57 protein-coding genes and 1 tRNA gene (2 of these 58 cut by a window edge) are annotated in these 57671 nt (G+C 41.3%); 26 read left to right on the top strand and 32 right to left on the bottom strand.

Annotation, left to right across the window (positions count from 1 at the left end):
* Window positions 1-21, bottom strand: partial view of a DUF2834 domain-containing protein gene (locus ACM0OW_RS06875; protein ID WP_414549288.1) — the 5' end (the start) only. The gene continues 360 nt to the left of window position 1, outside the view; only the first 21 of its 381 coding nucleotides appear in the window; it begins with the start codon at window positions 19-21; its stop codon lies beyond the left edge, outside the window.
* Between the two features lie 110 nt (window positions 22-131).
* Between ACM0OW_RS06875 and ACM0OW_RS06870 the strand changes: the two genes are divergently transcribed.
* On the top strand, window positions 132-977 hold the full coding sequence (locus ACM0OW_RS06870; RefSeq protein WP_414549287.1) for a helix-turn-helix domain-containing protein: 846 nt from the start codon (window positions 132-134) through the stop codon (window positions 975-977).
* Here the strand turns inward: ACM0OW_RS06870 and ACM0OW_RS06865 are convergent.
* Window positions 972-1571, bottom strand: coding sequence for an MBL fold metallo-hydrolase (locus ACM0OW_RS06865; protein ID WP_414549286.1), 600 nt, complete (start codon window positions 1569-1571; stop codon window positions 972-974). The genes ACM0OW_RS06870 and ACM0OW_RS06865 overlap by 6 nt on opposite strands.
* 311 nt (window positions 1572-1882) lie before the next feature.
* Between ACM0OW_RS06865 and ACM0OW_RS06860 the strand changes: the two genes are divergently transcribed.
* From ACM0OW_RS06860 to ACM0OW_RS06850, 3 genes are all read left to right on the top strand, one after another.
* The gene (locus tag ACM0OW_RS06860; RefSeq protein WP_414549482.1) at window positions 1883-2008 is read left to right on the top strand and encodes a hypothetical protein; all 126 of its coding nucleotides are present in this window, start codon (window positions 1883-1885) and stop codon (window positions 2006-2008) included.
* Between the two features lie 369 nt (window positions 2009-2377).
* On the top strand, window positions 2378-2740 hold the full coding sequence (locus tag ACM0OW_RS06855; protein ID WP_414549285.1) for a four-helix bundle copper-binding protein: 363 nt from the start codon (window positions 2378-2380) through the stop codon (window positions 2738-2740).
* Window positions 2741-2872: 132 nt separating this feature from the next.
* A complete protein-coding gene (locus tag ACM0OW_RS06850) occupies window positions 2873-3670 on the top strand; it encodes a hypothetical protein (protein ID WP_414549284.1) in 798 nt (265 codons plus the stop codon).
* Between the two features lie 121 nt (window positions 3671-3791).
* On the opposite strand, the gene ACM0OW_RS06845 is transcribed toward ACM0OW_RS06850, so the two are convergent.
* Window positions 3792-4331, bottom strand: coding sequence for a peroxiredoxin family protein (locus tag ACM0OW_RS06845; RefSeq protein ID WP_414549283.1), 540 nt, complete (start codon window positions 4329-4331; stop codon window positions 3792-3794).
* Window positions 4332-4422: 91 nt separating this feature from the next.
* Complete coding sequence (locus tag ACM0OW_RS06840; RefSeq protein WP_414549282.1) at window positions 4423-5034, bottom strand: peroxiredoxin; 612 nt, start codon at window positions 5032-5034, stop codon at window positions 4423-4425.
* Window positions 5035-5173: 139 nt separating this feature from the next.
* Between ACM0OW_RS06840 and ACM0OW_RS06835 the strand changes: the two genes are divergently transcribed.
* The 3 genes from ACM0OW_RS06835 to ACM0OW_RS06825 all read left to right on the top strand — a co-directional run bounded on the left by ACM0OW_RS06835 (window position 5174) and on the right by ACM0OW_RS06825 (window position 10536).
* On the top strand, window positions 5174-7168 hold the full coding sequence (locus ACM0OW_RS06835) for an amylo-alpha-1,6-glucosidase (protein WP_414549281.1): 1995 nt from the start codon (window positions 5174-5176) through the stop codon (window positions 7166-7168).
* 60 nt (window positions 7169-7228) lie between these two features.
* Complete coding sequence (locus ACM0OW_RS06830) at window positions 7229-9622, top strand: exonuclease domain-containing protein (protein ID WP_414549280.1); 2394 nt, start codon at window positions 7229-7231, stop codon at window positions 9620-9622.
* A gap of 95 nt (window positions 9623-9717) precedes the next feature.
* A complete protein-coding gene (locus ACM0OW_RS06825) occupies window positions 9718-10536 on the top strand; it encodes a DNA adenine methylase (RefSeq protein WP_414549279.1) in 819 nt (272 codons plus the stop codon).
* Window positions 10537-10594: 58 nt separating this feature from the next.
* Here ACM0OW_RS06825 and ACM0OW_RS06820 read toward each other — a convergent pair whose 3' ends face one another.
* From ACM0OW_RS06820 to ACM0OW_RS06805, 4 genes are all read right to left on the bottom strand, one after another.
* Entirely contained in the window at window positions 10595-11386 is a 792-nt protein-coding gene (locus tag ACM0OW_RS06820) for an SDR family NAD(P)-dependent oxidoreductase (protein WP_414549278.1), read from the bottom strand.
* A 26-nt stretch (window positions 11387-11412) separates the two neighbouring features.
* Window positions 11413-11625 carry an Arm DNA-binding domain-containing protein gene (locus ACM0OW_RS06815; protein WP_414549277.1) on the bottom strand — a complete coding sequence of 71 codons (213 nt, stop codon included), beginning with the start codon at window positions 11623-11625 and terminating at the stop codon, window positions 11413-11415.
* 153 nt (window positions 11626-11778) lie between these two features.
* Window positions 11779-11852, bottom strand: a tRNA-Met gene (locus tag ACM0OW_RS06810).
* A gap of 86 nt (window positions 11853-11938) precedes the next feature.
* Window positions 11939-12355 (bottom strand): hypothetical protein, encoded by a 417-nt coding sequence (locus ACM0OW_RS06805; RefSeq protein WP_414549276.1) that lies wholly within the window; start codon window positions 12353-12355, stop codon window positions 11939-11941.
* A gap of 94 nt (window positions 12356-12449) precedes the next feature.
* Here ACM0OW_RS06805 and ACM0OW_RS06800 point away from each other — a divergent pair, with 94 nt between their 5' ends.
* Window positions 12450-12902 (top strand): GFA family protein, encoded by a 453-nt coding sequence (locus ACM0OW_RS06800; protein ID WP_414549275.1) that lies wholly within the window; start codon window positions 12450-12452, stop codon window positions 12900-12902.
* A gap of 163 nt (window positions 12903-13065) precedes the next feature.
* On the opposite strand, the gene uvrA is transcribed toward ACM0OW_RS06800, so the two are convergent.
* Window positions 13066-15954, bottom strand: a complete 2889-nt coding sequence (uvrA, locus tag ACM0OW_RS06795; protein WP_414549481.1) for an excinuclease ABC subunit UvrA — start codon at window positions 15952-15954, stop codon at window positions 13066-13068.
* 598 nt (window positions 15955-16552) lie between these two features.
* On the opposite strand from uvrA, the gene ACM0OW_RS06790 reads away from it, so the two are divergent.
* Both ACM0OW_RS06790 and ACM0OW_RS06785 read left to right on the top strand, forming a co-directional pair.
* Window positions 16553-18934: a phosphoketolase gene (locus tag ACM0OW_RS06790; RefSeq protein WP_414549274.1), complete on the top strand. Its 2382-nt coding sequence runs from the start codon at window positions 16553-16555 to the stop codon at window positions 18932-18934.
* Between the two features lie 221 nt (window positions 18935-19155).
* Window positions 19156-20343: a type I restriction endonuclease gene (locus tag ACM0OW_RS06785; protein WP_414549273.1), complete on the top strand. Its 1188-nt coding sequence runs from the start codon at window positions 19156-19158 to the stop codon at window positions 20341-20343.
* Here the strand turns inward: ACM0OW_RS06785 and ACM0OW_RS06780 are convergent.
* Together ACM0OW_RS06780 and ACM0OW_RS06775 are read right to left on the bottom strand one after the other, a co-directional pair.
* The gene (locus ACM0OW_RS06780; protein ID WP_414549272.1) at window positions 20340-21542 is read right to left on the bottom strand and encodes a glutathione S-transferase family protein; all 1203 of its coding nucleotides are present in this window, start codon (window positions 21540-21542) and stop codon (window positions 20340-20342) included. The genes ACM0OW_RS06785 and ACM0OW_RS06780 overlap by 4 nt on opposite strands.
* Before the next feature lie 56 nt (window positions 21543-21598).
* A complete protein-coding gene (locus ACM0OW_RS06775) occupies window positions 21599-22123 on the bottom strand; it encodes a DUF937 domain-containing protein (RefSeq protein ID WP_414549271.1) in 525 nt (174 codons plus the stop codon).
* Between the two features lie 247 nt (window positions 22124-22370).
* Here ACM0OW_RS06775 and ACM0OW_RS06770 point away from each other — a divergent pair, with 247 nt between their 5' ends.
* The 3 genes from ACM0OW_RS06770 to ACM0OW_RS06760 are packed head-to-tail and all read left to right on the top strand — an operon-like array spanning window position 22371 to window position 24828.
* Window positions 22371-22850 carry a hypothetical protein gene (locus tag ACM0OW_RS06770; protein WP_414549270.1) on the top strand — a complete coding sequence of 160 codons (480 nt, stop codon included), beginning with the start codon at window positions 22371-22373 and terminating at the stop codon, window positions 22848-22850.
* Between the two features lie 47 nt (window positions 22851-22897).
* Window positions 22898-23335: a hypothetical protein gene (locus ACM0OW_RS06765; protein WP_414549269.1), complete on the top strand. Its 438-nt coding sequence runs from the start codon at window positions 22898-22900 to the stop codon at window positions 23333-23335.
* Window positions 23336-23355: 20 nt separating this feature from the next.
* The gene (locus ACM0OW_RS06760; RefSeq protein ID WP_414549268.1) at window positions 23356-24828 is read left to right on the top strand and encodes an ABC transporter ATP-binding protein/permease; all 1473 of its coding nucleotides are present in this window, start codon (window positions 23356-23358) and stop codon (window positions 24826-24828) included.
* Between the two features lie 34 nt (window positions 24829-24862).
* On the opposite strand, the gene ACM0OW_RS06755 is transcribed toward ACM0OW_RS06760, so the two are convergent.
* The 4 genes from ACM0OW_RS06755 to ACM0OW_RS06740 all read right to left on the bottom strand — a co-directional run bounded on the left by ACM0OW_RS06755 (window position 24863) and on the right by ACM0OW_RS06740 (window position 29305).
* Window positions 24863-25204, bottom strand: coding sequence for a hypothetical protein (locus ACM0OW_RS06755; RefSeq protein WP_414549267.1), 342 nt, complete (start codon window positions 25202-25204; stop codon window positions 24863-24865).
* Between the two features lie 246 nt (window positions 25205-25450).
* Window positions 25451-27055: a murein biosynthesis integral membrane protein MurJ gene (gene murJ / locus ACM0OW_RS06750; RefSeq protein WP_414549266.1), complete on the bottom strand. Its 1605-nt coding sequence runs from the start codon at window positions 27053-27055 to the stop codon at window positions 25451-25453.
* A 68-nt stretch (window positions 27056-27123) separates the two neighbouring features.
* A complete protein-coding gene (locus ACM0OW_RS06745; protein ID WP_414549265.1) occupies window positions 27124-27630 on the bottom strand; it encodes a pentapeptide repeat-containing protein in 507 nt (168 codons plus the stop codon).
* Window positions 27631-27796: 166 nt separating this feature from the next.
* Window positions 27797-29305, bottom strand: coding sequence for an LCP family protein (locus ACM0OW_RS06740; RefSeq protein WP_414549264.1), 1509 nt, complete (start codon window positions 29303-29305; stop codon window positions 27797-27799).
* A gap of 116 nt (window positions 29306-29421) precedes the next feature.
* Between ACM0OW_RS06740 and ACM0OW_RS06735 the strand changes: the two genes are divergently transcribed.
* The 5 genes from ACM0OW_RS06735 (at window position 29422) to ACM0OW_RS06715 (ending at window position 34892) form a co-directional block, all read left to right on the top strand.
* Complete coding sequence (locus ACM0OW_RS06735) at window positions 29422-30486, top strand: mannose-1-phosphate guanylyltransferase (protein ID WP_414549263.1); 1065 nt, start codon at window positions 29422-29424, stop codon at window positions 30484-30486.
* Between the two features lie 181 nt (window positions 30487-30667).
* Window positions 30668-32314, top strand: coding sequence for an ABC1 kinase family protein (locus ACM0OW_RS06730; RefSeq protein WP_414549262.1), 1647 nt, complete (start codon window positions 30668-30670; stop codon window positions 32312-32314).
* Between the two features lie 87 nt (window positions 32315-32401).
* Complete coding sequence (locus ACM0OW_RS06725) at window positions 32402-33382, top strand: ABC transporter ATP-binding protein (RefSeq protein ID WP_414549261.1); 981 nt, start codon at window positions 32402-32404, stop codon at window positions 33380-33382.
* A gap of 119 nt (window positions 33383-33501) precedes the next feature.
* Window positions 33502-34290: an ABC transporter permease gene (locus ACM0OW_RS06720; RefSeq protein WP_414549260.1), complete on the top strand. Its 789-nt coding sequence runs from the start codon at window positions 33502-33504 to the stop codon at window positions 34288-34290.
* A 140-nt stretch (window positions 34291-34430) separates the two neighbouring features.
* Window positions 34431-34892: a DUF29 domain-containing protein gene (locus ACM0OW_RS06715; RefSeq protein WP_414549259.1), complete on the top strand. Its 462-nt coding sequence runs from the start codon at window positions 34431-34433 to the stop codon at window positions 34890-34892.
* 210 nt (window positions 34893-35102) lie between these two features.
* On the opposite strand, the gene ACM0OW_RS06710 is transcribed toward ACM0OW_RS06715, so the two are convergent.
* The 7 genes from ACM0OW_RS06710 to ACM0OW_RS06680 all read right to left on the bottom strand — a co-directional run bounded on the left by ACM0OW_RS06710 (window position 35103) and on the right by ACM0OW_RS06680 (window position 40612).
* Complete coding sequence (locus ACM0OW_RS06710; RefSeq protein WP_414549258.1) at window positions 35103-35438, bottom strand: type II toxin-antitoxin system HicB family antitoxin; 336 nt, start codon at window positions 35436-35438, stop codon at window positions 35103-35105.
* Entirely contained in the window at window positions 35431-35685 is a 255-nt protein-coding gene (locus ACM0OW_RS06705) for a toxin HicA (protein WP_414549257.1), read from the bottom strand. Before ACM0OW_RS06705 ends, ACM0OW_RS06710 begins: the two co-directional genes overlap by 8 nt.
* A gap of 386 nt (window positions 35686-36071) precedes the next feature.
* The gene (guaA, locus tag ACM0OW_RS06700) at window positions 36072-37691 is read right to left on the bottom strand and encodes a glutamine-hydrolyzing GMP synthase (RefSeq protein ID WP_414549256.1); all 1620 of its coding nucleotides are present in this window, start codon (window positions 37689-37691) and stop codon (window positions 36072-36074) included.
* Window positions 37692-37923: 232 nt separating this feature from the next.
* A complete protein-coding gene (gene cbiD / locus ACM0OW_RS06695; RefSeq protein ID WP_414549255.1) occupies window positions 37924-39039 on the bottom strand; it encodes a cobalt-precorrin-5B (C(1))-methyltransferase CbiD in 1116 nt (371 codons plus the stop codon).
* 23 nt (window positions 39040-39062) lie between these two features.
* Window positions 39063-39365, bottom strand: a complete 303-nt coding sequence (locus ACM0OW_RS06690) for a hypothetical protein (protein WP_414549254.1) — start codon at window positions 39363-39365, stop codon at window positions 39063-39065.
* 39 nt (window positions 39366-39404) lie between these two features.
* Window positions 39405-39998, bottom strand: a complete 594-nt coding sequence (locus tag ACM0OW_RS06685) for a DUF3177 family protein (RefSeq protein WP_414549253.1) — start codon at window positions 39996-39998, stop codon at window positions 39405-39407.
* 380 nt (window positions 39999-40378) lie between these two features.
* Entirely contained in the window at window positions 40379-40612 is a 234-nt protein-coding gene (locus tag ACM0OW_RS06680) for a Calvin cycle protein CP12 (protein ID WP_414549252.1), read from the bottom strand.
* 273 nt (window positions 40613-40885) lie between these two features.
* Between ACM0OW_RS06680 and ACM0OW_RS06675 the strand changes: the two genes are divergently transcribed.
* Entirely contained in the window at window positions 40886-42127 is a 1242-nt protein-coding gene (locus ACM0OW_RS06675; RefSeq protein ID WP_414549251.1) for an FIST N-terminal domain-containing protein, read from the top strand.
* Between the two features lie 157 nt (window positions 42128-42284).
* Here ACM0OW_RS06675 and ACM0OW_RS06670 read toward each other — a convergent pair whose 3' ends face one another.
* Together ACM0OW_RS06670 and ACM0OW_RS06665 are read right to left on the bottom strand one after the other, a co-directional pair.
* Entirely contained in the window at window positions 42285-43391 is a 1107-nt protein-coding gene (locus ACM0OW_RS06670) for a metallophosphoesterase family protein (protein WP_414549250.1), read from the bottom strand.
* Between the two features lie 163 nt (window positions 43392-43554).
* The gene (locus tag ACM0OW_RS06665) at window positions 43555-44589 is read right to left on the bottom strand and encodes a DUF1963 domain-containing protein (RefSeq protein WP_414549249.1); all 1035 of its coding nucleotides are present in this window, start codon (window positions 44587-44589) and stop codon (window positions 43555-43557) included.
* 158 nt (window positions 44590-44747) lie between these two features.
* Here ACM0OW_RS06665 and ACM0OW_RS06660 point away from each other — a divergent pair, with 158 nt between their 5' ends.
* The 3 genes from ACM0OW_RS06660 (at window position 44748) to ACM0OW_RS06650 (ending at window position 46907) form a co-directional block, all read left to right on the top strand.
* Window positions 44748-45062, top strand: coding sequence for a hypothetical protein (locus tag ACM0OW_RS06660; RefSeq protein ID WP_414549248.1), 315 nt, complete (start codon window positions 44748-44750; stop codon window positions 45060-45062).
* 137 nt (window positions 45063-45199) lie between these two features.
* Window positions 45200-45847 (top strand): tRNA (guanosine(46)-N7)-methyltransferase TrmB, encoded by a 648-nt coding sequence (gene trmB, locus ACM0OW_RS06655; protein ID WP_414549480.1) that lies wholly within the window; start codon window positions 45200-45202, stop codon window positions 45845-45847.
* A 76-nt stretch (window positions 45848-45923) separates the two neighbouring features.
* Window positions 45924-46907 (top strand): YgfZ/GcvT domain-containing protein, encoded by a 984-nt coding sequence (locus ACM0OW_RS06650; protein WP_414549247.1) that lies wholly within the window; start codon window positions 45924-45926, stop codon window positions 46905-46907.
* Window positions 46908-46988: 81 nt separating this feature from the next.
* Here ACM0OW_RS06650 and ACM0OW_RS06645 read toward each other — a convergent pair whose 3' ends face one another.
* Window positions 46989-47156, bottom strand: coding sequence for a hypothetical protein (locus ACM0OW_RS06645; RefSeq protein ID WP_414549246.1), 168 nt, complete (start codon window positions 47154-47156; stop codon window positions 46989-46991).
* Window positions 47157-47228: 72 nt separating this feature from the next.
* Here ACM0OW_RS06645 and ACM0OW_RS06640 point away from each other — a divergent pair, with 72 nt between their 5' ends.
* A complete protein-coding gene (locus tag ACM0OW_RS06640; protein ID WP_414549245.1) occupies window positions 47229-50438 on the top strand; it encodes a glycoside hydrolase family 15 protein in 3210 nt (1069 codons plus the stop codon).
* 76 nt (window positions 50439-50514) lie between these two features.
* Here ACM0OW_RS06640 and ACM0OW_RS06635 read toward each other — a convergent pair whose 3' ends face one another.
* Together ACM0OW_RS06635 and ACM0OW_RS06630 are read right to left on the bottom strand one after the other, a co-directional pair.
* Window positions 50515-50796, bottom strand: a complete 282-nt coding sequence (locus ACM0OW_RS06635; RefSeq protein WP_414549244.1) for a YkvA family protein — start codon at window positions 50794-50796, stop codon at window positions 50515-50517.
* Between the two features lie 120 nt (window positions 50797-50916).
* Window positions 50917-51954, bottom strand: coding sequence for a PIN domain-containing protein (locus ACM0OW_RS06630; protein WP_414549243.1), 1038 nt, complete (start codon window positions 51952-51954; stop codon window positions 50917-50919).
* A gap of 190 nt (window positions 51955-52144) precedes the next feature.
* Here ACM0OW_RS06630 and ACM0OW_RS06625 point away from each other — a divergent pair, with 190 nt between their 5' ends.
* The 3 genes from ACM0OW_RS06625 (at window position 52145) to ACM0OW_RS06615 (ending at window position 53982) form a co-directional block, all read left to right on the top strand.
* Window positions 52145-52297, top strand: a complete 153-nt coding sequence (locus ACM0OW_RS06625; RefSeq protein WP_414549242.1) for a hypothetical protein — start codon at window positions 52145-52147, stop codon at window positions 52295-52297.
* 278 nt (window positions 52298-52575) lie between these two features.
* Window positions 52576-53343, top strand: a complete 768-nt coding sequence (locus tag ACM0OW_RS06620) for a MotA/TolQ/ExbB proton channel family protein (protein WP_414549241.1) — start codon at window positions 52576-52578, stop codon at window positions 53341-53343.
* 39 nt (window positions 53344-53382) lie between these two features.
* Window positions 53383-53982: a biopolymer transporter ExbD gene (locus tag ACM0OW_RS06615; protein WP_414549240.1), complete on the top strand. Its 600-nt coding sequence runs from the start codon at window positions 53383-53385 to the stop codon at window positions 53980-53982.
* Between the two features lie 117 nt (window positions 53983-54099).
* Here ACM0OW_RS06615 and ACM0OW_RS06610 read toward each other — a convergent pair whose 3' ends face one another.
* The 5 genes from ACM0OW_RS06610 to ACM0OW_RS06590 all read right to left on the bottom strand — a co-directional run.
* Window positions 54100-54768 carry a heterocyst differentiation related protein gene (locus ACM0OW_RS06610; protein WP_414549239.1) on the bottom strand — a complete coding sequence of 223 codons (669 nt, stop codon included), beginning with the start codon at window positions 54766-54768 and terminating at the stop codon, window positions 54100-54102.
* Between the two features lie 289 nt (window positions 54769-55057).
* Window positions 55058-55903, bottom strand: a complete 846-nt coding sequence (gene trpA, locus ACM0OW_RS06605; protein WP_414549238.1) for a tryptophan synthase subunit alpha — start codon at window positions 55901-55903, stop codon at window positions 55058-55060.
* Window positions 55904-55972: 69 nt separating this feature from the next.
* On the bottom strand, window positions 55973-56284 hold the full coding sequence (locus ACM0OW_RS06600; RefSeq protein WP_414549237.1) for a DUF3007 family protein: 312 nt from the start codon (window positions 56282-56284) through the stop codon (window positions 55973-55975).
* Window positions 56285-56308: 24 nt separating this feature from the next.
* Window positions 56309-56521 (bottom strand): NAD(P)H-quinone oxidoreductase subunit L, encoded by a 213-nt coding sequence (gene ndhL, locus ACM0OW_RS06595; RefSeq protein ID WP_414549236.1) that lies wholly within the window; start codon window positions 56519-56521, stop codon window positions 56309-56311.
* 855 nt (window positions 56522-57376) lie between these two features.
* Window positions 57377-57671: the final stretch of a hypothetical protein gene (locus ACM0OW_RS06590; protein WP_414549235.1), read on the bottom strand. The gene runs 1196 nt beyond the window's last position; only the last 295 of its 1491 coding nucleotides appear in the window; its start codon lies beyond the right edge, outside the window; the stop codon is at window positions 57377-57379.

Below are 57671 nucleotides of genomic sequence, written 5' to 3'. Positions count from 1 at the left end.
AATGTAGGTTATATTTTGCATAGTTTTCTGACTCAGATATTACTGGATGTAGCCTTCACAGATTGGTCATCAATCCTGTTGTTCTGATTATGACTACAGCAGATAATAGAAACAATTACTTCTGAGGTAATATGGCTGTGATTTCGACCTCAACAAGAGACTTATCCTTTGGGAAATTACTGAAATACTGGCGAAATCAACGCGGTTTCAGTCAACTCAATCTAGCTTTAGCCAGCGATGTTTCTCAGCGTCACATCAGCTTTTTAGAATCAAGTCGGGCAAATCCTAGCCGGGAGATGGTGCTACAACTTGCGGCGGTGCTGAATGTTTCCTTGCGTGACCAAAATGTCATGCTGACTGCTGCGGGCTTTGATCCGATTTATTCGGAAAGTGATTTATTATCTCCAGAACTGGAACCTATTCGCCAAGCTATAGGGTTTATTTTAAAGCAGCAAGAACCTTTTCCAGCCTTAGTGATGGATCGTTACTGGAATTTGATTGAAAATAACACCAGTTCACAGCGTCTAATTACCTGGTTAATTAATCCAGAGGAATTGGAACAGAACTTTTATATTGACGGCAAAATTAACTTAATGCGATTGACATTGCACCCACAAGGGTTAAAGCCATTTATTGCTAATTGGGAAGAAATCGCTGGTCATTTAATGCAACGGATATATCGAGAAGCCGTTACCGCAGGTGAAAGCAGCCAATACATGACCCTTTTCAATGAAATTCAAACCTATCCCGATGTCATCCAGATATGGCAAAAACCCCATCCTTATCCTTGGCAAATACCACTACTGACAATGCAGTTTATCAAAGATGAGTTAAGTTTTAGCTTTTTTACCACAATTACAACCCTAGGTACTCCTCATGACATCCTGTTGCAGGAACTCCGGATTGAAAGCCTGTTTCCCGCAGACAAGATGACAGAAGTTAATTTGAGAAAACTAGAAATAGCATCTAATTTATAAAGTCTCTAAAAGTTCCTTCAAGCGATCGCCTCCATTCCGAAACACAGGCCAACCATCACCCACTAGCACCGCTTCAATATTAGGTAGTGCTGCCAGGCGTTGCACAGAAGCCACAGCCGCCTTGCGATTCAGCAACTTCTCATCAGGCAAAATCGTTAAACTACCAGCCTTGCGGGCGCGTACCAAGTCCCCTGTGATTAAAGTTGTTTCCTCCAGTAACAAAGCCAACTCACCCGGAGTCTTAGAACCGTGGAGTTCCAACACCTGTAAACCTGGAACCACTTGATCACCATCAGCCAACCAGCGATCGCAATGTATGGGAAAACTATCCTTCTCCCCCACAGGGCCAGCAATCTTCGCATAAGTTTGGTCAGCAATTTCCTTAGCAGACCTGACGTGTTCAGAATTCGTCAACACAATCCAAACCACACCACCGAGGGATTTCAGGTGATTCCAATCATGATTAGATAAAGCTACAGGGTCAACCAAGACATTACCACCTGGACGAACCCAAGCAATCCCATTGAAATCAATATTTCTTGCAGGATTGAAAGTAGACCAGCCATATAGATCCGGACGGTGTAGAGATTTCATAACGATTCTGGTTCAGTACCTTCAATAACACTGGATTTATAACTCAGCATCAATAATGTATCAACAATCGAGTCTATAATTCAACGCTTATATATAGTTTTTTGCAATTAAGTCCCATCGTGATCACAGACATCGAGCGATCGCCAAAGTCAAAACCCAGCGTAAAAACCTTTCTTCTCTTCTCTTCTCTTACCTTATCTTCTCCGCCCTTCTCTTCGAGACGCTGCGCGCAAGCTACGCGAATGTTCCTCTTCCAGAAATCTAATTCCCCAGAAACCACCATGGCCACCTACGATAACATTCTATAAACAATAGGCAGCACCCCATTAGTCAGACTCAACAACATACCCCAAAACATAAACTCCACCATCTACACCAAAGTAGAATATCTCAACCCAGGAGGTAGCAACAAATATAGAGCAGATAATATTAATTGATTTGTCAACAGGAAGACACAAAAAATGAATGACGAAGGTTATATGTCTACAGGGGGAAATTCCCAAAAATTTGACATTATGCTAGTGGAGAAATTTTAGCTTGTATAGTGATCCCCAGTTAAGCACTTAATAGCAAAAAGAAATCTCTACTTGAATATGGGAGATTCAAACTGTTGCTAAATAAGAGTTCCGGCTAAACTACACAATAATTATGTTGTATTAGTTTAAAATTACGGTAATTACATCGGGTTTGTAGGTTGAAAAAAACTGCTAAAAAAATGGTATTGACTCTATAAAAAATATGATTACTGTTAAAAGTAGTCCTGCTTAAAACACGATTAAGCATTAATAATTCAGGAGATATTTTCTATGATGATGATGATGACCGAAACCATGACCACCGAAATGCAAAACTGCATTAACGCTTGCATGGAATGTCACAAAATGTGCATGGAAACCATGACTCACTGCATGAGCCAAGGCGGTAAGCAAATGAATATGAGCATGATGGGGATGATGCGCGACTGCGCGGAAATGTGCATGATGTGTATGAACATGATGATGGGTGGTTCTGAGTTCATGGGACGCACTTGTATGCTTTGTGCTGAAATGTGCGATCGCTGTGCCGCAGCTTGCGAACAAATGAGCCAAGACCAAAAAATGATGCAATGTGCTGCTTCTTGCCGTAAGTGTGCAGAAGCTTGCCGATCCATGCAAATGATGCCTGCTTAATTCGATTACCTAGCAGAACTTTCTCTGCAACCTATTATTCAAGCGCTCATGCTTTCGGGTTTGGGCGTTTGAAGTTCTGTAGTCAGCCAATTTCCGCTAAACTGGCATCTACGCAGTACAAAGCTGATGCTGATGAAACATCTCAAATCCACTTCCCAAGACTTGCGGAACTTGTTTGAAAGCAGTATCACTATTGAATATGTAGCCGAATCCCTCAAAGCTATATCAGCCGAAGAACCGGTAAGAGAGGTACTGCATTGGATGAAGGCGCAGGACTTTGATGTTGTCGGTGTTGAAATGGGAAACAGGATTACTGGCTATGTGGAACGTTCTAGTTTAATATCGGCTAAATCTGGTAAGTGTAGCGACTATCAACGGTTATTTCATCCCCAAGAACTGATTGCTATTTCTACTCCTCTGCTGAAGTTGCTACCCATCCTGCAACAAACACCGCGATTGTTTGTCCTCGACTGTAATCAAGTAAGCGGGATTATTACCTGTGGCGACTTGCAGAAAGCACCAGCACGAATGCTGCTGTTTGGCTTGGTGACACTGTTAGAAATGAATTTACTCCGGTTAGTGCGGCTTTACTATCCCCAGAATTCCTGGCAAAAAGTCCTCAAACCTGAACGCTTAGAGGTTGTACAACGGCTATGGCGAGAGAGTCAGGAAAGAAATGAAGCTACGGATTTGTTGGACTATCTTCAGTTCTGTGATAAACGCGAGTTGGTTTTAAATCAACCCGAACTGCTTCAGCAATTGGGATTAAAGTCGAAACGGTTTGGCGAACGCTTTCTGAAATCTGCGGAACAGTTGCGAAACAGATTGGCGCACGCCCAAAATTTAGTGAGTGCTTCTTCTTGGATAGAGTTGATTTCGCTAGCTGAGGCGATGGAAAGGCTGTTAATTCGCTGCGAAGAAGTTGAATAAAAGTTTGTAGTAAGGGCTTTAGCCCTGATTTGTAAAGCCCTGCGGGCATGGCTGCACTTACCGCGTAGCATCTCGCTCGCGCAGCGTCTCCGACAGTAGATAGAGAGGACTAAAGTCCTCACTACGAACTATATTCTTTTAATAATGTTTCCACACTAGCATTGTGATCTAAAAAGGAAAACAAATGTCTGTAAAGCAATTTACCATCTTGATCTAAAACAAACTGGGCTGGTAACGGCGCACCTAACGCTTGTCCTACTTTGTATGTCTGAAATACCCGACAACTAGGGTCACTCAGCAATGGCATTTTTAAACCCAAGTCTTTGACAACTATTTGACTTTGCTTTTCATCTGTACTAGTAATCATTAAAACTTCGATACCACGATTTTTAAATTGTTCGTAGTTTTCATTTAAAGCTTTAATATGAGGAAAACAAAAGGGACAATATTGTTTTTCGGTAAATATGCGCGTAAAAGCCAGTAATACTGGTTGCTGACCTTTATAATTTGAGAGTTTCACCACAGTGCCATTAGTGATATCTGGCAGTTGAAAATCTGGTGTCCCGACTCCCAGTCTTAGCTGATTTATCGCCGGGATTGGTAAAAAATTACGAAAGAAGCGCTCATTGAATAAGCCACTAAAATCATTAGAAGTCAGCATATTTTTAGAAAAATTTATTGAAAAAACCACAGATATACATAAAAGCATAATAAATATCTGTGGTTTTTGCCGTCTGATATTTTAGAGAAATTTAGACAGCCGAGAAGTAGACTTTGGACTTCACAGGGTCAGGATTCATGGTTTTGTCCCCAGGTTGCCAACCGGCTGGGCAAACTTCATCAGGGTGGGACTGAACATACTGAATTGCTTGTAATGTCCGCAGGGTTTCATCCACGCTGCGACCAAAAGCCAAGTTGTTCACGGTACAGTGCTGGATAACACCATCTTTATCAATAATGAACAAACCGCGCAAAGCAATGCCGGCGGCTGGATCAAGGACGTTATAGGTGGCGCTAATCTCTTTTTTAATGTCGGACACTAAGGGATAATTCAGGTCGCCGACACCACCAGACTTACGATCAGTTTGAATCCACGCTAGGTGAGAAAACTCGCTATCCACGGAAACACCGAGAACTTCGGTGTTAACTTTCTTAAATTCTTCGTAGCGATCGCTAAATGCTGTGATCTCAGTGGGGCAAACAAAGGTAAAGTCTAAGGGGTAGAAAAACAGAACGACGTACTTACCGCGATAGTCGGAAAGTTTAATGGTCTTAAATTCTTGGTCTACCACAGCCGTTGCTGTAAATTCAGGAGCCTGTTGACCAACACGGAGGCATCCTTCTGCTGCGTAAGTGAGGGACATTAAACGAATTCTCCTTCAACTTATATAAGTATAATACCGTTGGGATTTGGGTCAGTTTGCACTCACCCATTTACAATTGTTACAGTTTAATTACAATCTGTTACGACTATATCATAGTCATAACGGTTTTGAGTAACAAATGCCTGATTTAGACACAAGAGAATGGTTACTGACCAATGGCTTGGGGAGTTTTGCCAGTGGGACAATTTCTGATGTTCGCACGCGCACTTATCATGGTTGGCTATTTGCGGCGACTAATCCGCCTGTGGGTAGGACTCTGCTGTTTTCCCACCTCGAAGCTAGTTTAGAAATTTCTGGAAAGGTAATCGCACTGGGGACGAACTTCTGGGGCAATGGTAAAATTGAGCCGCAGGGCTACAAACTATTGCACTCTTTTGATATTAACCCAGTTCCCAAATGGATTTGGAAGCAAGATAACTGGCAATTAAGCAGACAGTTGCTAATGCCTCATGGGTTGGGGAGTGGGGAAAAAATTTGTTCCCATCGGCTGTTGATACAGTATCGCTATGAAGGCAGTGATCCAGCCATTTTACGGCTGCGGTTGCTGGTATGCGATCGCGATTTTCATCACCAGCAAAAATCTCATCCAGGCTTACAGTTTTCCCAATTACTCGGTGAAAATCAAGTTTGTCTCCAGGGAATATTTTCTGGAGAATTTGGCACACCTTGGTATTTGCGTTGGACGCAAGGAGAATATCACGCAGATGCTGTTTGGTATTGGGATTATCAGTTACCAGAGGAGAAAACCAGAGGATTAGGCGATCGCGAAGACCTCTATAGCCCTGGTTACTTAACAGTTATACTTCAGCCAGGAGATGCCGTCACCTTAGAAGCGCAAATGGGTTTTCCCGACCCACAGCAAGGTCTACTCACTCCTGAAATTTTTGCAGAGGCTATAGAAGCCGAACAAGAAAGGCTATCCCAGACTTTTGGTTGGGGGGAAAATAAAACTCCCACATCCCCCATTCGGCAAAAATTATTAAAAGCCAGCGATCAGTTTATCGTTTATCGAGCTTCCATAGCTGGTCCCACTGTGATTGCTGGTTATCACTGGTTCAACGATTGGGGACGTGATACCTTAATTGCTTTACCGGGTTTAGCCTTAGTTACCCAGCGCTTTGAATTGGCAAAAGGACTATTACAAACTTTTGGGCGTTACTGTCGCCACGGTTTAATTCCCAATGTTTTTTCTGATATCGATGGTGAAGCGTCTTATAACAGTATCGATGCGGCTTTGTTGTGGATTGAAGCTTTAGGACTTTACATAGAAGCTACCCAAGACTGGGAATTTTTGGCAGAACAGTTTCCAGTAGTGCAGCAAATTCACAAGGCGTTTATGGGTGGTACACGTTACAACATCCAAGTTGATGCTACTGATGGGTTAGTGAGTTGGGACGTGCGCGGTGTTGCTCTTACCTGGATGGATGTAGTAATTGGGGGACAGCCTGTAACACCCCGGAATGGTAAACCAATAGAAATTAATGCCCTGTGGTATTCGGCTTTATGTTGGATGAGTCAATGGGCGGAACGCTTGAGCAAAATGAATTTCGGTGATTCTGCCCGTTTTGCAAGACAGGCGCAGCGTTATACTCAGCAAGCGCAACAAGTGACTACTTCTCTGCAAAAGTTTTGGAATCCGCAGCTTGGTTATTTTTACGACACGATTTATCCCGATGATGGTCGCAATTCCCAGATTCGTCCCAATGCGGTTTTAGCATTGTCGCTGCATCATTGTGGGTTTTCAGACCACCAAAGACGAGCAGTAGTAGATTTAGCAGCTTCCCGTTTACTCACTCCGTATGGTCTTCGCAGTCTTGATCCAGCCGACCCCGATTATATAGGTAAATACATCGGCGACTCACAACAGCGCGATCGCTCCTACCACCAGGGTACTGTTTGGGCTTGGCTAATTGGTCCTTTTGTGCGTGCGTGGCAGCGTGCTTACCCAGAAAAACCATTACCGTTCGATTGGCAACCACTGCTCAATCACTTCCAGAATGATGCCTGTATGCACTCAATTTCGGAGATTTTTGATGGAGATTCGCCTCATAAACCCAAAGGTGCGATCGCACAAGCTTGGTCAGTTGCTGAGGTAATCAGGCATTTTCGATGAATAGCTGATAATTTATTTTATAAAAAAATGATACTATAAAATAAGTATATTTACAGCTATATGGATTTTGTTGTTTTAGATACCGAAGGCAACCCAGAATTAAGTGAATTAGCGATTATAGACAGTCAAGGTTTAGTAATTTATGAGGGTTTCTCAAAAGAGCATCCCCGCAATTATAAAAATACCCCTAACCTCAAAAGTTTAAAAACCCTGTTAACAGAATTCTTAGCTATAGTTCAGGGTAAAGCTATCATTTGTCACTATGCAGAACATGATATTGATGTCCTTAAATATAATTGCCACCAAGTTGGGTTAATTTGGCCTAATTTAAAATTTGAGTGTACTTGGACTTTAGCAAAAAATACTTGGCAAGGCTTAGAAAGTTATTCTTTAGATTATTTAAGTAAGTATTTTAATTTACGAGCTAATAATCAATATTTTATTTCCGATATGGCACATACTGCCAGATATGATGCAGAATTTACCTACCATCTTTATATAAAGATAATGTTAGAAAAATTAAAACAACAACCTAATCCATTTAGTAGCAGTAGAGTTGATACTCCTTTTCAAAATCATCCAGATTACCTGAACACATATCAGAGAGAATTTCTCACCCTCAAAACTGGTTTAAATGATATCAAACTAGATACCAACCATCAAAGTAAAGGTATCGTAGTTATTGGTGAACCAGGTTCTGGAAAGACTCACTTAATGATGCGACTAGCTCAGGAAAGACTATCTAGTAACAGATTATTATTTATTCGTCAGCCTAACAACTCTCAATCTGTACTTTATCATATTTATAGTAGAATGTTAGAATCTCTAGTCCAAAAAGTTGGACACCTCCCGCAATTAGACTATTTAATTATTAATACTTTTCGTAAAATCTTGAGTCTTCCTCACAGAGATGTTAAACAAAAAGATATAGAAATTCTCAAAGCATTATATAACTTAGAAGAAAATAACATCAACGCTTTGGGAGCAGAAAATACGCAACGTAAGCGAGAATATTGGTTATATATTGAGAAAACCATTAATGAATGGTGGATGAACAATTATGCTGCGGGCAGTTATGCTTTATCTATCATCAAAGGAATGGTGAAGTATTGTAGCTACACAGATTATAAATATAAAAATATTACTACTCGTTGGTTAGCTGGAAATGTTTTAACTGATGAAGAAGCAGAAACCATTGGCTTACCGAATTGGGGAGAAGAAATTAGTCAAGAAGCCTTTTCTTTAGAAGCCATATCAGTTTTAGGAAAACTATCGACTCTAGATGAGCCTTTAATTATTATTTTCGACCAATTAGAAGGCTTAGGACTTGCTCATAACAAAGAAATTCTGTTAAATTTTGGGGAAGCTGTCAAAGAAATTTTTACCCATGTTCCTAATAGCTTAATTATCCTGAATTTGTTTCCTGACAGATGGGAACAGTTTCAATCTACTTTTGACAAGGCTATTTTTAGGCGGTTCCCATCTCTAGTTTATTTACGTCAGCCTAATGAAAGCGAAATTAAAGCAATTCTGCAAATTAAGTTGCAATCTGTAAACATTAATTTAGAACATCTGTTTCACCCAGAAGATTTAGATGATATCTTAGAAGAAAAGCCTATTGGAACAGCTTTAAATCGTGCGGCTGAATACTATAACTATAGAGTTAATGGCATCCCTTTAAGCATTAAAAAGAAAGCCATATATGAACTAGACAATAATGAAAAAATAGAACAGCAGTTGAGAACCTTACGGCAACAGCAACAGACATCAACAGAAGTTTTAATGCAGCTAATACAGGCTATACAAGACCCTGCTGCTATAGATTTAACCAACCTGCAACAGAAACTAGGAGGAACTGTTCACACTCCACCCTCAAATCCTGTAATTGAATATTTAATTCAACATAAAAACGAGTTGGAGCAAAAATATAATAATTCAGCGATTATTACAGACTATGATGATATTGGTAAATTAAAAACAATTGCAGAAGCCTTCAACCATATCAAGCCTATTAAATTAACACAGTATCGCTTAGGTAAACGAAAATTACCAGAGCATATTGTAGTAGAAAATGGTAACAAAAATCATGTAATTGGGTTTCTGCAAATAAATGGTATTGCTTTTACAAGTCGTATCAGTAACTTCAATGAATTAGTTAATATTTATCCGCAAACTAAGTTTGAACTATTTCGAGACGAGCGTATACCAGAAATTACAGGTAAAGTCGGAAAAGAATATATTAAACAACTGCAAAATAGTCGCAACGGTAATTTTATCTCACTAAATAAACAAGACAGGATTCTTTTAGACTTAATTTATGATTTAATTATCAGCATTTATAATAAAGATTTATACGATGTAGATTTAGAAACAGCATTAAACGTTTTAATCACCCATAAAGAATGGTATCACTGGATTTTTTCCATGTTTGGGTTCACCTCACCAACTAAATAAAAACTGCTTCCTTCCTTCTTCTTCCCCTCTTCCTTCGTGTCCTTCTCCCAAGGGGAGAGGCTAGCGCCAACGCGTCCTTTGCGGTTCGTTCCTCCATGATAAAAAGCCCATTACGATACCCAGGTGGGAAGTCAAGAGCTATTAAGCAAATAGCCGAAAACTTACCAGATAGCTTTTCTGAATTTCGAGAACCTTTTGTAGGTGGTGGTTCCGTCTTTATTTACTTAAAGCAAAAATTTCCTCATCTCAAAATCTGGATAAACGATTTAAACCGCGAATTATTTCTATTTTGGAAATACACTCAATCTCATCTACCGCAGCTAGTCGAAGAAATCCGCCGTGTTAAAGATAAATATACAGATGGTAAAATCCTATTTAAAGAATTAACCACTATAGATACTCAAACATTATCTGATTTTGATAGAGCAGTACGCTTTTTTGTTCTCAATAGAATTACATTTTCTGGTACTGTAGAATCTGGAGGTTTTTCTGAGCAAGCTTTTCAGAAACGCTTTACTTACTCCTCAATAAACCGACTAGAGAAATTAGCAGAAATCTTAACAGATGATGTCAAAATTACTAACTTGGATTATAGCGAACTATTAAAACCAGATGGGAAAAATGTATTTATATTTTTAGATCCACCTTATTTTGCTGCGACTAAATCCAGATTGTATGGTAAAGATGGAGATTTACACACAACATTTGAGCATCAAAGATTTGCGGAATTGCTGAGAGAATGTCATCATCAATGGTTAATAACTTATGATGACTCACCCCAAATCAGAGAAAATTTCACCGACTTTCATCTCTGGGAGTGGGAATTGCAGTATGGCATGAATAACTACAAACAGGATAATGCCGCCAAAGGTAAAGAGTTATTCATCAGTAATTATATTCACATTTCGCAGTAGTATTAATCTCCCCAATTAGGGTTTGCTGCAAAAGTCGTTCCAAGCTAAAAAAATTTGCTTACTTTGTCATGCTCCTCATTACACTGCCCATAATCCGCACCCGCACCCACCGAGGTAAGGGAACTAAGGAATAAGTCAGCACTTTGGATAACAGTCCGGGTAGCACCACCGACTTTTGACCCAAGGCATTCAAAGTTGATCGAGCAACTTCTCTGGCACTTAATGCCTTACCCATTTTCATGCCCGCTCGAGCTGCAAAACCGCTCTGAGTAGGTCCCGGTGCAGACGCAATCACATCAACACCCATTGGTGTAAGTTCCACATACAGTGCTTCAGCCAGCGTGTGAACGTATGCTTTAGTAGCCGCATAATGAGCCGCAAAGGGCATTCCTTGAAACCCGACGATTGAACTCATCAACACCATACCTCCACGTCCTTGTCTGGCAAACTGCTTACCGAAGTGCCAACACACTCCCAAGAGCGCACGACAGTTGACGTTCAGCATTTCTATTTCTTGCTCAAGCTGGGAATTGATAAATAATCCTGACGTACCAAAACCTGCCGATGCAACCAGTAAACCAATATCTAAATGAGTGGTCTTTGCAACAAGTCTTTCTAGGCTCGTTTCGTTCCCCAAATCCATTTCGATTGCCTGCACCTCAATTCCATACCGAGCAGGTAAGTCTGCTGCCATTTGTTCGAGGACTTTTTGACTTCGCGCCACCAAAATGAGATTTAGCCCTGCCTCAGCTAACCGCAGTGCCATCTCATAACCGATTCCAGATGATGCCCCTGTAACAACAGCCCAAGGACCATATCGGGTGTTTAGATGCTTTCGCCAATCCTTCATAATCTATTCAACTTGTTGTATTCAACTTATTGTATATGAAATGATGGTGTTCTTAAATAATGAACGTCTTTAGGCTTGTATTTAGCCAGAGTAACGTCAAAATAGCCAGCTATGATATCTAGCTCTATCTGCTTTGATTTCATTTCTGCAACGAGTAGATTCTCAGCAGTGTCAGCTAGATTCAAAGATAAATATTTCTGATTACCACTAAACAAGGCTCTAGGTAATCTTAATCCCATATACCTTTAATGGTTTCAATTCCAAATTTCATTGACTATAAGGTTTGCAGAGCTTAGTCAAAAAATAGTCAAAGTAGTGTTAAAGATAGTATTCAGCACCCTATGACTATTAATGACTAGGAGCTGAAACTCTTATATAGCTTTATCTTAAAATGGCTCAGGTCAGATTTGAACTGACGACCCCAGGCTTATGAGTCCCGTACTCTAACCAACTGAGCTACTGAGCCTTACGTTCGATACTTTGTCATCATAGCATATAGGTTTTGCTATGGCTAGTATTTTGAGAGATTAATTTTTTCAGCCCCTGGAGGAGCTAAAAAGAATAAGGGATTGGTTTAATAAACTCAGTATGGGCGCGCACAAAACAGCGAATCTTTGTATCTTCTGCACTGCCTTGTTTGGCAACATACAGCCACGGTAAACCTTGTTTATCTCGATAAATTGTCGGATTACCCACGATATCAACATTATTAGCTTTGGAAAGCGATCGCACCACACGGTAATTCACTCCAGCTTGCGCCCGACAATTAAGCTTGCTAGCTGCAACATTCCATACAAGATGATCAGATTTTTTCCCATTCTGAAACTTGCTGAGAATTGATGTATAGTCACCTTGTCGATTCGGCTGCGGATATTGGAAGCTATTAGTTTGAGCATTTGCTGCAAGTGGCATTAATCCTAATAATGCCAGTTTTACTACTAAAACGCCATGACTTAAATTCAGTTTCATATTCAAATCCTGGTATTGTATGAAAATGGGATAACTTATTTCCTGGTGTTTCCTATATACAGAGTTATAGGTAATTCTTAAGGAGACAAAATTTGTGAATCTTCCATATACTGGGGGTTGTCAATGTGGACAGATTCGTTACGAAATCCGTTCCCAAGCCTTAACTATTTACGTGTGCCACTGTAAAGAGTGTCAAAAACAATCCTCTAGTGCCTTCGGTATGTCACTGACTGTACCACGAGATGCTGTGGTGATTATTCAAGGACAACCAAAAGCTTGGATTCGCAAAGCTGATAGCGGACGTGAAGTCAAAAACCTGTTCTGCGGTGACTGCGGAACGCGATTATTTCATGAGAGGACTTACAGCCCAAATACAATCAACATCAAAGCGGGAACCCTAGATGATACAAGCTGGTTACATCCAGTTGGCAATCTTTGGACACGCAGCGCCCAGCCGTGGGTGATAATCTCAGACAAATTGCTTAACTACGATGGGCAACCAGAGGATATACTTCCCTTGTGGAAGAAATGGGAACAACAGGATTAATAAATTTTTCAGGTTACTCTTTCGTTTTTGTCAGAGATTACCGTAGATTCTGAAGAATTTCTCTTTCCACCCTTTCCACCTTTGCACCTAACGCACTTCGTGCTAGAGCCTACGGCACGCTACGCGAACGCTTCGCTGATGCGCCTTTGCGTGAACCTAACTCCTACTTCCTCCCCACCGCATACTGCTTCAATACCTGCTGCAAATATTGTCCAGTATAAGAACGAGGATTTTTAGCAACTTCCTCCGGTGTCCCCACAGCAATAATTGCTCCCCCTTTATCGCCACCTTCAGGCCCCAAATCAATCACCCAATCAGCGCAACGAATCACGTCTAAATTGTGTTCAATCACTAAAATTGAATTACCTTTATCTACTAACCTTTGCAACACATCCAACAATTTATGGACATCGTAAAAAGATAAACCTGTAGTTGGTTCATCTATTAAATAAAGCGTCTTACCTGTCGCCCGGCGAGATAATTCTGTGGCTAATTTTACCCGTTGTGCTTCACCACCAGATAAGGTAGTTGCAGGTTGTCCCAATTTGACGTAACCCAAACCGACATCATATAAAGTTTGCAACCGAGTTACGGCTTTAGGAATGTTTTGGAAAAATTCTAAACTCTCCTCAACCGTCATATTCAAAACATCAGAAATAGACTTATCTTTGTATTTCACCTGCAAAGTTTCTCGGTTATATCTCGCACCTTTGCAAACTTCGCATTGTACATAAACATCGGGGAGAAAATTCATTTCAATGACATTTACACCCTGTCCGCTACAAGCTTCACAACGTCCACCTTTGACATTAAAAGAAAATTGTCCGGGTCTATATCCCCTAGCTTTTGCTTCCACTGTTTGCGAAAATACATCCCGAATTGCATCGAAAATACCCGTATAAGTTGCAGGATTAGAACGTGGTGTCCGTCCTATGGGCGATTGGTCAATAACGATAGCTTTATCAACTGCATTTAATCCCTGAATTTCCTGTAAGTGTCTTGGTAAAGGAACTTTTTTTGTTAAATGATGTTGTAATGAGGGATAAAGTAATTCGTTAATTAGAGTAGATTTCCCAGAACCAGAAACACCAGTTACAGCGACGAGTTTACCTAAAGGAATTTCGACATCGATATTTCTTAAATTATTGCGATGGGCATTTTTAATTCCTAAACTGCGTCCGTTTCCTTTGCGACGTTCCTCTGGTGTAGAAATTACTCTTCTTCCAGATAAATAAGCCCCCGTTAAAGAATCTTCTGCTGCTAATAAAGATTCTAAACTTCCTTGGGAAATAATATTTCCACCGTGGATTCCTGCACCGGGTCCAATATCAACGATATAATTGGCGGCACGGATGGTTTCTTCATCATGCTCAACTACGATTAAAGTATTACCTAAATCCCGTAATTTAGTTAAAGTTTTGAGTAACCGTCCATTATCTCGTTGATGTAAACCAATACTTGGTTCATCTAAAACGTAAAGCACTCCAGTTAAACCAGAGCCAATTTGTGTTGCTAAACGAATGCGTTGGGCTTCTCCACCAGAAAGGGTCATCGCGGGACGATCTAGAGTAAGATAATCTAAACCAACATCTAACAAAAATTGCAATCTAGCTTTAATTTCTCTTAATACTAAATCGGCAATTTGAATTTGGCGATCGCTCAATTCTAACTGATCAACTCTTTCCCGACAATCCCGAATCGAAACTCCAGTTAAATCTAAAATTCCATATTGTCCCAACCGTACCGCTAAAGCTTCCGGTTTTAAACGTTTTCCGCCGCAAACTTCACAGGGTTGATCAACTAAATATTGCTCTAACTTCTGCTTAACTAACTCCGTCCCACCCTCATATTGACGTTGCAAAATTGGAATCACACCCTTAAAACTCTGCTTTCTTTGGGCTGCTGTGGTTCCTTCTTCCTTCTCCCCATACATGACAGTCTGCTGCTGTTCTACTGTTAGCTGATTCCACTTAGCTTGTAACTCAAACCCAGTCGCCTGTCCCACACTATAAAGCAATTCCAAATAATAAGAATTATCTTTTTCTGACCAAGGAGCGATCGCCGCATAAATTGGTGCTTCCGGGTCTGGTACAATCAAATCAGGCGTAAATGTCTTTAATGTCCCGATACCATGACAATGGGGACAAGCACCATAAGGCGAGTTAAAGGAAAACAGGCGTGGCGATAACTCTTCCATCACCGCCCCGTGAACCGGACAAGCAAAGTTTTCCGAAAATACTAATTCTTCTTCTTTATCTTCGCCGCTATCAGATGTCACACTCACAAGAATGGTAGCAATTCCAGCAGACTGTTTTAAGCACGTAGACAGAGAATCCACCAAACGCTCTTGAATACCAGCTTTTTTAACCAAGCGGTCGATAACAACTTCGATAGTATGGGTAATATTTTTATCTAATTCAATCGAGTCTGACAGTTCCCGCACTTCTCCATCCACACGCACCCGCACAAAACCCTGAGAAGCGAGACTAGATATCAGCTTGCGGTGAGTTCCCTTTTTACCTCTGACAACAGGCGCAAGAATTTGGAACTTAGTCCTATCTGGTAAATCGGAAATGCGATCGCACATCTCATCAATTGTCTGGGGTGCAATCGAGCGATCGCATATCGGACAATGGGGTTCACCAGCGCGACCAAACAATAGCCGCAAGTAATCGTAAATTTCCGTCACCGTCCCCACCGTCGAACGGGGGTTATGGGAAGTAGACTTTTGATCGATGGAAATCGCCGGACTTAAGCCTTCAATGGCTTCCACATCCGGTTTATCTAATTGACCTAAAAATTGCCGCGCGTAGGCGCTGAGGGACTCTACATAACGCCTTTGACCTTCGGCGAAAATGGTATCAAAGGCTAAAGAAGACTTACCCGAACCAGAAACACCAGTAAATACAATCAGGCGATCGCGCGGTAATTCCAAGTCAATATTCTTCAGATTATGCTGCCTAGCACCCCGAATCCGAATGGTATTCTGGCTGTTGTGGTGAGAATGAGGAAGATGTCCATTTAAGGATGGGGCTAGCTTTTTATCTGACATATCGGCTTGGTGATAGTAAGAGGCGGCTTGAAACAATCCTTCATAATACTATCTTTATTACGGTTCTAGTAGAACAGCCGTACTGTTTTCTTTGGGTCGTAATTATACCCATAAGTGTAGGGCAATATCCGAAGATCAGTTTTCTTTGTTGACCAAATTAATTTACATAAGTCAAATGCAAAATTTCCATCTGATAATTAACATCTCCCAAAAGGCATACTTATAGTTGGAACCATAGGAAAAATTCAAGCTAACACCAGAGAATCTTCTATATGTTAATAGAGAGATTAAAGCAAATTTAAAATGAATATTAAAAACCTTTCAATATCATACTAAATCTGTTAACCTTTCATGGAGACAACATAGAAAGTTAAAAATTATTACCTTAATTTTGAATAAGGCTCAGTAAAAATCTATCCCGTCTTCCCAATTAGAAGTTCGCTGACCAAACAAATCAAATCGAATTGGTGAATAATTCTGCCTAATTTTCCATCCGCAACTGGAAAACTTTATCGTGAGTTAGATGACCTGCTGACCACAAACCACTAAAGTTGCAGACTAAAGAATTTATCAAAATAATTTTGTAATGGAGTTGGATATGACTTTAACAAGTACCCCACAAACCAAGCCTTTAGCAGATGAAGAACTGCATAAAATCAACGCTTACTGGCGTGCGGCTAACTATCTTTCAGTTGGGCAAATATATTTATTCGACAATCCCCTGTTACGAGAACCGTTAAGGCCAGAACACATTAAACCTCGACTTTTGGGACATTGGGGAACCACACCAGGGCTGAATTTTATCTATGTTCACCTGAATCGGGTAATTAAAAAGTACGACCTCAACACAATCTACATTGCAGGCCCTGGTCATGGCGGCCCTGGACTGGTAGCTAATACTTACCTAGAAGGTACTTACAGCGAATACTATCCCAACATTTCCCAGGATGCTGAGGGAATGAAGAAACTCTTTAAACAGTTCTCTTTCCCTGGTGGTATTCCTAGCCATGTAGCACCAGAAACCCCTGGTTCAATTCATGAAGGCGGTGAACTAGGTTATGCTCTTGTTCATGCTTATGGTGCAGCTTTTGATAACCCAGACTTAATTGTGGCGGCTGTTGTCGGTGATGGCGAAGCAGAAACCGGGGCTTTAGCTACAAGTTGGCATTCTAACAAATTTCTCAATCCTGTGCATGATGGTGCAGTCCTGCCGATATTACACCTGAATGGCTATAAAATTGCTAACCCCACGTTACTAGCAAGGTTGAGTTATGCAGAATTGGAAAACCTCTTTTTAGGTTATGGTTACAAACCTTATTTTGTCGAAGGTGTTGAACCCTCCGATGTTCACCAGCAAATGGCCGCAACTTTAGATATTGCGATCGCCGAAATTCAAAGCATCCAGAGAGAAGCCCGTGTACATGGTTTCAGCAAGCGTCCCCAGTGGCCGATGATTATCCTCAGAACCCCCAAAGGTTGGACAGGTCCGAAGGAAGTTAATGGCAAAAAAACCGAAGGTTACTGGCGATCGCATCAAGTCCCATTTGGTAGTGTCACCGGACACCCAGAAAACCTGAAATTACTCGAAGACTGGATGCGGAGTTACAAACCAGAAGAACTCTTCGATGCTAACGGAACACTCATTCCCGAACTAGCAGAACTAGCGCCCCTCGGACATCGACGCATGGGCGACAATCCCCACACCAACGGCGGTGCGCTGCTGCGGGATTTAAAAATGCCCGATTTCCCAGACTACGCTGTTGATGTTAGCCACCCAGCCACAACCTATGCTGAAGCTACCAAAGTCACCGGAGAGTTTCTGCGGGATGTGATGCAACTCAACGAAGAAAGTAGTAACTTTCGCATCTTTGGCCCCGACGAAACCGCATCAAATCGCCTCAGTGCGGTGCTGGAAGTTACAGACCGGACTTGGGTAGCCGACATCCTCCCAGAAGACGAAAACCTTTCCCCTAACGGTCGGGTGATGGAGGTTCTCAGTGAAACTAATTGTCAAGGCTGGTTAGAAGGCTACCTACTTACAGGTCGTCATGGATTTTTCTCCTGCTATGAGGCCTTTATCCACATCATTGATTCGATGTTTAACCAGCACGCCAAATGGTTAAAAACTACCAATGATATTCCTTGGCGGCGACCCATTGCTTCTCTCAACTACCTACTCACTTCACACGTTTGGCGACAAGACCACAACGGTTTCTCTCACCAAGACCCTGGTTTTATTGATCATGTACTTAACAAGAAAGCCGAGATTATTCGCGTATATCTACCCCCCGATGCTAACACTCTGCTATCAGTCACAGACCATTGCTTGAGAAGTCGCCACTATGTCAATGTCATTGTCGCAGGTAAGCAGCCATCATTACAATACCTAGATATGGATGCAGCTATCAAGCACTGCACCAAAGGCCTGAGTATTTGGGAATGGGCTAGTAACGATAAAGGTAGCGAAACAGATGTAGTCATGGCTTGTGCTGGGGACGTTCCCACTTTAGAAACCTTAGCAGCCGTGGATATTCTCCGCCAACACTTCCCAGAGTTAAAGGTGCGGGTAGTGAACATAGTCAATTTAATGAAACTACAGCCTCAAAGTGAGCATCCCCACGGTTTAAGCAGTAAAGAATTTGATACCATCTTTACCAAAGACAAACCAATCATCTTTGCTTTTCATGGTTATCCTTGGCTGATTCATCGTCTAACTTATCGCCACACTAACCACAATAACTTGCACGTGCGTGGTTATAAAGAAGAAGGAACTACCACTACTCCCTTTGATATGGTTGTGCTGAATGATCTAGATCGCTTTCACCTAGTAATGGACGTAATTGATCGCGTACCACAATTAGGTTCTAAAGCTGCTTATGTGAAACAGATGTTAGAAGATAAGCTAATTGAACATAAGCACTACATTCAGGAACGCGGTGAAGATATGCCGGATATTCGTGATTGGAAATGGCCTTATTAATGGTTGACATTAAACCATTTTTAGGATTTCATTAATTTTTTGACTTAGCGAATCAGATCCCCGACTTCTTCAAGAAGTCGGGGATCTTTGTGTTTATAACTCGTAGACAAAATTTTGATGTGACACAACGGCTAATTTTTTGTTAGTGCTAAACCATGCTGTTATCTTGTATAATGACTTACACAAAATAGTAAGTTTTAACTATATTAAGGTTTGCGTGTATGGGATTTGCTGAAGATATTACTAAATTGTCTGAACAAGTACGTAAGCGAATTGATAATGTTTCTGGTGAAGAAGCAACTAAGATGGCGCTAATCGTTCCTTTTTTGAGCGCTCTTGGTTACGATGTTTATGACCCTAGTGAAGTAATACCAGAATATATAGCAGATTTTGCCATCAAAAAAGCAGGACAGTTTGAAAAGGTAGATTATGCTTTAGCTATAAATGGTTCTATAGTCATGTTCGTAGAGGCAAAAGCCTATGGTCAAAAAGCTGAAGCACATGATGGTCAATTAAGTCGTTATTTCAATGGGCTGATAACAACAAAAGTTGCTATAGTTACTAACGGAATCGATTATCGATTCTTTACGGATTTACGTGATAAAAATGTCATGGATAAGGAGCCATTTTTCATTTTTAATATTCTTGAGTATGAAACTAAAGACATTGAAAACCTCAAATTTTTTCACCGTAATAACTTTGATGTTGAAGCTATTACTAACCATGCTGAAGAGATGATATATGTAAAAGCTATAACTCAACTTATTGGGAATGTATTACGTTTTCCATCCGAAGGATTTGTACGCTTTTTAGTTAGTGAACTTGGTACTGTAGCCCCTGGTTATGAAATTCAAGGTCGAATTACTGGTAAGGTGATTGAAAAATTCAAACCTATTATCAAAAAATCTATTCAAGGTAGTTTAGTAGAATTAATGACCCGTTCTCTGAATCAAGAAATGGCACAGTCCGTTGAATCTATTAATATTAATCATACTGATGAAGCAGATATAAAGGCGGAAGAAGTAGACAGCGACGAAGAAGAAAAAGCAAGAATAATTACAACGGAAGAAGAATTAGCAGCTTTTGAAAAAGTACAAATAATTCTTAAATCATCTCAAAGCTATAAATTTGAAATTCAGTATAGGGATACAGTAAATTATTTTGGTATTCACCTTGGTAAATCCAACTGGTGGTTTTTACGATTGTCTCTATCTTCAACCAAGAAGACTTTTATTGCCAGACTAGGTATAGATGAAGTTAAAACTTTAGCTTCAGATTTCGTAGTCCAAGAAGTAGTATCACCTACAGGGGAAGCATGGTCAAAAATAACCATTTCTTCCGTTGATGATTTAGATAGGCTCAGAACGGTTCTGATTAGGTCTTATGAACTCGAAGCTGCTAAACATTAATTTACAAAGTTAGACGGGTCTTGATCTCGTCGATGCTGAGTGGGAATGGGTGCTGGCTGCCCATTACCTACAAGGGCTGCGGTTTTTTCCAGGGATTCCCGCAATCGCTTGGCTGCGTAGATGGACATATCTCGTGGTACATTAATGCGATCGCGCAAATATCGTAGAGCAACATCAGATCCCGATGGAGGTAAACAGTCTTCATTGGTCATCATCTGAGTTAAAGCACAACGTAGCGCTTGATCAAACAATTGATCATCTAAGGGGTTGACTCGGATAATATTGATGCGATGTTTGATAGTTCGTTGAAGAGCTTCCAGGCGGGAGTTTTCGGGTTCTGGATAAGTCACATCTGGTAGCCCAAACCAGGGACCATTATCCACCCGCGTTTTATTGAGAAGCATCTGAGTTTCGCCGTTTTCCCAACAGCCCCCCATCTGGGGCGGTAAATCATGTGCGTGGGTGTGAAAGTCGCTCTGAGTACCACGGTAGGTAGGTCGGCTTTCCATTGCCGCAAACCATGCGTTTAAGCGAGGGTTTTCCTCTCGCAGGGAGTAGCCTTTGTAGTAGTAAAGGCTCGCATTCATCCGTTCCAGATATGGCGTAAAAATCACATCAACAATACCGAAGCTATCCAGAAAGTAAGGGCTTGGGGTGCGACTTAGAGCATCCTCGACCTTAGCCACCACTGTGATAAATTGTTCTCGGTGGCGTTGTTCTTGTTGAGAGGAAGCGGCTTTAGAACACAGCCAAAAGCACCAAGCTCTAAATAAAAGTCGTTCTAATTGACGTAGAGGCAGCACCCTGCGGTCTTCCATCCCTTGGCTCAATGGACCAAAAACCTGTTCCAAAGCGAGCAAAATATCATCGCTTTCTTTAATAATTCGTCCATCTAGCTCAACCGCAGGGAGCATTCCTGATGGAACTTTACGTTTGTACCAACTTTCTTTTTCCCCATAGCAGAACATTGTCACTTTTTCGATGCGGTAGGGGATCTGTTTTTCCTCTAGCCATAACCAAACTTTTTGACAGTAAGGACACCAGGCGTGATTATCGCGGTACAACGTTACCCGCACATCAGATTCGGGCTGACCAAACAAGCGTAACCTGGCTCTAGCATTGGTGAGACCATTAACAGTATCTATTTGATAGTCTGTGAGGGTTTCTAGTTCTTGCCAGCTTAAGGGTGCGGTAGTCATGGGTGAGTTGAGTAGGTCAATACTTAGGACTTTTCTTGACTCTACAATTTTCCCGACTACTTGCCAACATATTTACTAAATAATTGAATAGCGTCGGCAACATTGACATCGCCATCCCCGTTGGCATCCAAGAAAGAATTTAATACAGAATTTCCACTAGTTTGGGGATTTTGGGTATTAGCACCAGATTGCAATAAATTTAATACTATAGGCACAATCACAGGTAACAATTGCATAATTGTACCAGCATCTAATCCTGTATGTTGAGAAGCTATCTGTGCTACCTGCTGTTGGATTTGAGGGGGAAACAGGGAACTGACGGCTTGAGGGTTAGAAGAAGTCCCAGCATATTGATTAACCAATGCTTGGGTTGCTTCATTACCGTCTGAGGCTTGCTTCTGTTGTAAAGCAGAACGTACATGGTTACCTACTACACCAACAACCGATTGTATGGTTGAAGGATTTGTACCAGTGGCATTACTCAGCTGATTAACAGTGTTAATAATACTGCCGAGTTGACCTAAACTAGCTTGTTGATTGGGATTGCTCACAGCACCGATAATTGTATCAAACAGACCCATAATCATTTTCTCCTGATGTTCTGATTCCTTGAGTGTAAAACAGCTGTCGCTGTCCAATGCACAACTTGGGCAATATCCTCAAAATCTTAACATTCAATACTTCTGCCTTAATATATAAAAATTTTGCGTAAAAAAGTTACAGCAGACTTCGTATAGGGCATATTAGTAAAGGAGACAGAAAGCAAGCTGTTTTCTGGTTAAAACTGTCTCTTTTAACTGTTGTAAATTTCTGCACACATTTTTAGCTATGCAATTCTCAACCAAGTCTCCTTTATCTTGGCTTGACAAAATTCTGCGATTGCATTTTAAAGCAATCCTGCTAGTTTGCTTATTGACATGGACTGTTTTACTTGCAACTACTACTTTGCAGGTTCAACACTCTTGCAATCCGATGATTCATTGGTCTGGTGATCTTCCAACAGAATGCCTAAAAAAACCTATTCACATACAGTCTTCCAATATCAAGCAAAACAAGATTATTCAAACTCAACCGAACATTGAGCATAAACATGAAACTTCAAATCTTCCAAAAAATCCTAGTAAAAATCCACCCACTACCATCTTGGAAAATTTAGAAAAATCTCCTGATGTCACTGCTGGTACTATTGCTATAGGTGTGGCAACAGGTATGGCTTTAATTGCAGGCGCTCCACTAGCCGTTATTATTGGATCTGGATTTGTTACTTGGTTAGCCATTAGAACAGTTTTGTCTATTGGAGCGAATTGAACCACCAATTTTAAATATTCAAAGGTTTATTTTAGGAAAAATCAGCCATGCAATCTCTCCCTCAAGATAATAATAGTTCCGCAGATAGTACACAACAATTATCAAATTCTTCTATCAATCAAGTAAAGAGTTCAGATAATCAAATCAGTAATAATCCAGCTATACCCTTGGAAGCTGTACCAGCTAAAAATCAAAATTCAATTTTATCAGTTGATTCAAGTAAACTGATTATAATTGGACTTTTTATTATTGGAATAGTCGCTACCTTTTTCCTTGTTACTAGGGGGAATGACTTGTGCATTTTAAGCTTTTGTAATGATGTGGGGAGACATTCTTCTACATTAACCGGTGATTTTTGGGCTTTTGCGGGAGGAACAGCAACAGTTATAGTTTTAACTACATTCTTAGGAATTTCATTACTACCTGCTGTTGGTATAGCCTCTGCTGTCTGGTTTTTTATCTATTCTTCGCTTCATCTATCTTAGTTATCATAGAGAAATTGACAATGAATCGACTAATTGAAGTTAGCCAAGTTTGTAAAACTTTTTCTAAAGGTTTTAGTAAAATTCCTATTCTTAATCAGGTTAATTTTTTTGTGGAGAAAGGGGAATTTGTAGTATTGCGAGGAGAGAATGGTGCAGGTAAAACTACTTTACTTAATTTAATTCTAGGAATTATCCAACCAAGTGAAGGAGAAGTCAAACTCATGGGGCTTTCTCCTCAAGAATCATCTGCCAAAACATCTGTAGGTGTAGTTTTACAAAAAACAAATGTTCCCCCAAATTTGAAAGTTAAAGAACTTGTCCAGCTTGTAAGAAGCTACTATCCTAATTCACAGACAGTTTCAGCTATCTTGAAAAGGGTTCGTCTTGAAGATCAATCTGAAACATCGGCGAGTAAGTTATGTGGTGGGGAAACGCAGCGTTTATATTTTGCTCTGGCTTTAGTAGGTAATCCAGAACTGCTTATACTTGATGAACCTACGAGAGACTTAGACTATAAAAGCTATGAAGATTTTTGGCAGCAAATAAGACTCTGCCGAGAGCAAGGAATTACCATTTTAATGGTTACACATAATCAGTCAGATTGGAAGGAGCTTAATCAACTTGCAACGCGTTATGTAACGCTTCATAAAATTAATGACGCACCATCAGAAGGTCAAATTAGCCAAGCAGAGAATATCACAAGTCAAGAAGAAATATTAGTTAAAATCGAAAATCAAGAAAAGCTACAAAGAGAAACTTTCATTAATCCACAAAGTGCTGCATTCATACTTATACAGCAAATATGGATAGAAATAATTCAATTATGGCGTACACCTTTGTCTTTATTAGGTATTATTCTGTTTGCGTGCTTTAGTGCCGTGTTTCCATTTCATGGTGAAGCTGCTAAACAAGCGCTGTTATCATTTAGTGTATTAATTTTATTGACTATTGCAATTGATCGATTAGGTAAGAGAGTGTCAGTTGAACGCGCTGAAGGTTGGTTAAAATTGCTTCGTGTAACCCCATTACCACCAGTTATCTATATCACTGCAAAAATTGTAACCACTCTACTAATATGTGCCATAACTATTGCATTAATTATGATAATAGGAGTCTGGCGATTAGGAATAGAAACTGATATCGGGCAAGTATTTCTCGTTTTTCTCAGCTTAGTTTTAGGCGTGATACCCTTTGCAGTTTTTGGACTAGCTTTAAGTTACTTGACACAACCTAAAAGTTACGACTCTATTGCTGGCTTATCGATTCCTATCGGCTTGGCAAGTTGCGGTGCTTTACCTCTAACTCAGCCACATTTTTTACAGGATGTAGTTGCTTTTTCACCGTTTTACCACTATCGAGAATTAACCCTATGGGCAGCAGGTCTGAATTATGATCAACATCTCTCGCTACATTTTCTATGGCTATTATGGGCTGGAGGGGTGTTTGGATTAATAGCTGTATGGGCATATAAACGTGATTCTGTGATTCAATAGCATTTTATTCTCAATCCTTGATGAACATTTTTCATTAACGAGAGGAGCCAATATCGTCTTTTAAGACTAACTTGAGTTCTTTACTAATTGGTAAGCTATCAATTTCTCTACATAGGTTCTGTAATGATTCGCCTCTTGATCTCCTTTCTGAATATATTGCTTTAAGTAATGATGTTAATCCATATTTGCTAAGTGCATCTGATGCTAACCCTACTATTCCAAGTAGTACAATACCACCTACCATTCCGCCTGGACCCAACATAGCTAATGCCGCAGTAATTGCAGCAGCACCTGCTAAACCTGTTGATGCCATTGTAATGAGAAGTATAATGGCTGGTAATCCAATACCAGCTAATTTTCTAACAACTTCATCCATGATTAAAATTTCTTTGCATTAAGAAGAAATATAATCTATCTACTGGTATCGTAAACCAGTAATATTACTCAAAGTAAGAATATTTAAGTTCTACTGATTGGCAATAGCTTAACGTAAGTTCGACGGAACCTAACCCCAACTCCTTTCCTACAAGGGAAGGGAAGGGGCAAAAAATCTATAACGAATGTGGGACATATTGATGTCTGTACCTCATTTACCAAGTATTAATGGGAACTTGATATAATTTCATCTCTTCAAAAATCGCTGACGCATCCGCACCACAAAGGTATTCACCTCTGGTATTTTCAGGAATGACACAATAATTGCAAATACCAAAATCCCCACTAAGCCTGATACACACAACTGCAACAGTTGAATAATTAACCCCTGGGTTCCTAACAACTGCTGCAAACCGACCAAAGTTCCAAAACTGGCTAACCCAGCCACAATACTACCCCCAGTTAAACCCAAAATTGGTAAACTCCACTCACGCCAAGGTAAACCATTGAGTTTGCGGTCAAGCAACCATAACAGCATCAACATTGAACTGCAATTTACGCCTACTGTTGCCAACACAATACCATTAGCGCCAAAGGGTTTCACCAAAATTGCATCTAGTCCAGCGTTGAGGAAAATGTTAAAAATACTAATGCGAAATGGTGTCTGTCCATCGCCCAAGGCGTAAAACACCCGTACTAAAACATCACGCCCCAAATAAACAAACATCCCAATACCGTAAGCAATCAGCAGGGATGAAACCAACTGTGTAGCTTCTTGTTTGAAAGCACCCCGTTCATATACTATCTGCACAATTGGCACAGATAACACGATCATCAGCGCCCCTAAAGGTAGCATAGTCACGGCGGTGAGTAAAATTCCTTGGCGAATGCGTAGTTTTAAGTCTGGCCAATGTTCTGGATCAGCTAGTTTTGCAAACATTGGTAACAGAGGTAGCAAAATAATATTAGAAATAATTCCTAAAGGAGTCTGTACCAGGAGATTGGCATAGTTAAAACCAGCCGCCGCACCGGGGATCGGACTAGCAAAATATAGGTCAGTGGCGACATTAATCGGCATCATCCCAGAGGAAATTGTCGCCGGTGTCATGATTCTAATGACTTCTTGCACCCCAGGGGATTTAAAATCAAACCGCAGGCGTAATGTACCTAATCCTAAGCGCCACTGCACAATTAGCTGTACTAACCACTGGAGAATTGCCCCTGCTAAGGTTCCCCAAGCTAAGACCATACCACCGATGAGGGCGTATTCTGGCTGAATAATATCTTTACCTAGTTGCCCTGTTAAGATGGCAATGCCGGCAATGACAGTAATACTGGATAATAAGGGACTAATTGAAAGTAACCAATATTGATTGGCGGCGTTGAGTGTGCCGAAACCAATGCCAATTAACCCCGCAAATAAAGCCATTGGGGCCATGATGCGGATTTGTTGAATGGCGATCGCTCTTGTTGTAGGTTCTAAACCATAACCAACAATATCAATAATTGTATCAGCAAAGAAAATCTGAGCCACCGTCACCAGTAACAGTAATCCACCCACCAGAGTTGTGACTGTTTCTACCAGTGGTGCGCCTTCTTCTCTTTTGCGCTTGGCTAAAACACTGACCACCGCACTGTGTAATGGTCCATTTACACCACCCAGGAGAATTAAGAGAAAACCCGGAATAATGTAAGCGTAACTATAAGCAGTAGCGGCAGCACCCACACCAAAAGCAGCTGCGATCGCTTGCTGTCGGACTAAACCAAATACTTTACTAATTAATGTCGCCGCCGCTACAATTCCAGCAATTCCTGCAAAAGAACGAGCGGGTTTGGGATCTTCTTGTGTCACTCAGTTTTTAATTCGTAATTCGTAATTCGTAATTCGTAATTATATTATTTCCCACTCCCCATTCCCCACTATGGACATCCCAAACTATCCCGTGTTGCCACCCCGGTAACTGGATTTACGCCATTAGCGCGATCGCACATTAAAGCCACTTGATAGCGGTCTATCAAAGCATCAGTAAAATCCGCCCCCGTAATATCCGCATCAAAAAAACGACTCCGGGTCATAGTGGCTTCGGTGAAAATAGCATTTTTTAAATTTGCCCCATCCATAGTCACACGGTCAACTAAAGCACCTTCAAGGTTGGCATTTTCCAAATTAGCATTGAGTAAAACACCCTTAGTCAGAATGGCATTTTTTAAATTTGCCCCTTGAAAATTTGCCCCCCGCATTTCTGCCGCCACAAAAGTTCCCCCAGCTAAATCGGTGTTAGAAAAATCCCGATTTTGGAGACTGCCATTACTGTAGTTGATGGTGTTGATTTGAGCAAAAGCCGGTTGAGGATTAATGATCACCCATAACCAAGCCAAAACCAAAATCACAATCAAACTTAATAATCTTAGTAAAAACTTTTTCATAACTTTACATAACTATGTGAATACTACTGAGTCAAGAGTGGCGAGTGAATAGTAGAAAAATTATATATTTTTCCTGACTCAGAACTCCTGTACGGGCGGGTTTACTAAGGATTTCGACGAACCACAGATTGACTGCTTAAACCCGCCCCTACCCACTCAGCACTCACTACTTCCAATCTCTACCAATGCGAATTGTGAGATCAGATCCTAAATCCCCAGTTGCCGACACCTCAATTTTACCTAAGCCTATGACTTCATGTAGCTCAAGTCCTGTTTGGCGATCGCCTTTTTGGACAATAATCTGAGTTTGCCTTTGGGTATCAGGCCAATCCGTCACCGCATAAACATTTGTAAAACCTTTTTGTTTGAGATAGCGAATAACTTTTTCTGTTAGCTGAGGTTGATTGGAAGCATTTTGAATAGCAATTACACGGCTATTAACTGGACGCACATCTGGTTTCAGACCTGGTGTATCTACCCCAACATAATCATTCAATAGATTCTGTTGTCCATTCAGATTTAGCCAATAACTATTGGGATCTTGACTGAATCGGCTGAAATTACCCGGTAAAATAGTCATTTGAAAATTATCCCGTTCCAGATTCACAGAATAATTTACTAACGCCATCATTTCTTCTATTTTGAGATTTGTATCAAAATATTTCCGCATCAGGCGGGTTAATTGCGGTAATCGGGGTAAGACAGTCGGACTATTGAGACGTTGCATTAAGGCTGTCATCAGGGCTTGCTGTCGTTGCACTCTAGGTAGATCCCCTGCTCCGGCTTCCCGGAATCGGGCAAACATTTCTGCCTGTTCACCATCAAGAGTTTGCCAACCACTGACCAAATTAATGGATAACTGACTGCTGGGGTTTTGAGATTCCATTACCGGGGGTACAAAAACATCAACCCCACCCAATTGATCAACTAACTGCCTTAAACCGCTCGTAGAAATACGTATATAGCGATGAATAGGGGCATTGTTTAAAGTGCGGCTGACTACCCGTGCTGCCAACACAGGCCCGCCTTGAGCATTGGCATCAGATACCTTAGTCAATCCTTTTTCAGGGATCGCAATCATCGTATCTTTGGGAATTGACAATACCCGCATAGTCTTATTACTAGGGTTAAGCCTAACTAGCAACATGGTATCGCTGGTTCCAGTAAAACTTTCTGGTGAGCCATCAACAGTATCTTTTATGGGATCAACTCCCATAATTAATATATTCATGGGTCGTGATAGTTTATACTGGGATATGTTGCCCCATAATTCCCCAGGTAGTGGTACTTTCTGGTCATCCTTACCAGAAAATCCTAATTCTTCGTCTGTTCGATCTAAATTACTCCACAGAGGAGTCCACAGTGCTAACGTCGATACCAAAAGACCTGATAAAACTATGCCTACAGCCACTGTCAATGTCCACAGTAGCCATCGAGGCATGGTCAAACCTAACCTGTCGTAAAGCTCGTTGGGAATTGCACCCACAGACTCTACAACACTACGGGAAACATCACCTGGCTCATGAGTTACTATTTCCAGATTTGAAGCTGATGGCTCTTGAATTCCTAGCTCCTTTTCTGGCCATTGTACTTGTTGAGGTCTTTCCTCTAGTTCTAACTCTGGGACTTGCTGAAACGACACCTGATTATCTGACCATTGAAATTGTTTAATCACAAATTATCTCCCCACTCAACCACTCCCTAAAGGTATGTTAATCGCAGCTACAAATCTTGCTAGGGCAAAAGCTCACTGTACACTGATAGTGTTCTGAGCTAGGTGTGTATGACAACATGAATAATTCACTGTTTCCTGTAATTCTTGCCGGTGGCAAAGGTGAGCGTTTTTGGCCCCTGAGTCGGAAAGACCGACCTAAACAATTTTTAAGCCTTGATGGTAGCTCTAGAAGTCTCTTACAGGCAACCGCCGATAGATTAATCACAGTTACCAGTGGTTGGAATAACCTCTGGGTGATTACTTCTAGTCAGATAGCCGCAGGTGTTAAACAACAACTACCTGAACTGCCAGATCAAAATTTATTAATTGAGTCAGAAGGGCGAGACACTGCCGCAGCCGTTGCTTGGGCAAGTTTGGAAATTAAGAAACGTTACGGAGAAGATGCTATTATCGGCTTTTTTCCCTCTGACCATTGGATAGCTGACCAAGAAGCATTTAAACGCACCTTAGATGCTGCTACCCAGTTAGCGGCAAGCACGGAGGCGATTGTCACTTTGGGGATCAAGCCTACTTTCCCATCAACTGGTTACGGCTACATTGAACAAGGCGAAAAGATTGGTAGCTTTAATGATTTGCCAGCCTATCACGTCAACCGCTTTACTGAAAAGCCCAACCGTGAAACAGCAGAAACTTTTTTATCCACGGGACGTTTTAGCTGGAATAGCGGAATGTTCGTATTTCGGGCTGGGGTGGTTCTCAAGGAACTATATACCCATGCGCCAGAAATTATCGAACCATTAGAACAACAAGGCCCTGATATATATCCTCAGTTGCTTAAACAGAGTATAGACTATGCACTCATGGAAAAAACAAATTTAGCATACGTCTTGCCAGTTGAATTTGGTTGGGATGATTTAGGTGATTGGAATGCACTTGAGCGCTTACTGAAAAAAGCCGATAATCCCAATGTAGAACTCGCTACTCATGTAGGGTTAGATACGCAGGGGGCGATTGTTTATGCTACTAATTCAGAAGATGTAATTGTGACAATTGGGTTAGAAGATGTAGTAATTGTGCGCGATCGCAACGTTACTTTGGTTGTGAACAAAAATCGCACTCAAGAAATTAAGCAGATTCTTAAAACCCTGGCAAATGATCCCCGATTTACTGAACTGTTGTAACTGTTAAGCTTGAAGAGTTAAAACCCTCAGCAGATGTTTAAGATTTGTTGCCTCTATTATAACTGAAATGTCTGTTTGCAGGACTAGGGACTAGGGACTAGGAGCTAGAGACTAAAAGATACATCAACTTCTTCTCCATTCCCTAATCTTTCCATCCCCCTAATATCCCCATCTCCCCATAATGTTCCTCACCCAAACTGTTCCCCGTCAAAGAGAAATTATCGAAGTAGTCCTTCGCAATGGTTGGGACTATATGCGAAGGCTGCTAACTGGTGGTAAAGCTGATGAACCCCAGCTACCCACACCTGCGGTTTTAAAGAATATCCTGGTGGATTTAGGGCCAGTGTATGTCAAACTTGGTCAGCTACTTTCTACCCGTCCCGACTTACTCAACGCCGCCTACATTGAGGAACTTTCCACTCTCCAAGACGAAGTACCTCCAGTTCCCTGGACAGAGGTAGAAGTATTCATCCGTAAGCACCTCAAACGCCCCCTAGAAGAAACCTTCAGTGTAGTTAATCCTGTACCAGTAGCGGCGGGATCAATCGCCCAGACTCATCGCGCCACATTGGTAGATGGTCGAGAAGTAGCTTTGAAAGTGCAACGTCCGGGAATTGCTCTCACTGTTGCTCAAGATATTGCTTTAATTCAAGGAATTGCTGATTTAGTTGCGCGCACAGATTTTGGGCAAGCCTACGAAATCAAATCCGTGGCGGCAGAATTTACCAAAGCTTTAGAAGACGAGTTAGATTTTACCCTAGAAGCTGGTTTTACCGACGAGTTGCGACGTAATTTATCCCGTAGTCACTGGTTTGATCCCACACAACTGGTAGTTGCAGAAATTTTTTGGGACATCACCACTGAAAAATTATTAGTCATGGAATGGCTGGATGGAGTCCCGTTGCTGTCAGCGAATTTAGTCAGCATTGAAAACGGTAAAACTGCTCATACACAACGCCAAGAAATCACGACTTTGTTATTTCGAGCTTTTTTCCAGCAACTATACATTGATGGTTTCTTTCACGCTGATCCCCATCCGGGAAATTTATTTTATCTCGCAGATGGTCGCGTCGCACTTTTAGACTGTGGCATGGTGGGTAGGCTTGATCCCCGCACTCAGCAGATATTAACAGAAATGCTCTTAGCAATCATTGATTTAGATGCGGGGCGATGCGCGCAATTAACTTTACAGTTAGCAGATTCTTCTCAGGCGGTGATTTTGTCACGGTTAGAAAATGACTATGATCGAATGTTGCGGAAGTATCATAATGTCAACTTGGGTGAAATGAATTTCAGTCAGGTAATTTATGAAATTTTGCAAGTAGCTCGTAACAATAAAATCCGCTTACCCAGCAATATGGGTTTATATGCTAAAACTCTGGCAAACTTAGAAGGAGTAGCCCGTGCATTCAACCCAGAGGTGAATTTATTTGACGAAATTCAGCCATTAATTACAGACTTGTTTCGGCGGCAATTATTAGGCGATAATCCAGTGCGATCGCTTTTAAGAACTGCCCTAGATATTAAGAGTTTATCATTACAATCTCCCCGGCAAATTGAACTGTTATTAGATCGCGTTACATCCGAAACCTTACAGTGGAATCTCTCCCTCGGTGGTTTAGATGGTATGCGGCGCACTTTAGATGATGCCGCTAACAGATTATCGTTTAGCATCTTGGTAGGTTCTCTAATTATGGGAGCAGCCGTTATTTCCACCAAAGCCCAAACCACTCAACTCTCATTTTTAAGTAGTGTCCTGTTTGCTGCTGCCAGTTTATTAGGTTTGTGGCTAGTTTTTAGTATTTTGCGCTCTGGGCGTTTAAAGTAACCCTTGTGTTTGCCGAAGCAATCATCAATACAGATAAATAATTGATGTGCATCTATCTGTATTTATCTGTAGTTTCAATATAAAATTATGTCAATTATCACCGTTGAAAACCTGAGTAAATTTTACCCAGTTGCTGTTAAAGAACCAGGGATAAAAGGCACACTTACCCACTTTTTTAGGCGCACCTACCGCCCTATTAAAGCAGTACAAGATGTTTCCTTTGAAATAGCACCTGGTGAAGTCGTGGGTTTTTTGGGGCCAAATGGTGCAGGTAAAACCACTACCCTGAAAATGCTGACAGGGTTAATTCATCCTTCGGAAGGTAAAGTCAGAGTAGCGGGATACGAACCATTTCTGCGCCAAGAGGCATTTCTGCAAAAAATTACCTTGGTAATGGGACAGAAACAGCAGTTGCTTTGGGACTTACCAGCACTCGATTCTTTGAAAATTAATGCTGCTGTTTATAACATCTCTAATAAAGAATTTCAAAAGCGAGTTGGGGAATTAACAGAGATGCTGACCTTAGAAGGTAAGCTGACCCAACCGGTGCGGAAATTGTCTTTAGGTGAAAGGATGAAAGCCGAACTGTTAGCCGCACTTTTGCATCATCCTCATGTATTATTTCTGGATGAACCGACACTAGGACTAGATGTAAATGCACAGGTAGCGGTGCGTGATTTTTTGCGCGAGTACAATCAGCGTTATCAAGCCACCGTATTATTAACTAGTCATTACATGGCTGATATTACTGCTTTATGTGAGCGTGTGCTGTTGATTCACCAAGGAAAGCTGATGTATGACGGTAGTCTAGATGGACTGCTGAAAAATTTCGCCCCCTACCGGGAAATTCATATTGAGTTAGCCCAACCGCTACCCAGAGAAAAACTTATGTTTTATGGTGATATCAAACTTTTAGAGGGGCGTGCAGTCAGCTTTATGGTACAGCGAGAAGCGCTAACTCGGACAGTATCTCAGATTTTGAATGATTTAGAAGTAATCGACTTAACAGTGACCGAGCCAGCAATAGAAGAAGTGATTGGCAGGGTTTTTCATGCAGGTGTAGTGTAATTCGTAGTTCGTAATGCTCCCTTTGGGAGAGCTACGCTAACGTAATTCGTAATGCCTCTTGCTCCCTTTGGGAGAGCTACGCTAACAGAGGAGCTTCGCTAACGTAATTCGTGATTTCTGTGAAAAAAATTATTAAGAAAATCTTGACATTTCTCTCTGTTTACTACGCCTATATGCTTGAGTATCGGGCAGAATTGATTTTATGGGTTTTGGCTGGGGCTTTACCAATTATCCTGATGGGTGTATGGATACAGGCGGCGCAAGGTGGACAGTTTGGTTTAACACCTGTAGATTTTGCCCGTTACTTTATTACGGTTTTCTTTGTTAGGCAACTTACAGTTGTCTGGGTAATTTGGGATTTTGAAAAAGAAGTAGTGGAGGGTAAGCTGTCATTCCGGTTATTACAACCGATAGACCCAGTATGGCATCACGTAGCGGGTCATCTTTCTGAAAGAGTTGCTCGCATACCGTTTATATTGCTATTAGTTTTCTTGTTTTTCATCCTCTATCCCCAAGCTGTTTGGTTGCCGAATTTGGGGCAGTTTTTGCTGTTTGGTTTAGCGGTGACGTTAGCTTTTGTCTTACGGTTTATAATTCAGTACACCTTTGGTCTGTTCGCCTTTTGGACAGAACGTGCTAGCGCTTTGGAAACTTTTTGGCTGTTATTTTATTTATTTTTGTCGGGGTTAATTGCGCCTTTAGATGTGTTTCCTGAAACTGTGCGAACAATAGTCATGTTTACGCCTTTTCCTTATTTAATTAATTTCCCAGTTAGTCTTTTGGTGGGGCTACCTGTGGATGTAGCAAGGGGATTTTTATCACTTGTGGGTTGGATATTGTTATTTTGGGGTGCAAATCGTCTGCTGTGGCGTGCGGGATTAAAACGATATTCAGGTATGGGTGCTTGAAAATTGCAAACGTCGCAAGGCTTAGATCCCCGACTTCTTCAAGAAGTCGGGGATCTTTTTATTCGTAATTCACTTAAAGTTAGAATTGGTCTAAAATATTGTTATCAATGGGTTAAATTTTGGCAGGTTGAAAAAATTAAATGACAGCACCTCAACCAAAAGTTTCGACAAACTCCCAACTTTACGACCAAGATTTTTATCTATGGCTAGAGACGACGGCTGAACAATTAAAAGCAGGTAAATTTGCTGAAGTTGATTTAGCCAATCTCATTGAAGAAATTGAATGTATGGGGAGAAGTGAAAAAAGAGCATTAGAAAGTAATTTAGTTGTTTTATTAATGCACTTGCTGAAATATAAATATCAACCAGAGAAACGCACAAATAATTGGCTTTCAACTATATTTGAGCATCGGCGGATATTAACTAAAAACTTGCAAGATAGTCCTAGTTTAAAAAACTACTTTTCCGAAACCTTTGCAGAATGTTATCAAGATGCACGTCAACAAGCAGCCATAGAAACTGGATTATCACTTGATACCTTTCCTGTAGAATCTCCCTTCACCACCGATGAATCTTTGGATAAGGACTTTTTACCCGAATAAATCCCTACTCTTACTCTGGTGTGCCTTTTTTGCATAGTAGGGTGGGTTAGGCGCACGATATTACATGATAAAAATGAATAGGATATTACGCCGTAACCCACCATTTACACTTTTGCAACGGTGAGTTAAATAATCAATTCAATTTTTATAAGGGTTTTGGTGGGTTACGCTGTCGCTAACTACATCTGTAAGTAAAAGGTGTTGTTGATTTCAACTATAATAATATGCAAGTTTAAGGCTTACATAGCGATTTAAGCTGACATTTTCCTCTGCTGCTTCTATGGCTAGTCTACGATGAAGTTCTGGAGGAATACGAACTTGAAATTTACCACTGTAGTTTTTTTCTGCAATAGGTTCTGGTATCCTCTCATTATTTGCTTCCATATCAGCTACTACATCTTTGACCAAGTTTGTAATACCTTCGAGTGCAGTAGAACGATTTTCATGGAGATAAGATAAACTTGGAAATTCAGCACACAGTCCTACAAATTCTTGATCCTCCCTTGACCAAGTAACTCTATAGGTGTAGTGGTCGTAGTTAACCATCTTTCATTTCCTCAATTTTTTCAATCGCTTCTAAAACCTGCTTTACTTGATAAACTTTTGCTTTTCCATTCTTTTCTTGAATGTTGACACGCGGATCTCCAGCCCAGGGTGTTTTATAGACAGAATGGCTTGTTCCTTGCTGTCTGGGTTCTCCAAAGTAATGATTGCAAACCTTTACTAAATCGGTAAAGTTGACATTTTTAGGATTGTTCTTGAACTGAGCAAGGAGTTTTTCTATTTGTGCCATAGGTTTATACCAAGTTGTTATTAAAGGAGTAGAAAGTTTCTACAAAATGACATATTAAAAAGCAACTTGGTATGAGCTTTAAATCAATAATAGTATCAATAACAATACTATGTCAATGGTTATGCTTTTTCTTGGTCGATAACTGGTGCGCCTTTTTTGCATAGTAGGTTGGGTTAAGCGCAGCGCAACCCAACACTGCCAATAATGAATGATGTTGGGTTTCCTTACGTCAACCCAACCTACAATTTTTTGTAATATTTTAAGCTTGTCACGCCACTACTGTGATTTTTAGGGAAGGGAAAAAATTTGAGAAGAACACAAAAAATGGACACTGATAAATCTGTGTTTATCTGTGTCCATCTGTGGTTGATTAAATTAACCAAAAATTATTCCCATTCTATGGTTCCAGGTGGCTTGGAAGTAATATCGTAAACCACACGGTTAACACCTTTCACCTCGTTGACGATGCGGTTAGAAATGTCTTCTAATATATCGTAAGGTATGCGCGCCCAGTCAGCAGTCATACCATCTTCACTGGTGACAACTCGGAGGACAATGGGGTAAGCATAGGTACGTTTATCACCCATTACGCCGACACTGCGAATCGGTAATAATACGGCGAAGGCTTGCCAAACATCGTGATATAAACCACGTTTGTTAATTTCTTGGCGAACAATTAAATCAGCATCACGCAAAATGTTCAACCGTTCTGGGGTGACTTCGCCTAAAATACGAATTGCTAAACCAGGGCCGGGGAAGGGTTGGCGTTGAACAATTTCTTCTGGTAAACCAATGGAACGCCCCACTTTCCGAACTTCATCTTTAAAGAGTTTCCGCAATGGTTCTACAAGTTTAAACCGCAAGTCTTTCGGTAAACCACCAACGTTATGATGACTCTTAATTTTTACTGCTACCCGTTCGCCGGTTTGGGGATCAACGTTGGTATCAGCAGACTCGATGACATCAGGATACAGAGTACCTTGGGCTAAATAGTCAAAGTGTCCCAGGCGTTTGGATGTTTCTTCAAAGACCTGGATAAATTCATGTCCGATGCGGCGGCGTTTTTCTTCGGGGTCTGTGATACCCTCTATCATAGATAAGAAGCGATCGCGCGCCATGACATATTCTACAGGAATATGAAACTGTTCTTTAAATAGTTTCAATAATCTTTCTGGCTCTAATTTCCGCATAAAGCCTTGGTCAATAAACACACAGGTTAATTGCTCCCCAATGGCTTTGTACAACAAAAACGCCAGTGTGGAAGAATCAACTCCCCCAGATAAGGCTAAAAGTACCCGCTTATCACCAACTCTGGCGCGAATTTCCCGAATTGCTTCTTCGACAAACGCCTCTGTTGTCCAGGTGGGTTCACAATCGCAGATATGATAAACAAAGTTGCGAATTAATGGTAAACCACCGAGAGAATGTACTACTTCGGGATGGAACTGGACACCATATAGTTTCTTTTCGTGGTCAGCGATCGCTGCACAGGGTGTATTATCTGTATGGGCTAACAATTCAAACCCTGTTGGCATTTTGGTGACTGAATCTCCGTGACTCATCCACATGGTAGTCCCTTCTTCGACGTTAGTTAATAAGTCGGTGGGGTCATCTATATATAATGATGCTTTGCCATACTCGCCGCGATCAGCTTTTGCTACTTCCCCATCAAGTTGCTTCACCATCAACTGCATTCCATAGCACACACCCAGGATGGGAATGCCTAAATTCCAGATTTCTGGATCACAATGGGGAGCGTGATCATCATAAACTGAACTGGGGCCACCGGAGAGAATAATGCCCTTGGGATTTAGTTTTCGTAAATGTTCCGGTGTAGTGCGATAAGAGAGAACTTCAGAGTATACTTGAGTTTCTCTGATCCGACGGGCAATTAGTTCGGAATATTGCGAGCCGAAGTCTAGAATTACAATGATTTGACGATCTAGCCGCCCCAAATTTTCCATTTGAGGCGCTTGTTCGGTTTGTAGAGTCACCGCTGTATTCATGATGGGGGGAGTTGTAGATGTAAGGTAGATGTTCGTTCTTTGGTCTAAACTAGATCCCACTTATGGCCTGGTTTAGCTGGTAAATGGTTGGTTGAGTGGATAGCCCACAAACGCGAGGTTGAACGCGCTTGCTAGCCTATGCTTATGGCATGGTGTTAAAAAGAATGATTTAACTGAGAAGGACTACGGAAAAAAATATGTATTTGGATTATTTATGATTATTCATAATAAATTAACACAATTTTTCCATTAAGATACAACCGATTTTGCTCTTGATGATAATTTGGCGATCGCGATCAAAGAGCATCGAGCCGCAAACTGTGGTATCTTTACCTCTACTGCTATGGCTTTGAATGTATTCTAGAGAACGCGTATCAATAGCTTGAGCGATCGCACTATAAATTTGATTCACCCAATCGCTACCTGTGTCAGCATCTAAGGATTTTAAGTATTTTAATGCCGCTTCAGCTGTAAGACTATGAAATATAGTGTGTATGTCTTCTGATTTTAAACCGACTAGAGCGCAATGGGCGGCTAAAATTTCCCGACGACCATCAGCCAAGTGATGATGGGTGTGAAAAATTCCCCCGGCTAATTTCATCAGCTTCCCGTGATAGCCAAATAATAAGATTTCTTTAACACCCAAAACATCAGCCTCTACTAACAGGGGTCCCAGCCAGTTAGCAGTTTTTACCAGTTTTTCGGGATTAATACCGAGTTTACGCGCCAAATCTAAACCATTTTCGCCAATACAAAAAACCAAAGTTTGAAATCGGCTGGCTTTGTCTTGTAATTCAGTGCGAAAAGAAGCTAATTGATCTGGTGTACTTAAAGGTTGAGAAATCCCAGTTGTCCCCAACAGCGAAAGTCCTTCTACTACACCAAAGGCAGAATTAGAAGTACGAACAGCAAGCGATCGCCCTTCAGGTAGAATAATACTCACCGTGATTTTCTCTTCAGGTGCTAACATCCGGCTGAGGTTTTCTTGTAGCAGCCTTTGAGCATAAGCATAAATCGCCGGCTGATGATCAGCATTTAGCTGTATCCCAACGCCTTCACCACCTTGAATAATTACCTTTTCGCCATCTCCGGTTCTCCATTCCACCAACGCCCAAATAGGTGTATTTCTAGTTAAATCGAGATTATCACCCGGTTCACTGCGAGTAATAGCCAAAGCCATATTTTCAGATAGTCCTGCTACCTGTTCAATGGATATTTCTGCCAATTGCGCTGGTGAAATCAAATCCACCGACACCGAGGTGAGAGGTTGACAATGGCGTAACCAGTGTAACGCCGCAATAGCCGAAGCACAGGCAAAAACCGGGAGAGTGTATCCAGAACGAGACATTTGTGGGGACTAATGACTAATAACTAATGACCAATGACTTCTGAGAGTAAATCTTCCATAGCTTCCCCAGAAATTCCTTGTTGGATATAACGGGGTGTTTCAGGATTGTAAGGGCTTTGGATGCGATCAACACTGAGAATTATGGCTTCATCTGGGATAACTGGCACATCGGGATCGAATGCAGTTGAACGCATCAAAGAACTAGAAAAACCTTTAAAAATGGCAATTTTATCTTGCTCACCGTCAATTTCCACTGTTACCAATAAGACTTCTTGGGGGCGTTTATTGGTATATTCTTCCAGCCGCTTACCTATAGAATTATCCATACTTTCTTCACTCAAACTTTCCCCACTCAGCACCCAGCACTAGTGTTGTGTAGCTGAACGTCCCTGTTTACCGAGCTTAACAAGGACAAAGTAGATCAAGGAAACTACATAAACTACTAAACCCACGATGCCCAGAAAGCCTAAAAAAGCAGGTGTGCTATTAGCATGGAAATATTGTTTGAAGAGTAAGGGCGCTTCCAGCCAAACTTGACAATAGGAACTTTTGATCGCAGTGGTGGAGACAGCACACCCCACAAATGGAATAAGAGCGATCGCACCTAAAATAGAATAAACACTGACACCCCATCGCCAAGATGTAAAAATCAGCTTCAAAGGGGTATTTGCCTGATAATCAATTTCATCATTGAGGTCAACCCAAAACCACAGCGAAATGGGAATCAAAATTCGCGCCATCCAACCGGAGATAAAGCTAACTGGATACTGAGCAATCATTAAATAAATCGTGATGGCTAGCAAACTGGAGACTCGCCAGTAAATGGTTAACAGGCGTTGCATTCCTTCGGCTTTTTGGACAAATGCCCAAATTATCAGAATTAGAGGAATAAATACTAAAAATAACAATGCCAGTCGATAGTCAATCCAGACAAACTGGCGAAACCAAACTTCATTCATAACTTTTTTTTAGATTATCAATAATAAATTTAAATCAATTATTCTGCTATTTGCTAAGATTATAGTTAAAAAAAACAAGCAACTGACAGAAGTTCAACTTAAATATCTGACATAATCCTACAGCGCCATCGGGAGAGTTACGGAACTCGCCCCGAAGAAATGAACCAATAAGTCCAAAAAAACCCAATTTTCTAATTGCTAGGAGTTCGTGTTCAGGATCATAGATCCTCAATAGAAACCTCCTAGACTCACCCAAACCTATAATTTTTTATAGGGATGGATTTAGATTTGATATCGGGTTAACGCCAAGGTGCAAGACATCAGTAAGTAGATTCTCGTTGCTTGCTCGTGCGGTAAAAACAAATTTACCGACTCACTTTCTAGTCTTCGTAAACCCGGCACTCAGCAGCTTCTGGGTTATCATCACAGTATTGTTCTAGTGAATTTTTTGGCTTCTTGCTGCGTTGGTGGGCAGCTTCAGCTTGCAGTTCTTCCACTGCATCCCAAGCGGCTGCACACTCTGCCGAGGTGCTACCTGAAGTGTCACAAACAGTCCGGGCTTGTTCTACTTCTGTTTCGATTGTTTCTTGGATTTTTTCTTGGATGTCGCTCATAGTTTAGTCTCTTTGTGTAATTTTCGTACCAGTATAGAAAAACTTCAAGAATGGCATCTTTTTCTTCTATAGTTAACCATTCTAACTACTTAGCCGTTACGTTAAGTATTTTAGCTTATTGATCCATGCTCAAGACAACCGTTCGGAATCTTTGAAGCATTATTTGTAGTATCCGTACTATGAAAGTATAATCATACAATATATTTTAGTATATGTAGTTGGGGCAAAAGTAAAATACTACTAGACTAACAAAAAAAAATTAGCCCAAAATTCATGGCAGACCAAATGCAGTGGGCAAATGCCCTATCAACCCGTCCTTCTTTAGAAGCAGCTGTTACAGATGTAGTACAACAGGCTGTCTCGTCGTTAACAGTACCTGCTGATTTAGGGCTGGTATTCATTTCGTCTGCTTTTGCGAGTGAGTACTCCCGGCTTTTACCCTTGTTGGCTGAAAAACTTTCAGTACCTGTATTGATCGGCTGTAGTGGTCTTGGCGTAATTGGTACTACAGCTACAGGAGAACCGCAAGAATTAGAGGCAGAACCTGCTATCAGCCTCACTTTGGGTCATTTGCCAGGTGTGAATATGCAAGTTTTTCATGTCCTAGCAGAAGAATTACCAGACTTGGATAGTTCACCAGATGCTTGGATAGATGTGATTGGTGTGGAACCATCTCCTGCGCCCCAGTTCATTTTGCTGTCTAGTGCCTTTTCTTCCAGAATCAATGATTTATTACAGGGGCTAGATTTTGCCTACCCTGGTTCGGTAATCATTGGGGGACAGGCTAGTTCTGGGGGTGCAAGTAGTCAGATATCTCTGTTTTGTCATAATGCTTCCGGCGAACTACACCAGCACCTGTATCGTGAGGGAACGGTGGGTTTGGCATTAAGCGGCAATATTGTTTTAGAAACTATTGTGGCGCAAGGGTGTAGACCCATCGGACAGCCGATGCAAGTCACAAAAGCTGAACGTAATATCATTTTGGAACTTGATGAAAAAGTGCCTCTAGTGGTGTTGCGAGATTTGATTGGTAGCCTGAGTGAACAAGAGCGGATGCTGGCACAACATTCTCTGTTTGTGGGGATAGTGATGGATCAGTTTAAGCTTTCTTTACAGCAGGGAGATTTTTTGATTCGCAGCATCTTGGGGGTAGATCCATCTGTGGGAGCGATCGCCATTGGAGATATTGCCCGTCCTGGACAACGCCTACAATTCCAACTACGGGATGCCCAAGCCTCAGCAGAAGACTTGGAATTACTTCTAGAACGTTATCAACATCAACAAGCTTACCAACCCTCTGCAACTGCGGCTTTCATGTTTTCCTGTGTGGGTCGTGGTCAAGGTCTTTACGGCAAGCCCAATTTTGATTCGGAGTTATTTCGGCGTTACATTCACGATATCCCCATAGGTGGTTTTTTCTGCAATGGCGAAATCGGCCCTGTGGGTGGTAGCACCTTTGTACATGGCTACACCTCGGTTTTTGGCATTTGTCGGCAACTGAGTGCTGATTTCTGAGTGGGGAAAGTGCTGAGTGCTGAGTAAAGAAAGTTATGAGTAAGTTTCTTCCCCCCTGCTCCCCTACCCTTCGGGATGCTACGCAAACGACTGCGCTCAGGGCAAGCCTGCACTCTGCCCCCTTGCCCCCTGCCCCCTGCTCCCCTGCCTCTTCCCCCTACGCCCTAGTTAACAGGAGAGTGCTGTTGTTATCAATGAGGGTGGGAATACCACTGGCGATCGCACCATAGGTCTGAAAATGGCGACGCACGGCTGAGGGAATTTGGGGATAGTCTAATAAAGCATCCCCATCGGCAATGCTTGCCCAAAAGTCCCGCAGACTAGGAGCTAATGCTTCTGCTTCCGCCAATGATAGGTTTAAGGGGTACTGTGTTAATAATTTGACCATGAAGGCAAAAGAGCGATCGCCCATCCACTGACGTGAGAAATGTTGCAGTTTGGGGAAATCAGCTACTTTTTCAACGCGATGTGATCTCATTTGTAACCACTCTCTACCGTAATCATCCTGTTGAAACTCAAACACACGATACGGGTGAGGATAACTAACTAACGAACCAGTGGTGATGTCATAAACGCCTTGCGAGTAAGCCACATCCTGAATGTGTAAATGTCCTGTAAATACCAGCTTGACTCCATAATGCTGGAGGATTTGCAAAAGTTGCCGAGAATTTTCTAACATATAGCGCTTACCTAGGGGATGGCGCGATTGTTCGGGCAAATGCTCAACAACATTGTGATGTATCATCACCAGGACTAATTCATCCTCTGCTGCTGCTAATACCTCTTCTAACCATCTGAGTTGTTCAGTATCCAAACGCCCTATTTGCTCACCCTGCTCATTAAAAAAGTTAGAATTCAAACCAATTAGCCGAACACCAGGCAGCAATTGATGTGTATAGTAAAGTTGCTGAGGGTTTTCGTAACCAAACTTGCGATAATAATGGGGAAAATCTGCAAAACCTATTGATTGCTCATTTGCCATGACCACCGGAACATCATGATTACCAGGAACAACATAGGTAGGAAAAGGTAACTTGGCTAATCTTTCTTGTAACCAGATATGATTTTCGGGTTCGCTGTGCTGAGTTAGGTCTCCTGGAAGCAAAAGGAAATCTAAATTAAGTTGTGTTAAATGTTCTATTGCACTTTCAAAAGCTGGGATACTCACCTCCACCAGATGAAATCGGCTAGGATGATCCCAGATAGTATGAGGAAGAGCAATATGTAGGTCGCTGACTACGGCAAAGCGAAAGTTTGGAGTCATTGATTTCTATGATAATACTAAAAAGTTGCTAAAATACCCTTTTTTACAAAGTATAACGCTTGCTTGTAAATCTTGTGTAATAACACTTTTAAGTCCGATTTTTCTCTAATTATTACAAAATTTATAAATTTACTTTGTCGGGTTATTTCTACAAACCGTCACCTTAATCACATACAAAGTAAAATTCGACCTCACTAAAATCACGGTTACTTAACCGAGCATCTTCGATAAAAAAGTAGAAAGAATCATCACTATTAAAAGGATGAGAAAATTCCAATAGCAACTTTCCTTTGGCGTATTCTGCAATCTCATTCACATCAGAATGGAAATCTACATATTCCCCTAGCTTGTCTCCTCTGATATGCGTATCATGTTCATAGTCATAATCTGAGATCCATTGATTAAATTCTTCACTGAGTTCTGTAAGTTCTTCAGGAATTTCAAGCTCGTATCCATAGCGAGACTCCCAAAATAAATCGTGTCTGACTGAAAAACTTAAAGGGTAAACATCGCCATAAAACTCTCGAATTGTGCCGAGATTTTCTATGAAGCTAAAATCAGTCATTAAGTCATTTTCATCTTCAGAAATTTCTGGAAAATAAAGCACCTGATATTTCTCAGGAGTGCATTGAGCATCAGCAGGTTCAAATCCCAAATAGAACTGCAAAATCCCCTGTTGCGGAAAATCAAATCCGTCAATTTGTGGCACATCAGCACAGTTAATTTGAATCAGAAGCGGCATAGCTTGACCTGTAATGCGATCAATGGGATATTCAATACCTTTAGGAAAATAAGGATTACCACCGATTTTGCTTTGCCAAAGAGTTAAAGGATCTCCGGTAGCGTCGGGATATGAAAGAGTATTCATCTCCCCAACTTTTTCGCCTGGGGTTATTTTGATATAAGGTTTTAAGTTTTCCTCAAGTAACTTTTTTAATGGGCTAAACTTACGAGGTAAATCACGCAGAAATTGCGGAATTTCTATCAAAGTTGTTTGCACATAACCTTTTTTGAACTTTTCATTGATTTTTTTATTAGCCTCGGCTTGGGCTTTTTCTGGTGTGTCGTAGGTCGTATGAGAAGTTTGTCCTTGAGTCCCAATTCGACCATAACGAATGGTGACTTCGGTGTTATTAACTCTCATCTCATAAAACTTGTGAGATTGACCATCTGATAATTCGAGATAAATAACTTCCATTTGTTCTCGCTTAATTTTTCAGTGTTATTTCGGTTTTATAGCAACCTTGATACTTTAAATTTAAACAATGCTCACCAATAAAGCAAAGATATCAACAATAATCTATGCTAGTAAACGAAACGGGGAGTTAAAACCCAGAAAATACAGGAAACAGCAAAATGGAAGATAAAAAAGCGTATCAAGAAAGCATGGAAGCTCGATTCAGTGAACTGGGTGCAAAAATTGATCAACTTCAAGCCAAAGCAGATCAAGCACGGGGTGAAGTGGAAGCTGATATTAACCAAAAAATTGTTATCCTCAAGAGTAAGCAAGATGAAGTGAATCAGCAGCTTCAGAGTCTCAAAGCTTCGGGAGATGAGGCCTGGGCAACTTTGCAAGTGGGATTCCAACGTGCTTGGGATGAATTAAGTCGTGCATTTGAAGAAGCAGCCGCAAAATTTCAAGAAAACAAGCCATCAGATAGTCCTAAATAAATTAGGAACCCAAAGATAGATCCCCGACTTCTTCAAGAAGTCGGGGATCTGAGCCAATGTTTGTCTTACGAGAAAGTAATATCATTAGATTGCGTTTATCAGCATTCGTTTTATTCACAAAGGGAGAAGTATCAATTTTGGCAGTAGTCCGAGTCCGCCAACACGTAAACCCACTGGCTAAAAAGTATCAAACGCCAGCAAACGCCCTAGAATGGGAAAAAGTTTATTCACAGCCAAACCAACCACTACATCTAGATATTGGCTGTGCTAAAGGCAGGTTTTTATTGCAAATGGCGCAGATAGAAACAGACTGGAATTTTCTGGGTTTGGAAATTCGGGAACCGTTGGTAGTGGAGGCGAATCAGTTACGCTGTGAGTTGGGTTTAACCAATCTGCATTATTTGTTTTGCAATGTGAATAACTCGTTGAAGTCGCTGTTATCTTCTTTACCTACAGGCACTTTACAGCGTGTCAGCATTCAATTTCCCGATCCTTGGTTTAAAAACCGCCATGCTAAACGCCGGGTAGTACAACCGGAATTGGTGGCAGAATTAGCTCATTATCTGGCGGTTGGGGGCGTTGTGTTTCTGCAATCAGATATTGAGTTTGTCGCCGTGGAAATGCGCGATCGCTTTGCCGAAAATCCTGCTTTTGAGCGACTTGGTACAGAAGAGTGGTTAACCCAAAACCCTTTACCAGTAGCGACAGAACGGGAAATAGGGACTCAAAACAAAGGTGAACCAGTATATCGGGCTATGTTTGTCAAAAAACCTACAGCAGCCTAATTTATTGAAGTCATAAACCTTTATTTGCTAAAATTTCCTAGGCGATAATTTTAAAACAGGGCAACTCTTCATCACTATGCCAACATCTGCAATTGACGCTAAAGACGTAGCAGCTATCGAAGCCGCAACAGCAGGCGTTGCTGTATGCGATCGCTCGCATTGGGGACGCATACGTGTTTCTGAGGACGACCGACTGAGATTTTTACACAATCAAAGCACTAACGATTTCCAAAGTCTCCAGCCAGGACAGGGCTGTGATACTGTGATGGTGTCATCCACCGCCCGCACCATTGATCTAGTCAGTGCTTATATTCTAGAAGATGCAGTGCTGTTGCTGACTTCACCTAGCCGTCGTCAATCTCTCTTCCAATGGCTAGATCGCTACATCTTTTATGCTGATAAAGTGCAACTTAAAGATGTCACAGATGAAACATCAACCTTTAGCCTCATTGGTGCAAAAAGTGATGCCATTGTAGAAAAGCTGGGTGCTGGCGCAATCATCGGTCAACCCTATGGTAATCATCTCCAAATTGACGAGGTAATAGTGGCGGTGGGTAGCGGCTTGGCTGAACCTGGATATACGCTGATTTTGCCAACTTCCGAAAAAGCGCAACTATGGCAGCAAATTTTAGAATTAGGGGCAGTAGAATTGAGCGATCGCGCCTGGGATATGTTACGTATTTTACAAGGAAGACCAGCCCCAGATGCGGAACTTACAGATGATTATAATCCCTTAGAAGTGGGTTTATGGCAAACGATTTCTTTTAACAAAGGTTGCTATATCGGTCAAGAAACCATCGCCCGATTAAATACATATAAAGGTGTCAAACAGTACCTCTGGGGTATCCGCCTGAATGCACCGGTGGAAGTTGGCAGTGCGATCGCTGTTGGCGATGAAAAAGTTGGTAAACTTACCAGTTATACTGAAACAGCTAACGGTCATTTTGGACTCGGTTACATTCGCAGCAAAGCTGGTGGTGTTGGTTTAAAAGTCCAAATAGGAGAAACTGAAGGTGAAGTTGTAGAAATACCGTTTGTTTCTCATGAATACCCACAATAAACAATTCAAAATTCAAAATTCAAAAGGGGAATATACAATTTCCTCCTTTGTTAACAGGACTTACGGAAAATTATAAAAAAACTAACCACATAAAGCCTTCGGCATAGCTAGAGCCTCCGGCACGCTAACGCGAACGCTTACCGCGTAGCGTCTCCCCTTGGGATAAGGACACAAAGGACACAAAGTTAAGAGGGTTTCAGAGAGTTCTTGCTTAAGTCCTATCTTAATTACGTATTCATCTGTGTCCATCTGTGTTCATCTGCGGTTAAATAAATCTTCTCTTACCCATTCTATTTTCGCCAGCTTTCCCAAAATAAAATTATGAAAACAGTCACCGAATTGCAAGCTCGATTGGAACATTACTACCAGCAAATCAAGACAATTATTCTAGCGCGTCAGAATCCCATTACTGGTTTGCTTCCTGCGAGTACCGCAATAACCGCCCACGGTGATTATACAGATGCTTGGGTACGAGATAACGTTTACAGCATTTTGGGAGTTTGGGGTTTAGCGCTGGCGTATCGTAAGATTGACGAAGATAAGGGACGCACCTATGAACTAGAGCATAGTGTCACCAAGCTGATGCGGGGGCTACTATTTGCAATGTTGCGTCAATCCCATAAAGTGGAGCAATTTAAACATACTCAGTCGCCTTTGGATGGCTTACACGCCAAATACAACACCGCTACCGCCGATATTGTGGTGGGTGATGATGAATGGGGACATTTACAACTTGATGCTACATCTATATTTTTACTGATGCTGGCACAAATGACCGCTTCGGGATTGCAAATTATTTATACAATTGATGAAGTAAATTTTGTGCAGAACTTGGTTTACTATATTGGCCGGGCTTACCGCACACCAGATTACGGCATTTGGGAACGAGGTAATAAGATTAATCATGGTAGTGCGGAGTTAAATGCTAGTTCAGTCGGTATGGCTAAAGCCGCCTTAGAAGCTATCAATGGACTCGATTTGTTTGGTGTGCGTGGTAGTCAAGCCTCAGTAATTCATGTTCTACCAGATGAAATCGCCCGCGCCCGCATTACTTTAGAATCTCTGTTACCGAGAGAATCAGCTTCTAAAGAAATTGATGCTGCATTGTTAAGTATTATTAGTTATCCAGCTTTTGCAATTGAAGATGTGACACTGCGCGATCGCACCTTTAATGATATTGTTACTAAACTCCAAGGAAAATACGGCTGTAAACGCTTCTTACGTGATGGACACCAAACGGTTTTAGAAGATGGAAAACGCTTACATTATGAACCTGGGGAACTGAAGCAATTTGAGCATATTGAATGTGAATGGCCTTTATTTTTCACTTATTTATTTTTAGATGGGCTATTTCGTAGTGACAGCCAGCAAGTTCAAGATTACCAAGAACTTTTGCAGTCATTATTAATTGAACGTGATGGAGTCGGGTTATTACCAGAACTTTATTATGTCCCAGCCGAAAACGTAGAAGCTGAAAGGTTACAACCACAAACTCAAACTCGCGTACCTAATGAAAATGTTCCTTTAGTCTGGGCGCAAAGTTTATATTTTCTCGGTCAGCTATTAAATGAAGGATTGCTAGCTGTTGGGGATATTGACCCTTTAGGAAGACATTTGTCCGGTGGGAGAAAACGCGAGGCTTTAGTACAAATTGCTTTGATAGCTGAGGATGAAGAGTTACAAAAAAAATTAGAAGTTTATGGAATTGAAACTCAAACACCCAAGCAAGTAGAACCGATTCAAGTTAGAGAAGCTGGTGAACTTTCCGCTATTTATACTCAAATTGGACGTAACAATAAATTGGGTTTAACTGGTCGTCCAGTGCGGCGGTTGCGGAGTTTGACTACATCTAGATTTTTTCGGATTCACAATGAAACAATTGTCTTTTTACCTTCGTTTTTGGATTCGCAACAGTTTTATTTAACCCTTGATTACCACTTTCTGCTCGATCAAATCAGAAGTGAACTAGCTTATATTCAAGATTATTGGCTTGATTTGGGTCGTCCTACTCTAACTTTAATGTTGACCCATACCATGTTAGAAATCGGTTCTGAGGCATTATTAGAACTGATGCAAGAACTTAAAGATGGTGTGTGTAACGGTGTCAAGGTAAAATTGGGACGACTGAATCAACTGATGCTGACAGCTAGGATGCAAAGGATTGATTTTCTCCCAGATGCGGACTTCTCCCAATCACCGATGCAAAACGCCGGACTTCGTTGCTATTACCTGGCTTATCATCCTGGGGAAAACTGGCGTTTAGGACATACCCAAGAATTCCAGATGGAATGCGAAACTAACTTGGGATTGTTGCTTTCTTCTTTGCGCTCATCAGAAAATATCTATGAACAAATTGAGTTATTACAAACTTTAATTCGTTTGCAGGGGCTAACGTTTGATACAGGTTTTGGTGGTCCACAGCGTCCCGTCACAGCAGCCGATTTATTGGATGAAGTCTACACCAAAGCCGGGGATTTAGGCATTTGGGCGGTGGTACGTCGGGCGGCTGGATTAAGACAAATGGTTGATATCAGCTTGTCAGATACAGTCACGAGTATTTTGGTACGGGGTAAACAAATTGCTGTAGGTAGAGCTTACAGTCAATCCTCACTGATTTCTGTACCTATGCCCCACCGGGAAATTACTGAGAAAATTAATAATTTTTGTCGTGAAGATATCCGCGATCGCGTCCTCACACAAGAGATTATCATATATCTTGGGGTCTTAATTAGATCAGAACCTGAACTATTTCAGGGGTTGCTAACTCTGAGAGTTGGTTATCTGATCTTATTAATTACCAGTGAATTAGCGCAAGAGTTGGGTGTGACTCAAGATGAAGCCTATGAACGCTTGATGGAACTTTCACCCTTTGAAGTGAAAATGCGCTTACATCAAGTATTAACAGGTTACACAGGTATCAGTAAATTATTACGCCAACAGGAATCACTCCACGTTAAGCAAAAAGAAACTGATATTGCTTGGGTAGTGCTACCAACAAACGAAAAAGAAGAAAACACAGTTCCTCTAGGTGGTTGGCGGAAGTTTCGCCAAGCCGAAGGAGCCTTAAACCGCGTCCCCAAAGACTTCTTCCAGCAGGTTTGGCTATTAATGAAACATTGTAAGGGGATTGTAATTGGCGATAAACTAGAGCGCCGCAATCGTTTAGATAGTGAATTGATTTTATCTGAAATGACCCCAGGCGAAAAGAACTTTGCCCTGAGAATCGAACATTTACTGAATAAAATTGAAGCTCCCGAATACCGCAAAGTCAACATTGAGGCCTTAATGGAATTAGCCACAATTGTCGCCAATAATCCCAGCTTGCAAATTGAAGAATATATAGTACTAGACGTATTAATTGGCCATGCAGTCAGATTAGCATGGTTAGAACAACATCCCGAACGAGGCGATCGCTATGATGAAGATAAAGCCTCAGCCTGGAACTCTTTTTATAACACCTCACCCCAAGATTGTGTGAGTTATATATTGAAAGCCTTTAGATTCCTAACAGAATTTGTCAAAGATATTTAAACGCAAAGCAGCGCAGAGCAGGATTCTTCTTTGCGTACCTCTGCGCTAACCTCCGCGTACCTTTGCGTTAACACTCTTACTCAACAGACACCGCATCCACATCAACAGTTTCAGCACTAGGTTGGTCAGAACCCTGTCCAGCCTTCCAAGCAGCGAGGGCTAACCCAGACAACTCAGAAAATAGGACAGACAACAGTAAAACGTCATCAATTTGACCAAGAATAGGTATAAAATCAGGAGCAATATCTATAGGGCTGAGAATATAAAGCAGTGTTGCTAAAACTACCCACCAACGATACATGGGATTACGAAGCAAATTGCGATACCAATCGTACAGTAATGGAATTGAAAATTTCATGTGTTGATCCTCCAGTTATTATTAATTTTGACAAACTATTTTAGAAATTTCCGGTAGGAATAACCGCCCTAGTTAGCAGAGTCATATTTGACGATTCAGAGAATGCAATGATCAATTCGGTTAAATGTACGAATCAGGCATTTGCGTTCTTCGCATTTGTTCCATTGCTTTTTGCAAGGCAGAATAATCAGTTTTCCGCATTTGTTCAATTGCTTGCTTAATAGCCTCATCGTCTTCATCGACTGATTCAACATCAGCAATTGCATTTGTTTCTTTAATTGATCTTGGCGCAATCTCAACCATCAATTGCTTCCTAGTTATTTCTAAAAAATGTTGTTTTTGATACATCCAAAACGGTTGTTTGACATAATTTTGAAATTCGCGTCTTAGTTCTATGTGGGGAGCGACTATTCTGCCATTTTTCTTGATCCACCAGTCTGGTTTTTTCTCTCCTGTGACAAAAATAATTGGTATAGACTTTCTTTCTGCAAAAGTTAATATTTGTTTCCAAAGAATAAAGTCTCCATACTTCTGTTCATCTCCATTGTTTTGAACATCCCTAAAGCCAGGAGGTTGTAATTTTTCGTACCTATCTTCAGCTTCTTGATACAGGCTCTGCAAAGTTGCCTCATCGTAGGGTTCTCCTACTTTTGAATCAAATATTGAGAGAATATTTTCCAAAATACTATCATTGTCTGCATCAAATGAAGAATGAGCATTGGCAAGCTCATTTATTTTTTCTCGAAAAGTTTTTTCTACCTCACCCACTGCATCAATATAGTTTTTCTGCTCATCAAACAAATCCTCCACTTCAGCAGCTACAATCTTTCCTACTTCCATCAGACTACCTCTGAGACTGTTAAAATTCTGTTGGTCAGATTTCCATTTATCAAGTAATGTTAGAGCTTTTGCAAAAGATGCTACTTCCGAGTCAACGACTTCTTCTCGACGGCTCAAAAACTCATCAGCTACTTGATAAGGCAACCAAATCCTGTCTTTAAGATGTTCCAATATTTTAAAAAAATCCTCTAGAGTAGGACGCGATACCCGATATAAATCTAGGAGAAAATTTGTATCAAAAACAAAAGTGGCAGTTTCCCACAGTTGTGCCAAATCAGCCTCAGATGGGGTAAGTTTCCACGAAAATAAGTTTCTCATTTACAGAAAATTATATTAATATTTAGTAAAAGTTAAACTCTAACACTCAAGTATTAACAACCGAAGATTCACGTAAGGTAATTAAATGAAGTTGCAAGACTAGCCCTAAGTTTATTTAAAACAACACTTCTGATGTAATTCTAATTAAGATATTGCGATATTTTCAAGGCAAAACTCCCTACTACCGACCATGCAACTTGGAGATGTCTGGTACATTCTAGCACTCAGCGAACAGTTAAAACCTAACAAGGTATTACCCAGAAAATTTTTAGGAGAATGGTTAGCGCATATTTCGCGGCCTAGATGGAGAATTTGTAGCTTTGCGCGATCGCTATTCCTCTAGAAGGAGATGATTTTAAACCTTCTTCTCAGCGAGGTGGCAAATGTTACTCTAGCAAAGAACAAGATAGTTCTGTCTATGTACGGTTAGCCGATAACTCCAGCGTTGACTTTGAAGCCTTTGCTATGTATCACTACAGACAATCGAAGACGCTAGTGTTTATCTGTCGTTAAATATCTGTCCAACGATTTTATTTAAGAATATGGTAATTATGCATTAATCTTTAGAATTAAAATGCTTTGGGATTGTTGCTGTAGAAATGGAGGGAGGAAACCTAACCAGTGGATATTTTAGATTTGTTTGAAAAGGGCGGGCCAGCCATGTGGCCTCTGCTTGTCTTGTCTGTTCTGTCTATCAGTGTAATTTTCGAGCGTCTGTGGTTCTGGTTGCGAATCATGACTCAAGAAAAGGAAATAGTGGATCGTGTCCTCAAAGCTGCCCATGATAGTTGGGAAGTAGCGGCTGATATTGCCAAAAATGCCAGCCATCAGCCTGTCGGACGCTTTCTATATGCCCCCTTAAGCTACCCAAAACGTGATCCTGAAACCTTTCGACTAGCACTAGAGTCAACCGCCGAAGATGAATTAGCGGGAATGCGCCGGGGTGAAAAACTTTTAGAAGCCGTCATCGCCCTCTCACCTTTGTTGGGATTGCTGGGTACGGTTTTGGGTTTGATTCAGTCTTTGCGCTCAATTCGCATTGGCGATTTGGGAACTGAGTCTACTGCTGGTGTGACGACTGGTATTGGTGAATCGTTAATCAGTACCGCGACTGGCTTAATCGTGGCAATTATCAGCTTGGTATTTTATCGCTTATTTCAAAGCTTTGTAGTTGACCAAGTGAAGATTTTTCGCAAGGCGGGAAATGAAATGGAATTGTTATATCGTCAGTCTCCGCCTGACTATGACAAAATTTCCTCAATCGTCGTTGGGGAACCTTCACGAGAAAATACTGATTTTCCCCGCAAGCGAGATAAAAAACCGTTTCCTAAACCTCCTGAACCCTTGAATACAACTGATTCCTTAGATCCTGTAGATCCTGAGAAATAGTTAATAATTCCACAATTGAAGCAGGCGTAATGTGAAACGATGAAAGTTAATCTGCAAACTCCAGTTGAAGAAGCACAAATTCAAATACTCCCCTTAATTGATGTCGTTTTTTGTATCCTGACGTTTTTTTTGTTAGCAGCTTTGCAATTTACTCGACAACAGGCAATTAATATTGATTTGCCCAAGGCTAGTACAAGTACAGTTCCTGGTGTCACTTCACAGAGTGCCACTCAAATTGTGACTATTGATGCCGTGGGTAATCTTTACATAGAAAAACAGCCTGTACAACGAGAGCAGTTAGCACAAAGCTTAAGCCAATATCTTCAAGCTAATCCTGGTGGAACTCTGGTGCTAAATGCATCACGAACTGCAACCTATAATGATGTGATTGAAATATTAGACTTGATGCGGCAAGTAGGTGGCGATCGCGTATCCTTGGGAATTATACCAGGCCCATCTCAACTACCCAACGACTCATTTAATCCACCTAATTTTCCCATGAGTCCAGGAGAAGCACCTGCACCACTTCCAGGGATGAATCCACAAGAGAATTTTAACCCTGATCTGATGTCTCCGGTTTTACCCAACGGACTATCGCCCCAAGTGCCAATCGCACCTGAGACAACTCCCGCCCCTTAAAAGTTTGAGGCTATGGAGCAGGGGGAAGTTGGAAATTACTTTGCATTTCTCCTTCTCCCTTGCCCCCTTTCTTCTTCCCTGCCTCTTTGGTAATCTGAACCAAGATGTCGTTTACGGTTAATGCATCTCGTCATATTCTGGGGCTTCAACTCGTCTTGCTTCCATCCGAGAAGAAGGCAAAAATTCAGCGCGACGTACAGGAGCTAAGGGCGGCGTAGGGCCGTGGTAAGGATGCATTACTTGCACTGTACGGGTAGGACGCTGCCGTGGCGAAAATAAAGCCAGTACACCAGCGACTACAACACCACCACCAATAGTGAGAGTTGCCCCTCCTACGGCCCAAAGCATGGGCGAAGACCACCAAGAATCTTGAGTTTCAGGCTTGAATACTTCTGCTGATGCAAGTTTTTGGCTATTTTGTTGAGCTAATTGCATCTGCTGGTTATTCCAATTTTGGTATTGGAATTGGAGTTGTTGGTTTTGCGCTCTTAGTTGCTCGTTATCGCTTTTTAAGCGTTCCAACTGCATATTCAGCCGTTCCATTTCCACACGCTGCTCTGGATTAACCTGGGCAGGTGGTTGACTGGGGTTAGGAAAATATGGATTCACCCCGTAAGGCGGATACATTGGGGGTGGCTGCATCATCGGTGGCGCTATATTAGCCGGCATCTGCGGCGAAGAAACAGCGAAATTACTTTGCATGGGACTATCTGCGCCCCTGAGCAATACAAGCGCAGCCAGCCCAGCTACGGCGACTCCGCCGATAAATGCCATACTTTCACTCATCGCCTTTGCTCCTCTGTCACTTGTGATTGACTCACTCTCACACTTATCATAATTCGCCTACTCAACGTCACATAAAACTCAACTATAAGCGACCGGACTAGCTAGTTTTTTTACAGCCTACTATGTGCTGTTAATATTCAAAACTATATTTGCTAAATTGTCCACCAAATCATGGTAAAAAAACAACCCTGTTATAGCAAAGTGCTGAGTTTTCAGTATAAAGCCAGTTGTTTTCAGGCTTTAAGCTATCAACACTGTTCTCACTCTGATGAAAACCGGGATCTCTTTTTTAAGAGACTTTATCTTTTTGGTCAACTTGAGTATTTGTACTGTTGTCATTTGTCTTTATAGCATCTTTGAGACTTTGGCAGAATTCAGCGATCGCCTTTAGTCCCTGTTCCGGTGTCCCCTCTGCTAGACGCTTGACAAAGGCACTACCCACAATTGCCGCATCTGCTCCCCATTCTTTGACTTGACGAGCTTGTGCAGCTTCGGAGATGCCAAAGCCGACTCCGATGGGTTTATCAGTAAAACTACGAATTTCTTGCAGTAAATCTGAAACTCGTGACTCCATTTGAGTTCGCATCCCGGTGACACCAGTAACACTCACCAAATAAATAAATCCTTGGGAAGAACGAGCGATCGCTTCTATCCGGTCAGCAGAGCTGGTAGGAGCCACTAACAAAGTTAAATCTATCCCCATCTCACCGGCTGGTTTGAGCAAGCCTGCGGCTTCTTCTAAGGGCAAATCCGGGACAACTAAGCCTGATACCCCAGCCGCAGCAATTTGTTCGAGAAACTTGTCAACCCCACGGTACAGAATCGGATTGTAATAAGTAAACAGGATAATCGGCGATCGTAAACTCGGTGTAGTAGCTTGCAACATTTCCAACACCTGTTCCAATTTTGTCCCTCGTTGCAAAGCACGGGTAGCAGCCGCTTGAATCACCGGACCATCGGCGAGAGGGTCAGAATAAGGCACACCGAGTTCAATAATATCGGCTCCATGAGTATCCAGAACTTTCAAAGCTGCTGCTGTGGTGCTTAAATCTGGATCTCCAGCAGTAATAAACGGAATCAGAGCGCACTCTCGATTTCGTCCCAAGGTTTTAAAGCAATCAGAAATCGCGGTCATTAGTCAAGAATTATGTATTAGTGGTGAGTGGTCAGTTAACAAACAATCAATAACTGACCAATGATAACTTTACACTTGACTTTGTTCTTCTTGTGCGATTTGGGCTTGAATTTTTGCTAGTTCTTCGGGAGTCAGTTCATCCAGCCGTTTTTGAAGAAAGGCTTTTTCATACTGTTCACGTTGTTCATGGTAGGTCATTTTATTTCCCACCGCGCGGAATATGTAAGAAGCCAACCAGCCAAGCAAAGCACTCACCAGCAGGACTTGGCTCCAGATTCCAGCTTGTTGACCATCTAAACCAACTAGCTGTAAACCTACATATCCCAAACCACCAGCAATAAAAACACCCAAGCCAATTCCAATAGCGTCAATGCGTCGCATGAGAGTTATGACCTACCAATCTATTTACACTTCAATTTGTCGCGGCCGGGGTCGAAGATTCACAAAAGGTGATAAAACTAACATCCCTGGCAAAAAGAAAAACACCATAAAATACATCACCGTCCGCTCAATGGAGCTAGCGACATACCAACGCTGTTTCAGGTACAGCATAACAACAGCAGGGATTGCTAACAGGTAAGCTCCAGCCAGAGCCAGATACAGCAGGGCTACAATCATAGATTTTCTCTCTTAAGTGGACAAGAGCATTGATGTGCATCTATCTTCCATCATAGGCTGAACCACTCTGCAAGGCAGAAGTCAAAAGTCAAAAGTCAAAATTCAACAGTTAAAAAACTTGTTCTATTATTTGATTTTTACTAGATGTAGATAATTTTTTTGCTATTTCTGATATCTATGCTACAATTGCAAAGGCAGTAACAAAGAATTGCTGAAATCAAACAAGATTGAAGATCCTCAACCCAGATAAAATCAGAAGAAACAGCAGAAACTTCCGAATCTGGAAAAATTTTTCAATTTAGTTGTACAAAAGACGCAATTGATGCTAGATTGGTCAAGTGTTATTTGCTGGTTAAGCAAAAGCCGATCCCGATCAATATGGGGGTGTGGCGGAATGGTAGACGCTACGGACTTAGAAAACTGGGCCTTGATCGAGAAATCTTTCAAGTGTAAGCTCTCAAATTCAGGGAAACCTAAATCTGTTTACAGATATGGCAATCCTGAGCCAAGCCGAAACAAGTGCTGAGTGTGAAAACTCATAACTCATCGGAAGGTGCAGAGACTCGACGGGAGCTACCCTAACGTGAAGGCGAGGGTAAAGAGAGAGTCCAATTCTCAAAGCCAGAGGTTGTGAAAACCTGGCAGCAGTGAAAGCTGCGGGAGAATGAAAATCCGTTGACCATAATAGGTCGTGTGGGTTCAAGTCCCTCCACCCCCACTGAAAAGTTAACATACAAGCTAACCTGCCTAGATGAACATAGGCAGGTTTAATTGTTTAAATAAGATGAAGGCTATAACACCAAGCATCAAATTCTCCTTATGACAACATGGATACCTCTTCGTGATTGATGATGACTAGGTGGCTTCATTCACAGGAACAAACAAGCAACAACGCCCTTTTTTCACGTCAGTACGCTGCCAAGCAATGCTATCTGGGTCATGTTTTTTTGCCCATCTAGGAAATTTTTCTTTGTTTCTGTTAAAGATGGATCGAAGCGTACTCGGCTTAACCTGCAATCGTTCTGCTAGTTCATCTGAGGTCAGTTCCATATTTTGAGATGGGCTTTGCAGTTCCGTTGTTTCGCGCTCCTGAACTTTATAAGTATCTGCCAACTCTGATGTGCAATTGTTAATAGGTGCTGCTTCTAAG

Source organism: Anabaena sp. CCY 0017 (genome assembly GCF_963920885.1).
In the GTDB taxonomy this organism is placed as follows: domain Bacteria; phylum Cyanobacteriota; class Cyanobacteriia; order Cyanobacteriales; family Nostocaceae; genus Nodularia.
The sequence above is the reverse complement of the archived record's forward strand: the minus strand, read 5'-3'. Positions and strand labels throughout refer to the sequence as shown.

What these genes read in the sequence shown, in the direction of transcription:
- ACM0OW_RS06870 (WP_414549287.1), top strand. Translation starts at nt 132, where the DNA reads ATGGCTGTGATTTCGACCTCAACAAGAGACTTATCCTTTGGGAAATTA.
- ACM0OW_RS06855 (WP_414549285.1), top strand. Translation starts at nt 2,378, where the DNA reads ATGATGATGATGATGACCGAAACCATGACCACCGAAATGCAAAACTGC.
- ACM0OW_RS06790 (WP_414549274.1), top strand. Translation starts at nt 16,553, where the DNA reads ATGACTTTAACAAGTACCCCACAAACCAAGCCTTTAGCAGATGAAGAA.
- ACM0OW_RS06845 (WP_414549283.1), bottom strand. Translation starts at nt 4,331, where the DNA reads ATGCTGACTTCTAATGATTTTAGTGGCTTATTCAATGAGCGCTTCTTT.
- cbiD (WP_414549255.1), bottom strand. Translation starts at nt 39,039, where the DNA reads ATGTCTCGTTCTGGATACACTCTCCCGGTTTTTGCCTGTGCTTCGGCT.
- ACM0OW_RS06815 (WP_414549277.1), bottom strand. Translation starts at nt 11,625, where the DNA reads ATGGGATTAAGATTACCTAGAGCCTTGTTTAGTGGTAATCAGAAATAT.
- ACM0OW_RS06820 (WP_414549278.1), bottom strand. Translation starts at nt 11,386, where the DNA reads ATGAAGGATTGGCGAAAGCATCTAAACACCCGATATGGTCCTTGGGCT.
- ACM0OW_RS06765 (WP_414549269.1), top strand. Translation starts at nt 22,898, where the DNA reads ATGCAATCTCTCCCTCAAGATAATAATAGTTCCGCAGATAGTACACAA.
- ACM0OW_RS06830 (WP_414549280.1), top strand. Translation starts at nt 7,229, where the DNA reads ATGGATTTTGTTGTTTTAGATACCGAAGGCAACCCAGAATTAAGTGAA.
- ACM0OW_RS06625 (WP_414549242.1), top strand. Translation starts at nt 52,145, where the DNA reads ATGCAACTTGGAGATGTCTGGTACATTCTAGCACTCAGCGAACAGTTA.
- ACM0OW_RS06610 (WP_414549239.1), bottom strand. Translation starts at nt 54,768, where the DNA reads ATGAGTGAAAGTATGGCATTTATCGGCGGAGTCGCCGTAGCTGGGCTG.
- ACM0OW_RS06835 (WP_414549281.1), top strand. Translation starts at nt 5,174, where the DNA reads ATGCCTGATTTAGACACAAGAGAATGGTTACTGACCAATGGCTTGGGG.
- ACM0OW_RS06615 (WP_414549240.1), top strand. Translation starts at nt 53,383, where the DNA reads ATGAAAGTTAATCTGCAAACTCCAGTTGAAGAAGCACAAATTCAAATA.
- ACM0OW_RS06670 (WP_414549250.1), bottom strand. Translation starts at nt 43,391, where the DNA reads ATGACTCCAAACTTTCGCTTTGCCGTAGTCAGCGACCTACATATTGCT.
- ACM0OW_RS06690 (WP_414549254.1), bottom strand. Translation starts at nt 39,365, where the DNA reads ATGGATAATTCTATAGGTAAGCGGCTGGAAGAATATACCAATAAACGC.
- ACM0OW_RS06725 (WP_414549261.1), top strand. Translation starts at nt 32,402, where the DNA reads ATGTCAATTATCACCGTTGAAAACCTGAGTAAATTTTACCCAGTTGCT.
- ACM0OW_RS06635 (WP_414549244.1), bottom strand. Translation starts at nt 50,796, where the DNA reads ATGAAATTTTCAATTCCATTACTGTACGATTGGTATCGCAATTTGCTT.
- ACM0OW_RS06630 (WP_414549243.1), bottom strand. Translation starts at nt 51,954, where the DNA reads ATGAGAAACTTATTTTCGTGGAAACTTACCCCATCTGAGGCTGATTTG.
- ACM0OW_RS06600 (WP_414549237.1), bottom strand. Translation starts at nt 56,284, where the DNA reads ATGCGACGCATTGACGCTATTGGAATTGGCTTGGGTGTTTTTATTGCT.
- ACM0OW_RS06710 (WP_414549258.1), bottom strand. Translation starts at nt 35,438, where the DNA reads ATGGTTAACTACGACCACTACACCTATAGAGTTACTTGGTCAAGGGAG.
- ACM0OW_RS06660 (WP_414549248.1), top strand. Translation starts at nt 44,748, where the DNA reads ATGGAAGATAAAAAAGCGTATCAAGAAAGCATGGAAGCTCGATTCAGT.
- ACM0OW_RS06640 (WP_414549245.1), top strand. Translation starts at nt 47,229, where the DNA reads ATGAAAACAGTCACCGAATTGCAAGCTCGATTGGAACATTACTACCAG.
- ACM0OW_RS06760 (WP_414549268.1), top strand. Translation starts at nt 23,356, where the DNA reads ATGAATCGACTAATTGAAGTTAGCCAAGTTTGTAAAACTTTTTCTAAA.
- ndhL (WP_414549236.1), bottom strand. Translation starts at nt 56,521, where the DNA reads ATGATTGTAGCCCTGCTGTATCTGGCTCTGGCTGGAGCTTACCTGTTA.
- ACM0OW_RS06680 (WP_414549252.1), bottom strand. Translation starts at nt 40,612, where the DNA reads ATGAGCGACATCCAAGAAAAAATCCAAGAAACAATCGAAACAGAAGTA.
- ACM0OW_RS06775 (WP_414549271.1), bottom strand. Translation starts at nt 22,123, where the DNA reads ATGGGTCTGTTTGATACAATTATCGGTGCTGTGAGCAATCCCAATCAA.
- ACM0OW_RS06805 (WP_414549276.1), bottom strand. Translation starts at nt 12,355, where the DNA reads ATGAAACTGAATTTAAGTCATGGCGTTTTAGTAGTAAAACTGGCATTA.
- guaA (WP_414549256.1), bottom strand. Translation starts at nt 37,691, where the DNA reads ATGAATACAGCGGTGACTCTACAAACCGAACAAGCGCCTCAAATGGAA.
- ACM0OW_RS06685 (WP_414549253.1), bottom strand. Translation starts at nt 39,998, where the DNA reads ATGAATGAAGTTTGGTTTCGCCAGTTTGTCTGGATTGACTATCGACTG.
- ACM0OW_RS06650 (WP_414549247.1), top strand. Translation starts at nt 45,924, where the DNA reads ATGCCAACATCTGCAATTGACGCTAAAGACGTAGCAGCTATCGAAGCC.
- ACM0OW_RS06675 (WP_414549251.1), top strand. Translation starts at nt 40,886, where the DNA reads ATGGCAGACCAAATGCAGTGGGCAAATGCCCTATCAACCCGTCCTTCT.
- ACM0OW_RS06665 (WP_414549249.1), bottom strand. Translation starts at nt 44,589, where the DNA reads ATGGAAGTTATTTATCTCGAATTATCAGATGGTCAATCTCACAAGTTT.
- ACM0OW_RS06840 (WP_414549282.1), bottom strand. Translation starts at nt 5,034, where the DNA reads ATGTCCCTCACTTACGCAGCAGAAGGATGCCTCCGTGTTGGTCAACAG.
- ACM0OW_RS06825 (WP_414549279.1), top strand. Translation starts at nt 9,718, where the DNA reads ATGATAAAAAGCCCATTACGATACCCAGGTGGGAAGTCAAGAGCTATT.
- uvrA (WP_414549481.1), bottom strand. Translation starts at nt 15,954, where the DNA reads ATGTCAGATAAAAAGCTAGCCCCATCCTTAAATGGACATCTTCCTCAT.
- ACM0OW_RS06780 (WP_414549272.1), bottom strand. Translation starts at nt 21,542, where the DNA reads ATGACTACCGCACCCTTAAGCTGGCAAGAACTAGAAACCCTCACAGAC.
- ACM0OW_RS06770 (WP_414549270.1), top strand. Translation starts at nt 22,371, where the DNA reads ATGCAATTCTCAACCAAGTCTCCTTTATCTTGGCTTGACAAAATTCTG.
- ACM0OW_RS06715 (WP_414549259.1), top strand. Translation starts at nt 34,431, where the DNA reads ATGACAGCACCTCAACCAAAAGTTTCGACAAACTCCCAACTTTACGAC.
- ACM0OW_RS06865 (WP_414549286.1), bottom strand. Translation starts at nt 1,571, where the DNA reads ATGAAATCTCTACACCGTCCGGATCTATATGGCTGGTCTACTTTCAAT.
- ACM0OW_RS06730 (WP_414549262.1), top strand. Translation starts at nt 30,668, where the DNA reads ATGTTCCTCACCCAAACTGTTCCCCGTCAAAGAGAAATTATCGAAGTA.
- ACM0OW_RS06735 (WP_414549263.1), top strand. Translation starts at nt 29,422, where the DNA reads ATGAATAATTCACTGTTTCCTGTAATTCTTGCCGGTGGCAAAGGTGAG.
- trpA (WP_414549238.1), bottom strand. Translation starts at nt 55,903, where the DNA reads ATGACCGCGATTTCTGATTGCTTTAAAACCTTGGGACGAAATCGAGAG.
- ACM0OW_RS06705 (WP_414549257.1), bottom strand. Translation starts at nt 35,685, where the DNA reads ATGGCACAAATAGAAAAACTCCTTGCTCAGTTCAAGAACAATCCTAAA.
- ACM0OW_RS06785 (WP_414549273.1), top strand. Translation starts at nt 19,156, where the DNA reads ATGGGATTTGCTGAAGATATTACTAAATTGTCTGAACAAGTACGTAAG.
- ACM0OW_RS06745 (WP_414549265.1), bottom strand. Translation starts at nt 27,630, where the DNA reads ATGAAAAAGTTTTTACTAAGATTATTAAGTTTGATTGTGATTTTGGTT.
- ACM0OW_RS06645 (WP_414549246.1), bottom strand. Translation starts at nt 47,156, where the DNA reads ATGGACACAGATGAATACGTAATTAAGATAGGACTTAAGCAAGAACTC.
- ACM0OW_RS06850 (WP_414549284.1), top strand. Translation starts at nt 2,873, where the DNA reads ATGAAACATCTCAAATCCACTTCCCAAGACTTGCGGAACTTGTTTGAA.
- ACM0OW_RS06755 (WP_414549267.1), bottom strand. Translation starts at nt 25,204, where the DNA reads ATGGATGAAGTTGTTAGAAAATTAGCTGGTATTGGATTACCAGCCATT.